The organism is Pedococcus bigeumensis (genome assembly GCF_039531795.1).
Classification (GTDB): domain Bacteria; phylum Actinomycetota; class Actinomycetes; order Actinomycetales; family Dermatophilaceae; genus Pedococcus; species Pedococcus bigeumensis.
This window is the reverse complement of sequence record NZ_BAAAQS010000002.1, coordinates 1-56,327: the sequence shown is the minus strand read 5'-3', so window position 1 is coordinate 56,327 and position 56,327 is coordinate 1. Positions and strand designations below refer to the sequence as shown.

General features: G+C 71.4%; 57 protein-coding genes and 1 tRNA gene (1 of these 58 running past the window's edge). 38 read left to right on the top strand and 20 right to left on the bottom strand.

Going from position 1 to position 56,327, the window contains the following annotated elements; all coding sequences use genetic code 11:
• The 5 genes from ABD262_RS09645 to ABD262_RS09625 all read left to right on the top strand — a co-directional run.
• Positions 1-548, top strand: partial view of a pseudouridine-5'-phosphate glycosidase gene (locus ABD262_RS09645; protein WP_344134821.1) — the 3' portion only. 379 nt of this gene lie to the left of the window's left edge; only the last 548 of its 927 coding nucleotides appear in the window; its start codon lies off the left edge, out of view; its stop codon occupies positions 546-548.
• A 153-nt stretch (positions 549-701) separates the two neighbouring features.
• A complete protein-coding gene (eno, locus tag ABD262_RS09640; RefSeq protein ID WP_344134818.1) occupies positions 702-1,991 on the top strand; it encodes a phosphopyruvate hydratase in 1,290 nt (429 codons plus the stop codon).
• Between the two features lie 23 nt (positions 1,992-2,014).
• Complete coding sequence (locus ABD262_RS09635; RefSeq protein ID WP_344134815.1) at positions 2,015-2,743, top strand: FtsB family cell division protein; 729 nt, start codon at positions 2,015-2,017, stop codon at positions 2,741-2,743.
• Complete coding sequence (locus ABD262_RS09630) at positions 2,740-3,255, top strand: DUF501 domain-containing protein (RefSeq protein ID WP_344134812.1); 516 nt, start codon at positions 2,740-2,742, stop codon at positions 3,253-3,255. Before ABD262_RS09635 ends, ABD262_RS09630 begins: the two co-directional genes overlap by 4 nt.
• Before the next feature lie 16 nt (positions 3,256-3,271).
• Positions 3,272-4,249 (top strand): Ppx/GppA phosphatase family protein, encoded by a 978-nt coding sequence (locus ABD262_RS09625; protein WP_344135351.1) that lies wholly within the window; start codon positions 3,272-3,274, stop codon positions 4,247-4,249.
• 1 nt (position 4,250) lies between these two features.
• Here ABD262_RS09625 and ABD262_RS09620 read toward each other — a convergent pair whose 3' ends face one another.
• Positions 4,251-4,895 carry a TetR/AcrR family transcriptional regulator gene (locus ABD262_RS09620; RefSeq protein ID WP_344134809.1) on the bottom strand — a complete coding sequence of 215 codons (645 nt, stop codon included), beginning with the start codon at positions 4,893-4,895 and terminating at the stop codon, positions 4,251-4,253.
• Between the two features lie 52 nt (positions 4,896-4,947).
• Between ABD262_RS09620 and ABD262_RS09615 the strand changes: the two genes are divergently transcribed.
• Together ABD262_RS09615 and ABD262_RS09610 are read left to right on the top strand one after the other, a co-directional pair.
• Positions 4,948-6,531, top strand: a complete 1,584-nt coding sequence (locus tag ABD262_RS09615; protein WP_344134806.1) for a flavin-containing monooxygenase — start codon at positions 4,948-4,950, stop codon at positions 6,529-6,531.
• On the top strand, positions 6,515-7,366 hold the full coding sequence (locus tag ABD262_RS09610; protein WP_344134803.1) for an SDR family NAD(P)-dependent oxidoreductase: 852 nt from the start codon (positions 6,515-6,517) through the stop codon (positions 7,364-7,366). The genes ABD262_RS09615 and ABD262_RS09610 overlap by 17 nt, the downstream gene beginning before the upstream one ends.
• Before the next feature lie 4 nt (positions 7,367-7,370).
• Here the strand turns inward: ABD262_RS09610 and ABD262_RS09605 are convergent, their stop codons facing one another.
• The 4 genes from ABD262_RS09605 to ABD262_RS09590 are packed head-to-tail and all read right to left on the bottom strand — an operon-like array spanning position 7,371 to position 10,367.
• Positions 7,371-7,700, bottom strand: coding sequence for a hypothetical protein (locus ABD262_RS09605; RefSeq protein WP_344134800.1), 330 nt, complete (start codon positions 7,698-7,700; stop codon positions 7,371-7,373).
• Positions 7,701-7,711: 11 nt separating this feature from the next.
• A complete protein-coding gene (locus ABD262_RS09600; protein WP_344134797.1) occupies positions 7,712-8,014 on the bottom strand; it encodes a hypothetical protein in 303 nt (100 codons plus the stop codon).
• The gene (locus tag ABD262_RS09595) at positions 8,011-9,597 is read right to left on the bottom strand and encodes a radical SAM protein (RefSeq protein WP_344134794.1); all 1,587 of its coding nucleotides are present in this window, start codon (positions 9,595-9,597) and stop codon (positions 8,011-8,013) included. The genes ABD262_RS09600 and ABD262_RS09595 overlap by 4 nt, the downstream gene beginning before the upstream one ends.
• Positions 9,594-10,367, bottom strand: a complete 774-nt coding sequence (locus ABD262_RS09590) for a prolipoprotein diacylglyceryl transferase (RefSeq protein WP_344134791.1) — start codon at positions 10,365-10,367, stop codon at positions 9,594-9,596. Before ABD262_RS09590 ends, ABD262_RS09595 begins: the two co-directional genes overlap by 4 nt.
• Positions 10,368-10,494: 127 nt before the next feature.
• Between ABD262_RS09590 and ABD262_RS09585 the strand changes: the two genes are divergently transcribed.
• Positions 10,495-10,572 (top strand) — tRNA-Leu (locus ABD262_RS09585).
• A gap of 87 nt (positions 10,573-10,659) precedes the next feature.
• Here the strand turns inward: ABD262_RS09585 and ABD262_RS09580 are convergent.
• Both ABD262_RS09580 and ABD262_RS09575 read right to left on the bottom strand, forming a co-directional pair.
• On the bottom strand, positions 10,660-11,448 hold the full coding sequence (locus ABD262_RS09580) for a hypothetical protein (RefSeq protein WP_344134788.1): 789 nt from the start codon (positions 11,446-11,448) through the stop codon (positions 10,660-10,662).
• A gap of 198 nt (positions 11,449-11,646) precedes the next feature.
• Positions 11,647-12,765 (bottom strand): endonuclease/exonuclease/phosphatase family protein, encoded by a 1,119-nt coding sequence (locus ABD262_RS09575; RefSeq protein ID WP_344134785.1) that lies wholly within the window; start codon positions 12,763-12,765, stop codon positions 11,647-11,649.
• Positions 12,766-12,926: 161 nt separating this feature from the next.
• Here ABD262_RS09575 and ABD262_RS09570 point away from each other — a divergent pair, with 161 nt between their 5' ends.
• Both ABD262_RS09570 and ABD262_RS09565 read left to right on the top strand, forming a co-directional pair.
• Positions 12,927-13,802: a Bax inhibitor-1/YccA family protein gene (locus tag ABD262_RS09570; protein ID WP_344134782.1), complete on the top strand. Its 876-nt coding sequence runs from the start codon at positions 12,927-12,929 to the stop codon at positions 13,800-13,802.
• Between the two features lie 52 nt (positions 13,803-13,854).
• On the top strand, positions 13,855-14,085 hold the full coding sequence (locus ABD262_RS09565) for a hypothetical protein (protein ID WP_344134780.1): 231 nt from the start codon (positions 13,855-13,857) through the stop codon (positions 14,083-14,085).
• A gap of 72 nt (positions 14,086-14,157) precedes the next feature.
• On the opposite strand, the gene ABD262_RS09560 is transcribed toward ABD262_RS09565, so the two are convergent.
• Both ABD262_RS09560 and ABD262_RS09555 read right to left on the bottom strand, forming a co-directional pair.
• Positions 14,158-15,381, bottom strand: a complete 1,224-nt coding sequence (locus tag ABD262_RS09560; RefSeq protein ID WP_344134777.1) for an acetyl-CoA C-acetyltransferase — start codon at positions 15,379-15,381, stop codon at positions 14,158-14,160.
• A gap of 50 nt (positions 15,382-15,431) precedes the next feature.
• Positions 15,432-16,589 (bottom strand): SGNH/GDSL hydrolase family protein, encoded by a 1,158-nt coding sequence (locus ABD262_RS09555; RefSeq protein ID WP_344134774.1) that lies wholly within the window; start codon positions 16,587-16,589, stop codon positions 15,432-15,434.
• A 210-nt stretch (positions 16,590-16,799) separates the two neighbouring features.
• On the opposite strand from ABD262_RS09555, the gene ABD262_RS09550 reads away from it, so the two are divergent.
• Positions 16,800-18,176, top strand: coding sequence for a cystathionine beta-synthase (locus ABD262_RS09550; RefSeq protein WP_344134771.1), 1,377 nt, complete (start codon positions 16,800-16,802; stop codon positions 18,174-18,176).
• Positions 18,177-18,186: 10 nt separating this feature from the next.
• Here the strand turns inward: ABD262_RS09550 and ABD262_RS09545 are convergent, their stop codons facing one another.
• The gene (locus ABD262_RS09545) at positions 18,187-19,077 is read right to left on the bottom strand and encodes a cobalamin-binding protein (protein WP_344134768.1); all 891 of its coding nucleotides are present in this window, start codon (positions 19,075-19,077) and stop codon (positions 18,187-18,189) included.
• A 184-nt stretch (positions 19,078-19,261) separates the two neighbouring features.
• On the opposite strand from ABD262_RS09545, the gene ABD262_RS09540 reads away from it, so the two are divergent.
• From ABD262_RS09540 to ABD262_RS09525, 3 genes are all read left to right on the top strand, one after another.
• Positions 19,262-20,737 carry an MFS transporter gene (locus tag ABD262_RS09540; protein ID WP_344134765.1) on the top strand — a complete coding sequence of 492 codons (1,476 nt, stop codon included), beginning with the start codon at positions 19,262-19,264 and terminating at the stop codon, positions 20,735-20,737.
• 9 nt (positions 20,738-20,746) lie between these two features.
• The gene (locus ABD262_RS19620; protein WP_425564838.1) at positions 20,747-21,439 is read left to right on the top strand and encodes a universal stress protein; all 693 of its coding nucleotides are present in this window, start codon (positions 20,747-20,749) and stop codon (positions 21,437-21,439) included.
• On the top strand, positions 21,333-21,863 hold the full coding sequence (locus ABD262_RS09525; protein ID WP_344134756.1) for a DnaJ family domain-containing protein: 531 nt from the start codon (positions 21,333-21,335) through the stop codon (positions 21,861-21,863). The genes ABD262_RS19620 and ABD262_RS09525 overlap by 107 nt, the downstream gene beginning before the upstream one ends.
• Positions 21,864-21,881: 18 nt before the next feature.
• Here the strand turns inward: ABD262_RS09525 and msrA are convergent, their stop codons facing one another.
• Complete coding sequence (gene msrA / locus ABD262_RS09520; protein ID WP_425564843.1) at positions 21,882-22,604, bottom strand: peptide-methionine (S)-S-oxide reductase MsrA; 723 nt, start codon at positions 22,602-22,604, stop codon at positions 21,882-21,884.
• Positions 22,605-22,731: 127 nt separating this feature from the next.
• Between msrA and ABD262_RS09515 the strand changes: the two genes are divergently transcribed.
• From ABD262_RS09515 to ilvA, 7 genes are all read left to right on the top strand, one after another.
• Positions 22,732-23,745 (top strand): GNAT family N-acetyltransferase, encoded by a 1,014-nt coding sequence (locus ABD262_RS09515; RefSeq protein WP_344134750.1) that lies wholly within the window; start codon positions 22,732-22,734, stop codon positions 23,743-23,745.
• Positions 23,721-24,206 (top strand): MOSC domain-containing protein, encoded by a 486-nt coding sequence (locus ABD262_RS09510; protein WP_344134747.1) that lies wholly within the window; start codon positions 23,721-23,723, stop codon positions 24,204-24,206. The genes ABD262_RS09515 and ABD262_RS09510 overlap by 25 nt, the downstream gene beginning before the upstream one ends.
• A gap of 21 nt (positions 24,207-24,227) precedes the next feature.
• The gene (locus tag ABD262_RS09505; RefSeq protein ID WP_344134744.1) at positions 24,228-25,418 is read left to right on the top strand and encodes a cystathionine gamma-synthase; all 1,191 of its coding nucleotides are present in this window, start codon (positions 24,228-24,230) and stop codon (positions 25,416-25,418) included.
• Between the two features lie 16 nt (positions 25,419-25,434).
• On the top strand, positions 25,435-26,763 hold the full coding sequence (locus tag ABD262_RS09500) for a glutamate mutase L (protein WP_344134741.1): 1,329 nt from the start codon (positions 25,435-25,437) through the stop codon (positions 26,761-26,763).
• Positions 26,764-26,947: 184 nt separating this feature from the next.
• On the top strand, positions 26,948-27,931 hold the full coding sequence (locus ABD262_RS09495; RefSeq protein WP_344134738.1) for an ATP-binding cassette domain-containing protein: 984 nt from the start codon (positions 26,948-26,950) through the stop codon (positions 27,929-27,931).
• Positions 27,928-28,785 (top strand): ABC transporter permease, encoded by an 858-nt coding sequence (locus ABD262_RS09490; protein WP_344134735.1) that lies wholly within the window; start codon positions 27,928-27,930, stop codon positions 28,783-28,785. Before ABD262_RS09495 ends, ABD262_RS09490 begins: the two co-directional genes overlap by 4 nt.
• A gap of 48 nt (positions 28,786-28,833) precedes the next feature.
• Entirely contained in the window at positions 28,834-30,060 is a 1,227-nt protein-coding gene (gene ilvA, locus ABD262_RS09485; RefSeq protein ID WP_344134732.1) for a threonine ammonia-lyase, read from the top strand.
• A gap of 111 nt (positions 30,061-30,171) precedes the next feature.
• Here the strand turns inward: ilvA and greA are convergent, their stop codons facing one another.
• Positions 30,172-30,666, bottom strand: a complete 495-nt coding sequence (greA, locus tag ABD262_RS09480; protein WP_344134730.1) for a transcription elongation factor GreA — start codon at positions 30,664-30,666, stop codon at positions 30,172-30,174.
• 381 nt (positions 30,667-31,047) lie between these two features.
• Between greA and ABD262_RS09475 the strand changes: the two genes are divergently transcribed.
• Positions 31,048-31,512 (top strand): hypothetical protein, encoded by a 465-nt coding sequence (locus ABD262_RS09475; RefSeq protein ID WP_344134727.1) that lies wholly within the window; start codon positions 31,048-31,050, stop codon positions 31,510-31,512.
• A gap of 57 nt (positions 31,513-31,569) precedes the next feature.
• Here the strand turns inward: ABD262_RS09475 and ABD262_RS09470 are convergent, their stop codons facing one another.
• On the bottom strand, positions 31,570-31,938 hold the full coding sequence (locus ABD262_RS09470; RefSeq protein ID WP_344134724.1) for a DUF4307 domain-containing protein: 369 nt from the start codon (positions 31,936-31,938) through the stop codon (positions 31,570-31,572).
• A 93-nt stretch (positions 31,939-32,031) separates the two neighbouring features.
• Here ABD262_RS09470 and mca point away from each other — a divergent pair, with 93 nt between their 5' ends.
• Entirely contained in the window at positions 32,032-32,970 is a 939-nt protein-coding gene (gene mca, locus ABD262_RS09465) for a mycothiol conjugate amidase Mca (RefSeq protein ID WP_344134721.1), read from the top strand.
• A complete protein-coding gene (locus ABD262_RS09460; RefSeq protein ID WP_344134718.1) occupies positions 32,967-33,266 on the top strand; it encodes a hypothetical protein in 300 nt (99 codons plus the stop codon). The genes mca and ABD262_RS09460 overlap by 4 nt, the downstream gene beginning before the upstream one ends.
• A gap of 13 nt (positions 33,267-33,279) precedes the next feature.
• Here the strand turns inward: ABD262_RS09460 and trhA are convergent, their stop codons facing one another.
• Positions 33,280-33,978 (bottom strand): PAQR family membrane homeostasis protein TrhA, encoded by a 699-nt coding sequence (gene trhA, locus ABD262_RS09455; protein ID WP_344134715.1) that lies wholly within the window; start codon positions 33,976-33,978, stop codon positions 33,280-33,282.
• 234 nt (positions 33,979-34,212) lie between these two features.
• Between trhA and ABD262_RS09450 the strand changes: the two genes are divergently transcribed.
• The 3 genes from ABD262_RS09450 to ABD262_RS09440 all read left to right on the top strand — a co-directional run bounded on the left by ABD262_RS09450 (position 34,213) and on the right by ABD262_RS09440 (position 37,788).
• Complete coding sequence (locus ABD262_RS09450; RefSeq protein ID WP_344134712.1) at positions 34,213-34,974, top strand: isoprenyl transferase; 762 nt, start codon at positions 34,213-34,215, stop codon at positions 34,972-34,974.
• A 398-nt stretch (positions 34,975-35,372) separates the two neighbouring features.
• On the top strand, positions 35,373-36,701 hold the full coding sequence (phoH2, locus tag ABD262_RS09445) for an RNA 5'-3' helicase PhoH2 (RefSeq protein ID WP_344134709.1): 1,329 nt from the start codon (positions 35,373-35,375) through the stop codon (positions 36,699-36,701).
• A gap of 337 nt (positions 36,702-37,038) precedes the next feature.
• A complete protein-coding gene (locus ABD262_RS09440) occupies positions 37,039-37,788 on the top strand; it encodes an aggregation-promoting factor C-terminal-like domain-containing protein (protein WP_344134707.1) in 750 nt (249 codons plus the stop codon).
• 95 nt (positions 37,789-37,883) lie between these two features.
• On the opposite strand, the gene ABD262_RS09435 is transcribed toward ABD262_RS09440, so the two are convergent.
• The gene (locus ABD262_RS09435) at positions 37,884-39,308 is read right to left on the bottom strand and encodes a class II fumarate hydratase (protein ID WP_344134704.1); all 1,425 of its coding nucleotides are present in this window, start codon (positions 39,306-39,308) and stop codon (positions 37,884-37,886) included.
• A gap of 82 nt (positions 39,309-39,390) precedes the next feature.
• Positions 39,391-40,362 (bottom strand): type I pantothenate kinase, encoded by a 972-nt coding sequence (gene coaA, locus ABD262_RS09430; RefSeq protein ID WP_344134701.1) that lies wholly within the window; start codon positions 40,360-40,362, stop codon positions 39,391-39,393.
• Positions 40,363-40,429: 67 nt separating this feature from the next.
• Here coaA and glmS point away from each other — a divergent pair, with 67 nt between their 5' ends.
• The 9 genes from glmS to tsaD are packed head-to-tail and all read left to right on the top strand — an operon-like array spanning position 40,430 to position 49,150.
• Entirely contained in the window at positions 40,430-42,289 is a 1,860-nt protein-coding gene (gene glmS, locus ABD262_RS09425) for a glutamine--fructose-6-phosphate transaminase (isomerizing) (protein ID WP_344134698.1), read from the top strand.
• 13 nt (positions 42,290-42,302) lie between these two features.
• Positions 42,303-42,653 (top strand): holo-ACP synthase, encoded by a 351-nt coding sequence (locus ABD262_RS09420; protein WP_344134695.1) that lies wholly within the window; start codon positions 42,303-42,305, stop codon positions 42,651-42,653.
• A 3-nt stretch (positions 42,654-42,656) separates the two neighbouring features.
• Complete coding sequence (locus ABD262_RS09415; RefSeq protein WP_344134692.1) at positions 42,657-44,114, top strand: bifunctional ADP-dependent NAD(P)H-hydrate dehydratase/NAD(P)H-hydrate epimerase; 1,458 nt, start codon at positions 42,657-42,659, stop codon at positions 44,112-44,114.
• A 29-nt stretch (positions 44,115-44,143) separates the two neighbouring features.
• The gene (alr, locus tag ABD262_RS09410; RefSeq protein WP_344134689.1) at positions 44,144-45,322 is read left to right on the top strand and encodes an alanine racemase; all 1,179 of its coding nucleotides are present in this window, start codon (positions 44,144-44,146) and stop codon (positions 45,320-45,322) included.
• A complete protein-coding gene (locus ABD262_RS09405) occupies positions 45,319-46,491 on the top strand; it encodes an alpha/beta fold hydrolase (RefSeq protein WP_344134685.1) in 1,173 nt (390 codons plus the stop codon). The genes alr and ABD262_RS09405 overlap by 4 nt, the downstream gene beginning before the upstream one ends.
• A complete protein-coding gene (tsaE, locus tag ABD262_RS09400; RefSeq protein WP_344134682.1) occupies positions 46,484-46,957 on the top strand; it encodes a tRNA (adenosine(37)-N6)-threonylcarbamoyltransferase complex ATPase subunit type 1 TsaE in 474 nt (157 codons plus the stop codon). The genes ABD262_RS09405 and tsaE overlap by 8 nt, the downstream gene beginning before the upstream one ends.
• Positions 46,954-47,628, top strand: coding sequence for a tRNA (adenosine(37)-N6)-threonylcarbamoyltransferase complex dimerization subunit type 1 TsaB (gene tsaB / locus ABD262_RS09395; RefSeq protein WP_344134679.1), 675 nt, complete (start codon positions 46,954-46,956; stop codon positions 47,626-47,628). The genes tsaE and tsaB overlap by 4 nt, the downstream gene beginning before the upstream one ends.
• A complete protein-coding gene (gene rimI, locus ABD262_RS09390) occupies positions 47,625-48,089 on the top strand; it encodes a ribosomal protein S18-alanine N-acetyltransferase (RefSeq protein WP_344134676.1) in 465 nt (154 codons plus the stop codon). The genes tsaB and rimI overlap by 4 nt, the downstream gene beginning before the upstream one ends.
• 32 nt (positions 48,090-48,121) lie before the next feature.
• Positions 48,122-49,150 (top strand): tRNA (adenosine(37)-N6)-threonylcarbamoyltransferase complex transferase subunit TsaD, encoded by a 1,029-nt coding sequence (gene tsaD, locus ABD262_RS09385; RefSeq protein ID WP_344134673.1) that lies wholly within the window; start codon positions 48,122-48,124, stop codon positions 49,148-49,150.
• Positions 49,151-49,279: 129 nt separating this feature from the next.
• On the opposite strand, the gene ABD262_RS09380 is transcribed toward tsaD, so the two are convergent.
• The 3 genes from ABD262_RS09380 to ABD262_RS09370 are packed head-to-tail and all read right to left on the bottom strand — an operon-like array spanning position 49,280 to position 51,639.
• On the bottom strand, positions 49,280-49,927 hold the full coding sequence (locus ABD262_RS09380) for a response regulator (RefSeq protein WP_344134670.1): 648 nt from the start codon (positions 49,925-49,927) through the stop codon (positions 49,280-49,282).
• On the bottom strand, positions 49,924-51,063 hold the full coding sequence (locus ABD262_RS09375; protein ID WP_344134667.1) for an ATP-binding protein: 1,140 nt from the start codon (positions 51,061-51,063) through the stop codon (positions 49,924-49,926). The genes ABD262_RS09380 and ABD262_RS09375 overlap by 4 nt, the downstream gene beginning before the upstream one ends.
• Before the next feature lie 3 nt (positions 51,064-51,066).
• On the bottom strand, positions 51,067-51,639 hold the full coding sequence (locus ABD262_RS09370) for a DUF6326 family protein (RefSeq protein WP_344134665.1): 573 nt from the start codon (positions 51,637-51,639) through the stop codon (positions 51,067-51,069).
• A gap of 529 nt (positions 51,640-52,168) precedes the next feature.
• On the opposite strand from ABD262_RS09370, the gene ABD262_RS09365 reads away from it, so the two are divergent.
• Positions 52,169-52,984 carry an alpha/beta fold hydrolase gene (locus ABD262_RS09365; protein WP_344134662.1) on the top strand — a complete coding sequence of 272 codons (816 nt, stop codon included), beginning with the start codon at positions 52,169-52,171 and terminating at the stop codon, positions 52,982-52,984.
• Between the two features lie 67 nt (positions 52,985-53,051).
• Here ABD262_RS09365 and ABD262_RS09360 read toward each other — a convergent pair whose 3' ends face one another.
• Entirely contained in the window at positions 53,052-54,080 is a 1,029-nt protein-coding gene (locus tag ABD262_RS09360) for a hypothetical protein (RefSeq protein ID WP_344134659.1), read from the bottom strand.
• A 747-nt stretch (positions 54,081-54,827) separates the two neighbouring features.
• On the opposite strand from ABD262_RS09360, the gene ABD262_RS09355 reads away from it, so the two are divergent.
• Positions 54,828-56,006 (top strand): serine hydrolase domain-containing protein, encoded by a 1,179-nt coding sequence (locus ABD262_RS09355; RefSeq protein WP_344134656.1) that lies wholly within the window; start codon positions 54,828-54,830, stop codon positions 56,004-56,006.
• The last annotated feature ends 321 nt before the right edge of the window (positions 56,007-56,327 follow it).

Here is a 56,327-nt window from a genome sequence, read left to right as displayed (position 1 = left end):
GTGGCCTCGGCGGGGTGCACCGGGGGGCGGAGACGAGTTTCGACATCTCGGCCGACCTGACCGAGCTGGGCCAGACCGACGTGGCCGTGATCAGCGCGGGGGTGAAGTCGATCCTCGACATCGGCCTGACCCTCGAGTCGCTGGAGACCCTCGGGGTGCCGGTCGTGGTCGTCGGCTCCGACGAGTTCCCGTCCTTCTACTCGCGCGAGAGCGGCCACCCCGCGCCGATGCGGCTGGACGGCGCAGACGACCTCGCGGCGATGATGCGCGCCAAGTGGTCGCTGGGACTCTCTGGCGGCATCGCCGTCACCAACCCGGTGCCCGCCGAGGACGAGATCCCGGCAGCCGAGATCGGGGTGCTCATCGACCAGGCGCTCGCCGAGTGCGACGAGCGTGGCATCCACGGCAAGGACATCACCCCCTTCCTGCTGGGCCGGATCGTCGAGCTGTCCGGCGGTGCCAGCCTCGAGACCAACATCGCCCTCGTGCGCCACAACGCGCGGCTGGGCGCCGCGCTCGCCACGGCATACCAACGCCTGCTCGCCTGACCACCCCCGGCGCAAGCCGGAGGTATGCCGCGGGGCCGGCTCGAGGGGGTGCGTCCACGGTGCGGGTCGGTCGTCGCCCGGCGGGGTGCGGGCGGGTAGCCTCGGTTCGTATCTGTCCGGCACCGTCTGTTCAGCAATCCGATGGAGATGTCTGTGGCCACCATTGACGCAGTAGGCGCTCGCGAGATCCTCGACTCGCGCGGCAACCCGACCGTGGAGGTCGAGGTGGCGCTCGACGACGGCACCATCGCCCGGGCCGCCGTCCCCTCCGGCGCCTCGACGGGTGCCTTCGAGGCCGTCGAACGCCGTGACGGCGACAAGAACCGCTACCTCGGCAAGGGTGTCGAGCAGGCGGTGGACGCCGTCCTCGACGAGATCAACCCCAAGCTCGTCGGTTACGAAGCCAGCGAGCAGCGCCTCATCGACGGCGTGATGCTCGGCCTCGACGGCACCTCCACCAAGTCCAAGCTCGGCGCCAACGCCATCCTCGGCGTATCGCTCGCCGTGGCCAAGGCGGCCGCGGAGTCGGCCGGCCTGCCGCTGTTCCGCTACCTCGGCGGACCCAACGCCCACGTCCTGCCCGTGCCGATGATGAACATCCTCAACGGCGGCAGCCACGCCGACTCCAACGTCGACGTCCAGGAGTTCATGATCGCGCCGATCGGCGCCGAGACGTTCCGCGAGGCCCTGCGCTGGGGTGCGGAGGTCTACCACGCGCTCAAGGCCGTGCTGAAGGAGCGCGGGCTGGCCACGGGGCTGGGCGACGAGGGTGGCTTCGCGCCGAACCTCGAGTCCAACCGCGCGGCCCTCGACCTCATCCTCGAGGCGATCGAGAAGGCCGGCTACCAGGCCGGCACCCAGATCGCATTGGCTCTCGACGTCGCCGCCAGCGAGTTCCACAACAACGATGGCACCTACCAGTTCGAGGGCGCTGCCAAGTCGTCGGCCGAGATGGTCGACTACTACGCCGGGCTGGTCGACTCCTACCCGCTCGTGTCCATCGAGGACCCGCTCGACGAGGAGGACTGGGACGGCTGGAAGGCCATGACCGACCGCCTCGGCGACCGCGTGCAGCTGGTCGGCGACGACCTGTTCGTCACGAACCCGGTGCGGCTGCTGCGCGGCATCGAGTCGGGCACCGCGAACGCCCTCCTGGTCAAGGTCAACCAGATCGGCTCGCTGACCGAGACCCTGGACGCCGTCGACCTGGCCCACCGCAGCGGCTACCGCTGCATGATGAGCCACCGCTCGGGCGAGACCGAGGACGTCACCATCGCCGACCTCGCCGTCGCGACCAACTGCGGCCAGATCAAGACCGGTGCGCCGGCTCGGTCCGAGCGGGTCGCCAAGTACAACCAGCTGCTGCGTATCGAGGAGGAGCTCGACGACGCCGCGGTGTACGCCGGCGCCGGCGCCTTCCCGCGGTTCGTGGCGCGGGCCTGACGGCGGGCCGGCAGGGACAGACGATGGCCGACTCGGGACACGGCACGGACGGGCAGGACAAGCCCGTCCGGCGGTCCAGCGCGCCTGCCACCCGTGCCGGCACCGGGCGTGGCGGCGCGACGCGCTCCACCACGTCGACGCGGACGCCTGCCGCCCGCACCGGGTCCGCGCGACCCGGCACGGCCCGCGCTGCGTCGGCCCGCCCGGGGGCCGGCCCCGGGCGCTCTCGCGCCACGGCCTCCGGAGCCGCCCGCAAGGTGGCCGGGTCGCCGGTCCCGCCCGAGCGGCGCAGCTCGCGTGGGGTGATGCGGGTCGTCGTGCTCGCCTCGATCTTCGTGCTCCTGGCCGTCACGCTCGTCCCGACCCTGCGGTCCTACCTGCGCCAGCAGGGTGAGATCGACGCCCTGCGCGGTCAGGTCACCGAGCAGCGCCAGGGCGTCAGCGACCTGCAGAAGGAGCAGGCCCGCTGGAACGACGAGGCCTACGTGATGCAGCAGGCTCGCGAGCGGCTCAAGTTCGTCAAGGTCGGCGAGAAGTCCTACACCGTGATCGACGGCAAGCCCTCGGCCAAGGCACTGCCCGGGGTGGCCACGGCGCCGGCCGCCTCGAGCGACCACCCCTGGTACGGCCAGCTGTGGGAGTCGGTGCAGGTCGCCGACGCGGGCCCGACGACTGGCGCCAGCACCGGCACGACGTCCGGCCCGGCGTCCGGCACCAGCGGCGGCACGACCTCCGGCACCCCGGCCAAGTGAGCGACCAGCCGACCCAGGCCGACCTCCACGCCGTGCAGGCCCAGCTGGGTCGGGTGGCGCGCGGCGTCGCCGCCGTCGCCCACCGCTGCCCGTGCGGGCACCCCGACGTGCTCAAGACCGAGCCACGCCTGCCCGACGGCACGCCGTTCCCCACGACCTTCTACGCGACCTGTCCCAAGCTCACCGGGGCGATCTCGACGCTCGAGTCCACCGGGCTGATGAAGCAGATGAGCGACCGTCTCGCCGACGACCCGGAGCTTGCCGCCGCCTACGCCGCGGCGCACCAGGACTACCTGACCCGCCGCGCGGAGCTCGGTCACGTCGCGGAGATCGAGGGCATCTCCGCCGGTGGCATGCCCACCCGCGTCAAGTGCCTCCACGTGCTGGTGGGCCACTCGCTCGCGGCCGGGCCCGGGGTCAACCCGCTCGGCGACGAGGCCCTGGCCCTGCTCGACGACTGGTGGGCGTCGGGATCCTGCGTGCCCGACCCCGGCACCGACGGCGAGGACTGAGCGCGGCATGGGTGCGGTGACCCGCGTCGGGGCCGTCGACTGCGGCACGAACTCGATCCGCCTGCTGGTCGCCGACGTCGACCCCGAGGGTGGCACGCTCGTCGACGTCGTGCGTCGCATGGAGGTGGTGCGGCTCGGCTACGGCGTCGACCGCACCGGACGGATCGACCCCGTCGCGATGGAGCGCACGCTGGCGATGGCGGGTGAGTATGCCGCGCAGTGCCGCGAGCTCGGAGCGACCGGTGTCCGGTTCGTGGCCACCTCCGCCTCACGGGACGCCTCGAACGCCGACGAGTTCGTGGTCGGGGTGCGGGAAGCCTTCGCCCACTACGGGATCGCGCCCGAGGTCATCTCGGGCGACGAGGAGGCAGCGCTCTCCTTCCGCGGCGCCACGGGTGAGCTGCGGGCGCGCGGCATACCCGGCCCCTATCTGGTGGTGGACCTCGGTGGTGGGTCGACCGAGTTCGTCCGCGGCACCGAGTCGGTCGAGGCGGCGCGCTCGGTCGACATCGGGTGTGTGCGGATGACCGAGCGGCACCTGCAGTCCGACCCGCCGACGCACGCGGAGATCGCCGCGGCGGTCCGCGACATCAACGCCGCGATCGACAGTGCCGCCCAGGTGGTCGACTTCGCCGGGGTCGGGGCGTTGGTCGGCCTGGCCGGCAGCGTCACGACGATCACGGCCCACGCTCTCGGGCTGGCCGCCTACGACCCCGCGCGGATCCACCTCACCGAGCTCGGGTCGCAGGACGTGCTGCGGGCCTGCGAGTCGCTGCTGCACCTGACCCGCGCGGAGCGGGCTGCCCTGGGGTTCATGCACCCCGGCCGGGTCGACGTCATCGGGGCCGGGGCCCTGGTCTGGCACGAGGTGGTGCGCCGGCTGGACCGTGTGGGTGTCCATCGGGTGATCACGTCGGAGCACGACATCCTCGACGGGATCGCGCTCTCCGCGGCCGCGCCGACGACGCCTCGCGACGCGCCTGTCGCCGACTGACTCAGCCGCGGGGGAGCAGGGCGTCGAGACCGGTCCACACGGTCGACACGACGATGTCGGTCGCCTCCTGCGTCGAGACGCCGGGCCTGCGGGTGCGCCACACGGCGACCCGCTCGCAAGCGCCGATGATGACCTCGACGTAGCCCTCGAGCTGCGGGTCGGGCACGCCGGCGAGGGCCGGTGCCTTGCGGAAGGTGGCCATGGTGGCCGCCGACTGCTGCTCGCGGATGCTCTCGATGAGCGGGCTGGCCTGCGAGGCGACGGCGCCCTCCTGCTGGATCAGCACGAAGGCGTTGGCGTGCTCGTCGATGAACTCGAAGAACGCGCGGACGCCGGCGCGGAAGACCACCTCGAGCGGTGCCGCACTGCCGACCTCCTGCCAGGCTGCCTCGGTGGCCACCCTCAGCTGGGTGCGCGCTCGGGTGATGCAGGCGGAGAGCAGGCCCTCCTTGGAGCCGAAGTACTCGTAGATCAGGGGCTTGGTGACCCCCACCCGTTCGGCGATGTCCTCCATGGTGGTCGCCTGGAAACCGCGCTCCGCGAAGACCTCCTCGGCGACCCGCAGGATCTGCTCCTCGCGCTGGGCACGCGGCATGCGCACGCGCGGTGCGGGAGGGGCGAGGGGCTGCTGGGGACTCGGCGGCACGCGGCAACTCTACCCCGGGTGCGGCCGAACTTACTGATGGTAAGTTGGCGCCATGGCGACACCTCACCACCGGGTGGTCATCGTCGGCACCGGGTTCTCCGGGCTGGGCATGGCGATCCGTCTCGCCCAGCGCGGCGACCACGACTACGTCGTCCTGGAGAAGGCCGACGAGGTCGGCGGCACGTGGCGCGACAACCGCTACCCCGGCTGCGCCTGCGACGTGCCGTCGCGGCTCTACTCGTTCTCGTTCGCCCAGTACCCCGGGTGGTCACGCGACTTCGCGACCGCCGGCGAGATCTGGTCCTACCTGCGCCGGGTCGCCGACCGGTATGCCGTGCGCGACCGGATCGAGTTCGGTGCCGACCTGCGCGCGGCCGAGTTCGACGAGGCGACCGGGCGCTGGACCCTCACGGCCGGCGACGGGCGACGGTGGACCTGCGACGCCCTGGTCCTCGGTGCCGGGGCGCTGCACGAGCCGAAGCTGCCCGACCTCGACGGGCTCGCGTCGTTCGCCGGGGAGCTCGCCCACACCGCGCGGTGGCCCGAGGGCACCGAGCTGACCGGCCGGCGGGTCGGTGTCGTCGGCACCGGGGCGAGCGCCGTGCAGCTGGTCCCCGAGGTCGCGCCGGTGGCGGCCCACACGACCGTCTTCCAACGATCCGCGGCGTGGACGATGACCAAGCACGACCAGGAGTGGAGCCCCTCGCGGCAACGGCTCTTCGCGAGGTGGCCGGCGCTCCAGCGCCTCGTGCGGTGGCGCACGTACTGGTCGCTGGAAGCGCGGGCGCCCCTGTTCGTGCGGCTCCCGGGGCTGGCGCGGTTCGTCGAGCGGATCGCGCTGCGGGAGCTGGCGGCCGCGGTGCCCGACCCCGTCACGAGGGCCGCCCTGACCCCCGACTACCGGATCGGCTGCAAGCGGATCCTGCTGTCCAACGACTACTGGCCGACCTTCGCGCGCACCGACGTCAGCCTCGTGACCGACCCGATCGTGCGGGTCGAGCCCGACGCTGTCGTCACGGCTGACGGCACCCGGCACGAGCTGGACGTCCTCGTCCTCGGCACCGGGTTCGACGTGAGCGGCAGCACCGACCGCATCGACATCCGCGGTCTCGGCGGTCGCTCGCTCGCCGACGCCTGGAGCGGCGGGATGCACACCAACCTCGGCATCACCGTGGCCGGCTTCCCCGAGCTCTACCTCCTCCTGGGCCCCAACACCGGGCTCGGCCACAACAGTGTCGTGACGATGATCGAGTTCGCGACCGACTACGTGCTGAAGGCCCTCGACCGGGGCCGGACCGGCCCGCGGGTCGCCACCCAGCGGGCCCAGGACGCCTTCACGAACGAGATGGTGCGGCGCTCCCGCCACACCATCTGGGCCACTGGGTGCCGCAGCTGGTACCTCGACAGGTTCGGCCACAACACCGCCCTCTGGCCGGGCTCGACCGTCGGATACTGGCTGCGCACCCGCCGGCTCGACGACTCCCAGTTCGCGCCGGTGGCCCGTCACCCCGCGGCCACCACCACGGCGACCGCCCCGACCACCGTGGCGACCGCCCCGACCACCGTGGCGACCGCCGCCCCGGCCACCACACCCACCAGCACCCCGAAGGAATCCGTTGATGCGCAAGGCGTTTGAGCCCCAGGTGTCAATCGTCACGGGCGCTGCCTCCGGCATCGGTCGCGCCATCGCGGCGGAGCTCGTCGCCCGCGGCAGCCACGTCGTGGTGGCCGACCTCGACGGAGCCGGCGCGGTGCGAGCCGCAGAGAAGCTGGGCCCGTTGGCCAGCGCGGCCACGCTCGACGTCGCGGATGCGGCCGCCGTCACGGCCCTGGTCAGGAGCGTCGCCGCCGAGCACGGCCGTCTCGACGTGATGGTCAACAACGCCGGCGTCGCCATCGGTGGCCTGCTCGAGGAGCTCGACGAGCGGCACTGGTCCAAGGCCCTCGACGTCAACCTGCGCGGCGTGATCCACGGCGTCACGGCGGCCTACGAGGTGATGCGCCCGCAGGGCAGCGGGCACATCCTCAACACCGCCTCGCTCGCCGGGCTGATCCCGGCTCCGGCGATGCTGCCCTACACGACCACCAAGCACGCGGTGGTGGGGCTCTCGACGGCGCTGCGCGCCGAGGCCGCGAGCCAGGGCGTGCAGGTCAGCGTGCTGTGCCCGGGCTTCGTCGACACCCCGCTGCTCGACGAGGTGTATGCCGCGCCCGCCAGCCTCGGCGGCAGCAGCGTCCGCGCACGGGTCCGGCTGCTGCAGCCGAGGTTCCTCACGGCGGAGCAGACCGCGAGGGCGGCCGTCGAGGGCCTCGCGGCGAACAAGGCGATCATCCCGGTGGGGTTCCTCGCGCACGTCACCTGGCGCCTGCTGCGCTACGCACCGCCCGTGGCCCGCGCCGTCATCCAGGGGCAGGCGACCGGTCACCGCCGCCTCAGCGACCGGGCCGCAGCCAAGGCTGCCGGACACTGACGGATCAGGAGTTCGGGTTGCTCAGCCCTGTCAGCAGGACGATGCACGCACCGGCGGCCAGGACGAACAGGATCGCCAGACCCGCCAGCATCCCGACCACGACGAACCGCGTCCCCTCCCGCACGAGTCCCAGGACCGCCGTGGCCAGCAGGCCGACGCTCATCCCGAAGGTGGCAAGGGAGCTGAGCCCGCTCGGCAGGTTCACTGCGCCGCCCACGGTGCTGGGGAGCGACACCAGCACACCAGCGAGGAAGAGCGCGGGGAGGCACAGCGCCACCCCGATCCAGAACTTCGCGACGTTGGAGCGTCCCCGCCGCCGGGCTGGCTGTGTCATGCGCGTTCCCCTCAGTCGATCCAGACGTAGATGCCGACGCACGCCGCAGCGGCGAGCACGGTGAGGTAGAGCAGGACCAGCCGGGTGTCGCCGAGCTTGCACCGTGAGCGCAGCAGCCCGCCCCGACGGGCCTTGGCATAGCCGACGATGGCCAGCACCGCGAACCCGAGCAGGGCGACGGGTCCGAGCACCCAGCCGAGCAGCGCGACGGTGGCGAAGACGCACAGTCGCAGGGGGTCGTAGGGCGCAGCCGGCTCGTGCTCGCCCTGCGCGGCGTGCGGCGGCGCGACCTGGCGCGGGTCCGGCCCGGTCATGACGTGGTCTTCCCGGCCAGCGGCAGGCCGACGGCGGTCGAGATGCGTTGCCTCGACAGCGGCGCCCAGGCCTGCACGGCGCAGAACGGCGCGCACTGGTGCCCGCCCGAGTCCGCGACCGTGGCGACGTGCACGCAGCACTGCGTCAGGCGCTCCTCGATCATCGTGTTCATGTCCATGAACGGCTTCACCGTGATCCGCAGGACCCGCTCCCCGAGCAGGGCGCGCAGCTTCTCGCGCTGACCGGGGAGGCGGCCGGCCGCCAGCGTCGCGAGGGTGCTGATCCCCAGGTCGCACCCACTGCAGACGTCGCGCCAGATCCCGGCCATCGACGGGTGCGACAGTGACGACTGCTCGGACAGCAGGTCGAGCAGCGACTGCTTCACCGTCGACCGGAGCGATGCTGGGAGCGCATCGTCGGCGATGCGGTTGGCGAGCACGTGGGGCTCGAGGTCGAGCCACTCCTTGAGCCGCTCGTGCCCCACCAGCGAGACGAGCGAGCGCCAGGTGCCCGAGTCGTCACGCAGGAGGTAGCCCACCGAGCAGCAGTGCGGGTGCGAGCAGGGCAGGGCGGTCAGGTCGCGCCAGGTCACCTGTCCGGCGGTCTGACCGTCGAGCCGGGCGAGCACGCCGGTGTGGGTGAGCCGGTCGTGCGGGTCGATGCCGGTGCCGCGGCCCGAGCCGAACACCGGCTGGATGGTCACGCCACCGATGTAGGGGGTGTCGAGGGCGCGCTTCACCACGAACCCGATCTCGTCGTCGTTCACCCCCAGCGCGGCGGTCATCGTCAGGGTGGTGAAGATGCCGGCCCCCGACAGGCGGTCGATCGCCCGCTCCTTGAACCGGCGGATGTCGGCGCCCCGGTGGTGCGTCGAGGCCCGCGCCGACTCGCCGTCGTACTGCAGGTAGACCTCGACGCGGTCGCGGTGGCGGCGCAGGAGGTCGAGCAGGGCGTCGTCCTTGGCGATCGCGATCCCGTTGGTGTTGACCAGGATCCGCACGATGGGCCGGGCAGCGACAGCCTCGAGCAGCTCGGCCAGCCACGGGTACAGGGTGGGCTCGCCTCCGCTGAGCATGAGCACGTCGATCCGGCCGTTCTCACGCGCCAGCCGGGCGTCGACCGAGGCCAGCACCTGGTCGAGCGGCACCACCGACGCGAGGGCCGGCGCCGACGCGGCGAAGCAGGTCGGGCACTTGAGGTTGCAGTGGTCGAGCAGGTCCTCGAGGAGGATGCAGGTGTGCTGGGTCTGCATCTCGGGGAGCCCGTCGGCATAGGCCGCCGGCACCGGCGCGAAGTTGCCGGTCAGGTCGGGGGTGTGCACCTTGGTCGGGGCGGTCCACCCCTCGAGGTAGCTCAGGATCTCGGGCGACTCGTCGTAGAGCGTGCGCACCAATCCGTGGGAGGCGCACCCGCGCTCGAGCCAGATCCGTCCCTCCCGCTCCACGAGCCACCCCGACAGGCGGTGCACCTCGGTGAGGGGTCGGTCCGGCTTCTCCTCGTGGCACAGCGGGCAGAAGGCGTTGACGTAACGGTGGATGCGGTCGCCGCGCAACGGCATACCGGGTCCGGTGCGGGTGCTCACGCGACCACTGTCTCGTGCCGCAGCCCGCGGTAGGCGCCGCGACGCGCCTGCATCGCCACCCGCGCGAGGATCAACGGCACCGTCACCGCGAGGAAGAGCTGCGGACGGGTCAGTCCCAGCCAGGCGACCTCGTTGCCCCTGACGTACTCGAGGAGGAAGCGGGCGATGCCGTAGGCGCCCAGGTACCAGACCAGGAGCTCACCGCTCGGCACGGGGCGGTGGCGCAGCCACCACCAGATGACGGCGAAGGCCGCGAGGTGGAAGACGATCTCGTAGCCGAACGACGGGTGCAGCGCCATGCCGGCCGGCGCGCCCGTGCGCGCGGCGGCGGCAGCGTCGAGGGTCACTCCCCACGACGTCCCGGTCGGGCTGCCCGGTCGCTCGGTGAGCAGGCAGCCCACCCGGCCCACGGCCATGCCGAGCGCGACCGCCGGCGCGAAGAGGTCGCCGGTGCGGGGCCGGTAGCCGCTGAGGCGCTTGGCGACGTGCACCCCCGCCCAGGCGCCGACCAGCCCTCCCAGGATGCTGCGGTTGCCATAGGCCCACTGCTCCGCGAGCGAGGCGTTCTGGCGCAGGTCGAGGTGCTGGAGCCAGGTGCCCAGCCGCATGAAGACCGCGCCGCCGACGAGACCACCGGTGACCACGGTCAGGAGGCGCTCGTCGGTCGCCCCGCGCCGCCGGGCCTCGGCCGCGAACACGGCGACGGCGGTCACGACGCCGAGCGCGACGAACACCGCGTGCGCGTCGACCCCGAACACCGTGGGAACCACCCCGACACCCCGCCTTCCCCAAGCCCTGGTGCGCCACCTGCCGGGGAGACGTCGTCCCTCCCAGGAGTGCAGCGTGGCACGGCAGAAGCGTGGCACGTCGGCGACGCGCGCGCGGCATACTTGGCCCGCCCCCGTGGCCCAACTGGCAGAGGCAGGCGACTTAAAATCGCCACAGGTGCGGGTTCGACCCCCGTCGGGGGCACCAGTGCGCTCGCGCGGCCAGGTACCCGCGGTCTGGGGCCGGGTCCCGGCCCGGGCGCAGCGCATCCTCAGTCCAGGGCGCGGGAGCTCCTCAGTCCAAGGCGCAGCGGATCTTCCTGGCCCGGGCAGCCGCCTGCTCGTAGGCCACGAGCTGGCGCTGGCCGGTCTTCCAGTTCTTGTGCCAGGCCGCCGTCGCCTGGGCCGGCGTGAGCTGGCCCATCCGCAGCATCTCCATGTCGTGGACGTGGTGCTCCCAGGTCGTCACGGCAGTGCGGGCGCGGGCCAGCGCGGTCGCGCGGGCGGCGATCGCGCTGACGCAGCTCTTCAGCGTGACCACCTGCCCGTAGGGGGCGGCGTCGGCCAGCGCAGCGTCCGGCTCCGGGCAGCTGGTCCCGCTGGCAGCCAGCTCCTGGTCGGCCCGGCGGAAGGCCGCGGCGTTCTCGACGGCCTTGACCCGGGTCTGGTCCCAGAAGGTCGTGGCGACCGCGAGCGAGATCTTGCCGGCGACGAGCAGGTTCATCGCGTCGATGTGCTTGTCGAACTGGGCCAACGAGACGTCCGCCGCGCTCAGCGGCGCCTGCTGTCGCAGGTTGGCCAACCGGCACCGCTCGGACACCGCAGCCAGGGAGATGGGCGTCCCCAGGGTGCCCCTGGGTGCGGCGCTGCTCGTGAGCGCGGTCGAGTCCTGCGTGGTCGCGCCCCGTGTCGTGGCCCGCGTCGTGGCCGTCGCTGGGGCTTGCGGGGACCGCGGGCCAGCCGAGTCGCTCCCGAAGATGTCGCGCGTCAGGACGAACGGGAGGACCAGCGCGAGGATGCAGGCCAGCACCAGGAGCAGGTCCCGTGCGACGCTGATGGTGGGGTGTTCGCCAGTGAGGTTCATGACCTCTCACCTGCCTACGTCTGCCACCTGTCGACCGAGGTTCACCTCGAGTCTGTGCCTGCGGCCCTTCGCTGCACGTCGACCAACGGGACTAGCGTCCGTCACCCAAATGGTGGAAACGGCACCAACCGTGACTCGGGCCCCCTTCTGGACCTTCCACCCGCAGCCCAGCCGGCCTCGAGGGATCCGGCCCAGCGGTCAGAGGTCGACGTCGGCCCAGATCGCGGCGTGGTCGGAGGCGGCGTCCTGCTCGCGCGTCAGCGTCGGGTACATCTCCCAGCGACCCGAGGCGGTCCACACGCCCTTGCGGAAGATGCCCGACGCCGTGACGGCGTCGAAGACGGCCGGGGAGCACAGGATGTAGTCGATCTTGTTGCCGGCCCGACCCGTCGTGTACGTGCCCGGCCAGCCGCCGTCGTCGAAGCTCGGATGGGTGACGATGTCCTTGAGGTCGGTGGGAGCTGCAGCGGATCCCACGAGCAGTGGCGCCAGGGGAGCGGAGTCCGGGGTGTCGTTGAGGTCGCCCAGGACGACGATGTTCTCGACGCCCTCCGCCCGACGGGCCCGGTAGATCTCCGCCACCCGCTCGGCCTGACGCTGCCGACGGCGGTTCGAGTCGGTCGCGGCGCCGTAGCCCTTGGACTTGAAGTGGTTGACCATCACCAGCAGGGTCGCGCCGCCGGCGAGGGTCACGGTGTACTCGGGACAGTCCCGTCCGAAGATCGGCCCGGCCAGGTCGGCGTCGTCGACGTGGCTCACGATCCGCTCGATCTCGTGGTCGCCGCGGGTCATCAGCCCCACGTCGATGCCGCGGTCGTCGTTGCCGTCGATCAGCATGATGTGGCCGTAGATGCGGTCGCTGATCGGTCGCAGCAGGTCGACGTTGAAGCGCTGCAACGCGATCCGGCTCTCCGCCTCCACGACGCCCAGGACGTCGGCCCCGACGTCGTGGACGACCTGCGCCGTGTGGCGGACCGCGAGCTCGGTCACCGCCTGCGTCTTGAGCTCGAGCCAGCCGACCCAGTCGGGGCGACCGTCGGCCACCACGGTCAGGCCACCGGCCTTCGGCCGGGTGATCAGTCGGCCGCGGTTCTGACGGAGCACGACGTAGGTCCCCGAGTCGGCCTTCTCCAGTCCCAGCGCGACCAGCCACTTCACGATGTTGGCCTTGTCCGTGGCGGAGTATGCCGCGTGCTGGAGGGTGCGGGTCAGCTTGGCGTAGGTGTCGAGGAGGGTGCGGTGGGTCGACCAGTCGTCGGCCGCGAGCAGCCTCGCGCGGTCGAACAGGTTCTCGACGTTGAAGCTCGCGATCCGCACGACTCCAGAGTCCCGCGCCGCGCGTCCGTGCACCAGTGGTCAGCCCAGGCGAACTTCACCGTCCACACGCAGGCGACGCGGGAACTTTCACCCCCGTTCCGCACGTAGTCTGGGGTGAGCGGCCGACCGCAGGGCCGCCCTACGCCTCCAAGGAGACCCGCATGGCCAGCAACCCGGTGTTCGACCGGATCGAGAAGGAGTCCAGGCAGGGCTATGCCGGGTTCGGTCGCAGCGGTGCGCCGGCCCAGCAGCCGACGGCAGGCATGGCGTCCACCGACGGCATGACCAGCCAGCAGCTCCAGGACCTCTACAACCAGCCCTCCGCCGGGCCGGTCCAGACCAGGCGCCTCACCATCGACGACGTCGTGATGAAGACCGCTGGGCTCTTCGCGATCGTGCTCGTGCTCGGCGCCGTCGGCTGGGCCGCCATCGAGCGCGCCCCTGACGTCGGGATGGTCCTGCTCCTCGGCGGCATCGCCGTCACCCTCGTGCTCGGCCTCGTGATCGCGTTCAAGAAGACCATCAGCGTGCCCCTCATCGTGCTCTACGCCGTGGCCGAGGGCCTGTTCGTCGGGGCCGTGAGCCGGGTCTACGCCGACGCCTTCCCCCTGCGGGACAACGAGACCATGTTCCAGGGCATCGTCCCGCAGGCGGTCATGGCCACCCTCTGCGTCTTCGCAGGCATGCTCATCGCCTACAAGACCGGCATCATCAAGGTCACCGCGAAGTTCCGGCGCATCGTGACGATGGCGGTGATCGGCTACGCGATCTTCGCGCTGGTCAACCTGCTCTACGCGGTCATCGGCAACCACGCCTTCGGCATCGGCGGCACCGGCGCCCTCGGCATCGGCATCTCGCTCTTCGCCATCGGCCTGGCGTCGGCGATGCTGGCGGTCGACTTCGACTCGATCGACCGGGCCATCGCCGCAGGCGCGCCGGAGAAGTACTCCTGGCTGCTCGCCCACGGCCTGATCGTCACCATCGTGTGGCTCTACCTCGAGATCCTGCGTCTGCTCGGGCGTCTGCGCAGCAACTAGCGTGACCCCGAGATCGCCTGTTCCGCAGGAGGTTTCGGCCGAACTGCAACGCGTGGTCCGGCGGTGGCAACAGCTGCCGCTGGACCACGCGCTGTCCTGTGCGCCGACCGTCCGCAGCCTGCTCGACGACCTCGCGGCGCCGGCCGGTCCGGTCCCCGACCTGGGGCCGGCCGTGCTCATGGACCAGCTGACCGTCCTCGTCTACGACGCGTGCGCAGCGGGCGGCGGAGCGTCGCACGGCCTCGCCGCTCGCCTCGGTGAGCTGCGCCGCGAGCTCGCCTGACCGGCATACCCGATCGAGGTGGGGTCCCACCGGATGCGGTCGGACCCCACCTCGATCGGGGAGGGACAGCGACTAGCTGAGGCGCTCGTAGATGATCGCCATGCCCTGGCCACCTCCGACGCACATCGTCTCGAGGCCGAACTGCCCGTCGCGGGCCGCGAGGCCGTTGAGCAGGGTCGTCGTGATCCGGGCGCCGGTCGAGCCGAAGGGGTGCCCGAGGGCGATGGCGCCGCCGTGCACGTTGAGCTTGTCGAAGTCCATGCCGAGGTCGTCGGCCGACGGCAGCACCTGGGCGGCGAAGGCCTCGTTGATCTCGTAGAGGTCCATGTCACCGATGGTCATGCCGGCGCGGGCCAGCGCCTGGCGCGACGCCTCGACCGGGCCGAGGCCCATGATCTCCGGCGAGAGCCCGGAGACACCGGTCGACACGACCCTGGCCAGCGGGGTGAGCCCGAGCTCCTTGGCCTTGGTGTCGCTCATGACCACCACGGCAGCGGCGCCGTCGTTGAGGGGGCAGCAGTTGCCCGCGGTGATCGTGCCCTGCTCGCGGAAGACCGGGTTGAGGCCCTGCAGCGCCTCGAGCGTGACCCCGGCTCGCGGGCCGTCGTCCTTGCTGACGACCGTGCCGTCACCGAGCGTGACCGGGGCGATCTCGCGCTCGAAGAAGCCGTCGGCGATGGCCTTCTCGGCGCGGTTCTGCGAGGAGACGCCCCACTCGTCCTGGCGCTCACGGGAGATGCCGCGCAGGGTCGCGACGTTCTCGGCGGTCTGGCCCATCGAGAGGTAGACGTCGGGCAGCAGGCCCTGCTGGCGCGGGTCGGCCCAGGTCTCGTTGCTCTTGGCGATCTGCTCGCTGCGCGCGGCGGACCCGGCGAACTTGGGGTTCTGGTCATCGCCCGAGGAGCCGCCGGCGCCCGCCCAGTTGGTGTACTGCGAGACGCACTCGACCCCGCCGGACACGAAGATGTCACCCTCGCCGGCCTTGATCGCGTGGTAGGCCATCCGCGTGGTCTGCACCGAGGAGGCGCAGAACCGGTTGATGGTCGACCCCGGCAGCCCGTCGAAGCCGGCGAGGACGGCGACGACCCGGGCCATGTTCGACCCGTGCTTGCCGGACGGCTCGGCGCAGCCCCAGTAGAGGTCCTCGACCAGCGTGGGGTCGAGCTCGGGGAGCTTGGCGAGGGCCGCGGAGATCACCTGCACCGACAGGTCGTCGGGGCGGATGTCCTTCAGCGAGCCCTTGAACGCGCGCCCGATGGGCGTGCGGGCGGTCGAGACGATGACGGCTTCGGTCACGGGATCCTCCTCATGCAACAGCTGCGAGGGGCCGCGAGATGAGCGGCCGCTTAGTCAGCCTCGATGGTATGCCGTGGGGCCGGGTCGGCGACTGTGGCGTTGCTCTCGTCGGGGACGGCCTCGCCCCGGCCCGCCTCGCCTCGACCGGACTCCGCGGCCGGGCCGGCCGGCGGCGCGCTCTCGCCTGCCGGGCGGGGGTTGGCCTGGGGCCCGGGCACTGAGTCGTGCGGGCGGCGCAGCAGCATCGCCCAGCGACCTCGGGGGCCGCGGGCCTGACCCGCGATCTTCGTCGCCGAGACCTCCGTACCGGGGTCGCGGACCGCGTACTGGGCGGCCACGGCCACCGGGCCCACACCCTCACCGCGGCGGGTGTCGGGGTGCGGCTCCTCGCTCGGCTCGCCGATCCGGACCCCCAGGGCGGCGTAGACGCTGGGGAGGAGCGCGGCGGCGGCGCGCGCGTAGCCGGCGGGGGAGGGGTGGAACCGGTCGGCGCTGAACATCTCGTGCGGGCGCTCGGCGAACTCGGGGCCGAGCAGGTCGCCGAGGGACACCGTGCGTCCGCCGGCCTCGACGACCGCGACGGTCTGGGCCGCGGCCATGTCACGCGACCAGCGGCGTCCGATGAGCCGCAACGGCTGGGGGATCGGCTGGATGGTGCCGAGGTCGGGGCAGGTGCCGACGACGACCTCGGTGTCGAGGGCGCGCAGGGCTCGGACCGTGGTCTCGAGGTGACGGACGGCGACGGCCTTGTTGATCCGGTGGGTCACGTCATTGGCGCCGACCATGATGATCGCGACGTGCGGCCTCGGCACCTGGTCGAGCGCGTTCGCGAGCTGGAGCTCGAGCCCCGAGGACTCGGCGCCCACGACGGCGGTGTTGGTGAGCCGGACCGGGCGACCGGTCAGGGCGGAGACGCCGTTGGCGATGATCGCGCCGACCGTCTGGTAGCGGTGATCGGCACCCATGCCGGCGGCCGAGGAGTCGCCCAGGACGACGAGCTCGACCGGGTCGCCGACGCCCGCGCCGTAGACGCCGTTGTCGTCGGGGGAGCCGTCGAACGGCTGGCCCACGATGCGCCGCGCCACCACGGCCTCAGCCTTGAGCACGCCGTAGCCGAGCGCGCCCAGCACACCGATCCCCGCAGCGAGCCCGCCCCCACCGTACGCGGCGGTGGCGGCGATCTTGCGGGCGCGTCGTGCCCGACCCATGGGCCATCCCCTCTCGTCCGTGGTCTCTCTGACGGTAACGCTCGATGCCGACATGGTGATCCCCTCCCCCCTCGATGGTGCGCCGGGGGCGTGTGCTTGGGATCCATCAGTTGGCGGAGGGGCACGGGACGGCGTCACCGGAGTCAGTGGGGCGTCGCCGGGACCGCCGGGGCGTCCTGCCGGGTGTCCACCATCTGAGAGGATGGCGGGGTGAAGTACGCAGAGCACATCTCCGACCTGGTCGGGAACACGCCCCTCGTCAAGCTGAACTCGGTCACCGAGGGGATCGCGGCCACGATCCTCGCGAAGGTGGAGTACCTGAACCCCGGCGGGTCGGTGAAGGACCGCATCGCGCTGAAGATGATCGAGGCGGCCGAGGCCTCCGGTGAGCTGAAGCCGGGGGGCACCATCGTCGAGCCGACCTCCGGCAACACCGGGGTCGGGCTGGCCCTGGTGGCCCAGCGCAAGGGCTACAAGTGCGTCTTCGTGTGCCCCGACAAGGTGAGCCAGGACAAGCGCGACGTGCTCAAGGCGTATGGCGCCGAGGTCGTGGTCTGCCCGACCGCCGTGGCGCCCGACCACCCGGACTCCTACTACGAGACGTCCGACCGCCTGGTCCGCGAGATCGAGGGCGCCTGGAAGCCGAACCAGTACGCCAACCAGAACGGCCCGGCCTCCCACTACGAGACGACCGGCCCCGAGGTGTGGGACGACACCGAGGGACAGGTCACGCACTTCGTCGCGGGCGTCGGCACCGGAGGCACCATCACGGGCACCGGCCGCTACCTGCGCGAGGTCTCGCAGACCCGTGAGGGCGGACGCGTGCGCATCATCGGCGCCGACCCGGAGGGCTCGGTCTACTCCGGGGGCACCGGACGCCCCTACCTGGTCGAGGGTGTCGGTGAGGACTTCTGGCCGACCGCCTACGACCCCGAGGTGGTCGACGAGGTCATCGCGGTCAGCGACGCCGACTCCTTCGAGATGACGCGCCGCCTGGCCAAGGAGGAGGGCCTCCTCGTCGGCGGCTCGTGCGGCATGGCGGTCGTCGCGGCCCTGCGGGCGGCCAAGGACCTTCCCGCCGAGGCGGTCGTCGTGGTGCTCCTGCCCGACAGCGGCCGTGGGTACATGTCGAAGATCTTCAACGACGACTGGATGAACTCCTACGGCTTCATGCACACCCACACCGAGACGACCGTCGGCGAGGTGCTCCACAAGAAGGCCGGAGACCTGCCGGCGCTCGTGCACACCCACCCCACCGAGACGGTCCGCGACGCGATCGAGATCCTCCACGAGTACTCCGTCTCGCAGATGCCCGTCGTGAAGGCCGAGCCGCCCGTGATGGCCGGCGAGGTCGCCGGGTCGGTCAGCGAGCGCGCCCTGCTCGAGGCGCTGTTCAACGGCAGCGCGCACCTCACCGACCCCGTCGACAAGCACATGGAGCCGGCGCTGCCGCTGGTCGGTGCCGGTGAGCCCGTCACGGCTGCGCGCCACGAGCTCGAGAAGCACGACGCGATCATGGTCGTCGAGGACGGCAAGCCGGTCGGGGTGCTGACCCGCGCCGACCTGTTGATCGCCCTGGTCGACTAGGGCCGCGACGTCACCGCAGCCGTCGCGCCATGTCCTGGCGCGGCGGCCGCGCCGTGTCCGGGTGCAGGATGCCGGCCAGCGCCTCGACCCCGTCGACCAGCCGAGGCCCGGGGCGGGCGAAGCTGGCGTTCGCGTCGACCGCCCAGACGGGTATGCCGTCGGGCAGCTCACCGTCGTCGATCGCCTTGCGCGCCAACGCCGTCGACCCCTGGAGGTCGTAGCCGCACGGTGCGCAGACGATGACCTCGGGGGCGCTCTGACGCACCGCCTCCCAGGTGACGCGCACCGACTTCTCACCAGCCGTCCCGAGGGTGTTGACGCCCCCGGCCCGGGTGACCATCTCGGGCACCCAGTGGCCGGGCGCGAAGGCCGGGTCGGTCCACTCGAGCACCAGCGTGCGTGGGCGGGAGGCCGCGCGCACGGCTGACTCCACGGCATGGAGGCGGTCGCGGAGGCCGGCCACGACGGCGGCCGCGCGCTCGGCGGTGCCCGTCGCGGACCCGAGAGTGGTGATGGAGGCGAGCACCTCGTCGAGGGTGTGGGGGTCGATGGTGAGGACGTCGGCACGGCAGCCCAGGAAGGCCAGTGCGTCGTCGACGACCGAGACGTCGACGGCGCACACGGCGCACAGGTCCTGGGTGACCACGAGGTCGGCGTCGAGGCCGCCGAGGGCCCCGGCGTCGAGGTGGTAGAGGTCCTCCCCGGCCGCCATGGCCCGGCTGACGAAGGCGTCGATGTCGCTCGCCGAGAGGCCCTCGGGGATGGCGGTCGTGGAGACGATCGTGCGCTCCCGGGCCTCGGCCGGGGTGTCGCACTCGAACGTGACCCCCACCACCTGGTCACCGGCCCCGAGCGCGAACAGGATCTCCGTCGTCGAGGGCAACAGGGACACGATCCGCATGCCGCGACCCTACGCGGGCCCGTCCCGAGCCCGAGCCTGGAGTGACCCCGGAGGGCTGGACGGGCCTGGTCCGGGCGCATCACTGCAGGTCAGGTAGGTTTCAGCGCGCACATCGGACAAACCCGGCGTAGGTTCGCGCGTTGGGTGCCCAGCGCAACTACAGACACGGACCGAGGAGCGCACGATGACCACAGCAGCACCGCCGACCGACCCGGCGGCCGTGAAGAGCCTGATCCCGTTCCGGATGGACCGGCTCCCGTGGGCGCGGTTCCACTGGATGGTGGTCGTGGGCCTGGGGGTCTCGTGGATCCTCGACGGGCTGGAGATCCAGCTGGTCTCCAACGCCGGCTTCCAGGACAGCCTGGGGATGAGCGCGAAGGAGGTCGGTCTCGCGGGCACCATCTACCTCATCGGGCAGGTGGTGGGTGCCCTGACGTTCGGGCGGCTGACCGACACCCTCGGCCGCAAGAAGCTGTTCATCATCACCCTGGCGATCTACCTCGTCGGCTCCGGCATCGCGGGGCTCGCGTGGACGCCGTGGTTCCTCTACGTGTGGCGGTTCGTGGCCGGCCTCGGGATCGGGGGCGAGTACACGGCCATCAACTCGGCCATCGACGAGCTGATCCCCGCGAAGTACCGCGGGCGGGTCGACATCGCCATCAACGGCACCTACTGGGCCGGCGCGCTGCTCGGGGCGTTCGCGAGCTTCTGGCTGCTCGACACCGACCACGTGGCGGCGAACGTCGGCTGGCGCATCGCCTTCTTCATCGGCCCGGTCATGGGCCTGGTCATCATCTGGCTGCGCCGGCACATCCCGGAGAGCCCGCGGTGGATGGTCACGCACGGTCAGGGCGAGGAGGCCGAGCGGATCGTCGACGACATCGAGGCCACCGTGCAGTCGCACGGCCACGAGCTGGCCACGGTCGACGAGAGCAAGGCCATCAGCATCAAGGCCAAGGAGTCCATCCCGTTCAAGGACCTCATGCACGTCTTCATCAAGAAGTACCCGTCGCGGACCGTGCTGGGGCTGACCATGATGATCACGCAGAGCTTCCTCTACAACGCGATCTTCTTCACCTACGCGTTGGTGCTGCAGAACTTCTACGGTCTGGAGAAGTCCGACGCGGCGATCTACTTCATCCCGTTCGCGATCGGCAACCTGGCCGGGCCCCTGATGCTCGGGCACCTCTTCGACACCATCGGCCGTCGCAAGATGATCTTCTCGACCTACATGATCGCGGGGATCGTGTTGCTCGTGTCGGCGTTCCTGTTCAAGGCCGGCGCACTCAACGCGACGACCCACACGATCTTCTGGTGCGTCTCGTTCTTCTTCGCCTCCGCCGGGGCGTCCTCGGCCTACCTCACGGTGAGCGAGATCTTCCCCCTCGAGGTCCGGGGCCAGGCGATCTCCTACTTCTTCGCCATCGCCCAGGTCTTCGGCGCCATCGGCCCGGTCCTGTTCGGCTCGTTCATCCCCGAGGACGGCAAGGACCGCAACCCGCTGTTCTGGGGTTACGTCCTGGCCTCGGCGATCATGTTGGTCGGCGGGCTGGTCGCGATGAAGATCGGTGTCGACGCCGAGGGCAAGGGGCTCGAGGACATCGCCGACCCCCTCAGCAAGGTGTCGGACGAACCGCCGGTCGAGCCGGCCCGCGCGTAGGAGGCGGACATGGCAGACGAGAGCCAGCCCTACACGATCGTCGTCGGCGTCAGTGCGACGTCGAAGTCGCCGACCGCCCTGCACTGGGCCACCGAGCTGGCCGCCCTGCGCGGTGGTCGGGTCGTGGCGGTGCGGGCCTGGCGACCGACGCCACCCCAGACGGCCTCGCGGGTCACGCCGTCACCGATCGCCGAGGACGTGCCCTCGGCGAGGGCCCAGGCGCTCGCCGACCTGCGGGCCGACGTGGCCGAGGTGCTCGGGGGCCAGCACGAGGTCGACGTCCAGCTCGTGCAGGGCGGCCGGCGCAAGACCCTCCTCGCGGCGGCGGAGCACGCCGACCTCCTGGTCGTCGACGCGCCCCGGCGGCTCGACCGGGGCGCACTGCCGGGGTTCGCCCAGCGCCTCGTCCAGACTGCGCGGTGCCCCGTCGTCGTGATGCCGCCGAGCGTGTCCGGTGCCCCGCGCACCCCGCTGCAGCGTGCGGCCAGCTCCATGGCACGCAACGTCACGGAGGCGGCGGGGCGCGNCGACGGTTTGCCGCGGGCCCTCCCCCGCGCCATCCCTTCGCCTGCGCCGCGCGGGTTAGGTTGGCACCATGGAGAACTGGGAATCTCCGGTCGAACGGGCCATCCGCGAGGCGCAGGAGCGTGGGGACTTCGACAACCTGCCCGGGACGGGCAAGCCGCTGCGCAGCCTCGGTGACCCGGAGCGGGAGGACCCGGACTGGTGGGTCAGGCAGCTGGCCGAGCGGGAGCACCTCGACCTGTCCGGCGCGCTGTCACCGCCGTTGGCGCTGCGCAAGGAGGCGGCCACCTTCCCGGGGTCGCTGCTCGACCTGCGCACCGAGGCGAGCGTGCGTGCCGTGCTCGACGACTACAACCACCGGGTGAAGACGGACCGGCTGCGTCCCGGGGTCGGTGCGAGCTTCCCGATCTGGGCACCCCTGGTCGACGTCGACGACATGGTGGCGCAGTGGCGCACCCTCCGCGAGGCCGCCCAGGCCGAGCGGGCCTCCCGGGCCGCGCACGAAGCCACCACCGTCACCTCGGCGGCCGGTCAGGAGGCTCCGTACCGCCAGGGGTCGTCCTGGCTCGGTCGGCTGCTGCGCCGGTCTCGCGGGTCCTGACGGGTCAGCGGTCAGCGGTCAGCCGCCGAGGTCGCTCGAGTCGTTGACGCGCAGCACGCTCTCCTGGCTCGGCAGCTGGTCCTGCTTCACGAGGCCCACCGGGCAGGTCATGCCGTTGGGCCCGTGGTTGCAGTAGCCACCGGGGTTCTTGTAGAGGTACTGCTGGTGGTAGTCCTCGGCGTAGTAGAACGGGCCGGCGTCCTCGGCTGACCGCAGCTCGGTGGTGATGGTGCCGAAACCGTTGTCGGCCAACACCTTCTGGAAGGCCTCACGGGTCGCCTCGGCGGCGCGCTGCTGGTCGGGGGTGGTCCAGTAGATCGCCGACCGGTAGGCCGTGCCGATGTCGTTGCCCTGCCGGTTGCCCTGGGTCGGGTCGTGGTTCTCCCAGAACTCCTTGAGCAGCAGCTCCGGGCTGGTCTGCTCGGGGTCGTAGGCGACCAGCACGGCCTCGGCGTGGCCGGTCAGGCCAGTGCAGGTCTCCTCGTAGGTGGGGTTCGGGGTGAGGCCGCCCATGTAGCCGGCCGCCGTCGTGACGACCCCCGGGAGCCGCCAGAAGATGCGCTCGGCGCCCCAGAAGCAGCCCATCGCGAGGTAGAGCACCTCGGTGCCCTCAGGCCAGGGACCCTCGAGCGGGGTGTGCAGGACGACGTGCTCGTCGGCGATGTGGAAGGGACGGGTCTCCCGTCCGCGCAGGGCGTTCTCGGGGGTGGGCAGGGTGGTCTTGGCGCGCGATCCGAATATCACGACTCGTCCAACGCGGCCCGCCCCACGACTGTTCCGTGGCCGGACCTTACGGCCCGATGACACCCCGCCCACCACGCCGGCAAACTCGCTGGCACAGACCGGCTCGCTCGGGAAGGGTGAGGCCATGGTCACCATCACCCTGATCAAGGACCCGGACCACACCCAGCGACAGCTCTTCGACGACTGGGCCGGGGTGCTCGCCGCCGACGGGCGGCACCAGTTCGGGCCGGACCACACCGCCCACTCGGCCGACGAGCTGCGCGAGATGAGCCACAGCACCGACCGGCGCCGGGTCACCTGGGCCGCCGTGGACCCCCAGGGCACGGTGGTGGGTGCCGCGGCCCTCGTGATGCCGCAGCACGACAACCGGTCGCAGGGGCTGCTGATCGTCATCGTCCACCCCGACCACCGCCGGCGCGGGGTCGGCACCGCCCTGCTCGAGCACGTCGAGTCCGCAGCGCACGACCACGGCCGCACCGTCCTTCTCGCCGAGACGCAGTGGCCGGTGGGCGTCCGCGACGAGAGCGGCGAGCACTTCGCCGCACGACACGGGTATGCCGGTGCGCAGACCGTGCTGCGCAGCTCGCTGTCCCTGCCCGCGGACCGCCGTCGGCTGGACGCGGTGCTGACGGCGGACGACGCGGACGGCTACCTGGTGCGGACCTGCTGGGACGGCATACCGGAGGCCTGGCTGGCGGGGCGCGCGGAGCTGAGTCGGCGGATGAGCACCGACATCCCGACGGGCGACCTCCAGCTCGAGGAGGAGCGCTGGGACGTGGAGCGGGTGCGGGCCGACTACGAGCGGATCGCGGCCATGGGCAGGCGCGTCATCGACGCGTTCGCCCTCCACGAGGAGAGCGGGGAGCTGGTCGGGTACACGCAGGTGCAGGTGCCGCAGGCGCACCCGGAGGTGGCTTTCCAGCAGGACACGCTCGTCCTGCGCGAGCACCGGGGCCACGGCCTGGGCCTGCGGATGAAGGCCGCCGGCACGGTGGCGCTGATGGAGGGTTCTCCGGCGACCACGAGCGTGCGCACCTGGAACGCCGACGACAACGCCCCCATGCTCGCGGTCAACCACGCCCTGGGCTTCGTGCACGACGGCATGATGCGCGAGTGGCAGAAGGTGGTGGCGCCGTGATGGACGACCCGCTCGACGTCGACCTGGGCACGGTGCTCTCGAGCCACGTCGCGAAGGCGACCAAGCTCCCCATGCGGCCGGTCGAGTCGGTCGTCGCCGAGGCCGGAGTCGGCCTGGTCGGCGACCGCTACCACGGCTCCAGGCACCGCCACGTCACAGTGCAGTCCGCCGCGGCGCTCGCCGAGGCGAGCGGGGTGCTGGGCGCCGAGGTCGAGCCGGGAGCGACCCGCCGCAACGTCACCGTCTCCGGGGGTCCGGTCCCCAGCCGGCCGGGCACACGGGTGCGGATGGGCGAGGCCCTGCTGGAGGTCGTCCGCCCCGCGGCACCCTGTCGGTTGATGGACGACCTCATCGCCCCCGGGGCCATGAAGGCGCTCCACGCGCGCGGGGGCACGGTCTTCCGGATCCTCGAGGGTGGCGTCGTCCGGGTGGGCGACCCGGTGGTGCGGGAGGGCTCCTGAGCGGGGACTAGCCTTGCCGCCATGACCGAGCAGCACAGCACCGACCACGGCTTCTCGACGCGTGCGATCCACGCGGGGCAGGAGCCGGACGCCGGCACCGGAGCGGTGATCACGCCCATCTTCCAGGTGTCCACCTACAAGCAGGACGGGATCGGGGGCTTCCGCGGCGGCTACGAGTACAGCCGCTCGGCCAACCCGACCCGCACCGCCCTGGAGGAGTGCTTCGCGGCCCTCGAGGGAGGCGCTCGCGGGTTCGCGTTCTCCTCCGGGCTGGCCGGCCAGGACACCGTGCTGCGGGCGCTGCTCGCCCCGGGTGACCACGTGGTCGTCCCGAGCGACGCATACGGCGGCACCTACCGGCTGTTCAACAAGGTCCTGACCACGTGGGGTGTCGACCACACCATCGCGCCGATGGGCGACCTCGACGCGGTCCGGGCCGCGATCCGCCCGGGCAGCACCAAGATCCTGTGGGTCGAGACCCCCACGAACCCGCTGCTCGGGATCGCCGACATCGCCGCCCTCGCCGAGGTCGCGCACGGTGCCGGCGCCCTGCTGGTGGTGGACAACACCTTCGCCTCGCCCTACCTCCAGCAGCCGCTCGCCCTCGGCGCCGACATCGTCACGCACTCGACGACGAAGTACTGCGGCGGGCACTCCGACGTCGTCGGCGGCGCTGTCGTCGTGGGCCACGAGATCACCGTGCCCGGATTCGAGGACGCGGTGGATCGCGTTGCGTTCCATCAGAACTCGATGGGTGCGGTGGCCGGGCCGATGGACGCCTGGCTGGTCCTGCGCGGGTTGAAGACGCTGGCGCTGCGGATGGAGAAGCACAGTGACAACGCCGAGCGCGTGGTCGAGTTCCTCACCGCCCACCCGGCCGTCAGCGCGGTCCACTACCCGGGTCTCGAGAGCCACCCCGGCCACGAGGTCGCCAAGCGCCAGATGAAGCGCTTCGGCGGCATGATCTCGTTCCAGGTCAGGGCCGGGGAGGACGTCGCCGTCAAGGTCTGCGGCGAGACCCAGCTGTGGACCCTTGGCGAGTCGCTCGGCGGCGTCGAGTCGCTCATCGAGCACCCCGCCCGCATGACCCACGCCTCGGTCGCCGGCACCGAGCTCGAGGTGCCGGCCGACCTGATCCGCCTGTCGGTCGGCATCGAGGACGTCGAGGACCTCATCGCCGACCTCCGGCAGGCCCTCGACCGGCTCGGCTGAGGCGAGCGGCCCGCTCGTGCAGCTGCTGTGTGTCGACTTCGGGTCGACCTTCACCAAGGCGGTGCTCGTCGACGGCGAGGGTGCGGTGGTGGCCACCGTCTCCACGCCCACCACCGTCGGCACCGATGTCCTCGACGGCTACCGCACGCTCCGCGCCCGGCTCGCCCACCACGGTGCGGTCGACGAGGTGCTGGCCTGCTCCAGCGCCGGGGGCGGGCTGCGACTGGCCGTGGTCGGGTACGAGCGCGACGTCACGGCGCAGGCCGGCTACCGCGTGGGTCTCAGTGCCGGGGCGCGCGTCGCCCACGTGACCTCCGGGCCGCTCTCGGGCGCCGAGGTGAAGGCCCTGCGGGACAGCCGCCCCGATCTCGTGCTGCTCGTGGGCGGCACCGACGGCGGCAACGCCGAAGTGTTGCTGCACAACGCAGCCCGGCTCGCCAAGGCGCGGATCGGCGCGCCCGTGGTCGTGGCCGGCAACGTCGACGCTCGCGCCGAGGTGGTGGCCGTCCTGACCACCACCGGCCGCTCCGTCGCCGTGGCCGACAACGTCCTCCCGTCGATCGGCGTGATCGCCCCGGAGTCGGCGCGGGCCGCGATCCGGCGCGTCTTCCTCGAGCACGTGATCGGCGGCAAGGGGCTGTCGCGCGGGCCGGAGTTCGCCGCGATGGTGCAGGCGCCGACTCCCGACGCCGTCCTCGACGGGGTCGCCGTGCTCGCCGAACACCTCGACGGCGACGTGCTGGTCGTCGACATCGGTGGGGCGACGACCGACGTCTACTCGGCGCTGCGCCCTCAGGGCGAGGACTCGGGGCTGGCCAAGGACGTGGTGGCCCCGCTCTGGCACGCGCGCACCGTCGAGGCCGACCTCGGGATGCGGTGGAACGCCGAGGGCATCGTCGAGGCGGCCAGCCGCGAGCACGTGGCCCTGCCCGAGGGTGCCGACAGGTATGCCGCGAGCCTGGTCCGCGACACCGGTCACCTCCCGGCCGACGAGCGCGAGTGGGCCCTCGACCTCGCCCTGGCCCGGGCCGCGGCGGTGGTGGCCGTGCGCCGTCATGCCCGGCCCCCGGCGCCGGGGGCCGGGGCCCGACCACTGGCCGACGTGCAGGTCGTGGTGGGTTCGGGTGGCGTCCTGCGGCACGCCACCGACCCCGGTCGGGACGAGGTGCTGCGCGCGGTCGCGAGCGACCACGCGGGGGGCTGGAAGGTCCCCAGGGAGGCCGCCCTGGTGACAGACACGGCATACCTGCTCTTCGCGGTGGGGTTGCTGCGCTCCGCGCACCCTGCCGTGGCTCGGGCGCTCGCCCGGACGGTGGTCGGAGGGGCTGTCGGTGCCCGGTCCTAACGTCGGGGCATGAACGACGACGCAGCCCCGACCAGCGACACCTCCCTGACCGGCCGCGCAGTCTCGAGGGCTTGTGCCGCTCGGGCAAACGCGATACAACGTGTTCTGACAGACGCGATATAACGTGAATGGAGTGCCGGAAAATGGATGGTCGAGCCCCCGCCACGGAGCCTAGGGTCGAGCGATGACCTCCCTCGCGATCGAGGCCGAGCACCTCGTCAAGAAGTTCGGCGACCAGCTGGCCGTCGACGACGTCTCCTTCTCCGTGCCCGAGGGGTCGGTGCTGGGGCTCCTCGGCCCCAACGGTGCCGGCAAGACCACGACGGTGCGGATGATGACGACCCTGGCCACGCCGACGAGCGGCACTGCACGAGTGGCCGGCCACGACGTCCTGCGCGAGCCCGACGCGGTGCGCCGGTCGATGGGCCTGACCGGGCAGGCCGCGACGGTGGACGAGCTGCTGACCGGCCGCGAGAACCTCCGGCTCATCGGGTCCCTCTACGGCCTGTCGTCCGGCTACGTGAAGTCTGCCGGGGCAGACCTCCTCGAGCGGTTCTCGCTCACCGAGGCGGCCGACCGCACCGTGAAGACCTACTCGGGCGGCATGCGACGCCGGCTCGACCTTGCGGTCAGCCTGATCGCCACCCCGCCCGTGCTGTTCCTCGACGAGCCCACCACGGGTCTCGACCCGCGCAGCCGCGTCGAGCTGTGGGAGGTCCTGCGCGGACTGGTCAAGGACGGCACCACGCTGCTCCTGACGACGCAGTACCTCGAGGAGGCCGACCAGCTCGCCGACCGCATCGTCGTCATCGACCGTGGCCAGATCATCGCCGAGGGCACGCCGCTGGAGCTCAAGGACCGCAGTGGCAAGGCCAGCCTGGTGCTGACCGTGTCGCGCGCCGAGGACCTGCAGACCGCGGCCGCCATGCTGCGCCAGCGGGTCTCCGAGGTGCACGTCGACGAGGCCGCCCGGCAGCTGACGGCGCCGGCCGAGGGGCTGCGCGACATGACCCGCATCGCGGCGGTCTTCGAGGACAGCGCCATCGAGCTCGACGACCTCGGGCTCAAGCGCCCGAGCCTCGACGACGTGTTCCTCCACCTCACCGGCCACCGCGCCGAGGACTCTTCGACCAGCGCCACCGAGCCAGAGCAGGAGCAGGCGTCATGACCACCGACACCACCACCCGGCAGTCGGCCAGCGGGATAGCCCGTCCCGAGATCAGGCCGACCGGTCTGCTGCGCCAGTCGCTGGCCATCACCCGGCGCAACCTGATCCACATCAAGCGGATGCCCGAGATGCTGATGGACGTCACCATCCAGCCGGTCATGTTCGTGCTGCTCTTCGCCTACGTCTTCGGCGGCTCCATCTCGGTGCAGGGCTCGCCCGCCGGCTACCGCGAGTGGCTGATGGGCGGGATCATGGGGCAGACGATCGCCTTCGCCTCCTTCATCGTCGCCGTCGGGCTCACCGCCGACATCGACAAGGGCATCGTCGACCGCATGCGCTCCCTGCCGATCAACCCCTCGGCCGTGCTGGTGGGCCGCAGCATCTCCAGCCTCCTGCACTCCAGCATCGGCATCCTCGTGATGTCGGTGACGGGGCTGTTCGTCGGCTGGCGGATCCGCGGCAACTTCGCCGAGGCGGTGCTGGCCTATGCGCTGCTGTTGCTCTGGGGCTTCGCGATGATCTGGATCGGCATCCTCGTCGGGTCGGCGATGCGCTCGGTCGAGGCCGTGAACGGGCTGATGTTCACGACGATGTTCCCGATCACGTTCCTCGCCAACACCTTCGCGCCGACCGACAACATGCCGCACGTGCTGCGGGTCATCGCCGAGTGGAACCCCATCTCGTCGCTGGTCCAGGCGGTCCGGCAGCTGTGGGGCAACGACATACCCGTGCCGGCGGACGCGCAGCTGCCGCTGCACCACCCGATCATCACCACGCTGATCTGGACGGTCGGGCTCACCCTGGTGGTGGCCCCGCTCGCGATCCGGGCCTTCGCCAAGCGCACCCAGGGCTAGCCGCTGGCGCGTCGGTGGGCCGGCTCTGGAGGGACTAGCCTTCCGGCCATGGCATCACCGACGCTGTCAGTCACCCTGGCCGACGTACGCGCTGCGCAAGACCTGCTCAGCGGCGTCGTCCGCCCCACCCCGCTCGAGTACAGCCGGGCCCTGTCCGACCGGGTCGGCGCCGAGGTGTTCCTCAAGTGCGAGAACCTCCAGCGGGCCGGCTCCTTCAAGATCCGCGGCGCCTACACCCGCATGGCTCGCCTCTCCGACGAGGAGAAGGCCCGCGGGGTGGTCGCGGCGAGTGCCGGCAACCACGCCCAGGGGGTGGCCCTCGCCGGCCAGCTGCTCGGCATCGACGTCAAGGTCTACATGCCCTTCGGCGCCCCGATGCCCAAGCTGCTGGCCACCCAGGCCTACGGCGCCACCATCGAGCAGGTCGGCACGACCATCGACGAGTGCCTCGTCAAGGCTCGCGAGTGGGAGTCGACCAACGGCGCGGTCCTGATCCACCCCTTCGACCACCGCGACATCGTCGCGGGCCAGGGCACCGCGGGTCTGGAGATCCTCGACCAGTGCCCTGACGTCCGCACCATCGTGGTCAGCACCGGCGGTGGCGGGCTCCTCGCCGGCATCGCCGTGGCCGTCCGCGCGGCGCGGCCCGACGTGCGGATCATCGGCGTGCAGGCCGAGCAGGCCGCGGCCTACCCGTTGTCGCTGGCGGCGGGCAAGCCGGTGGCGTTCGAGAACATGCAGACGATGGCCGACGGCATCGCCGTCGGGATGCCCGGTGACGTGCCCTACGCGCTGGTGCGCGACCTGGTCGACGCGATCGAGACGGTCAGCGAGGAGGAGCTGTCCAGGGCCCTGCTCTTCGTCCTCGAACGCGCCAAGCTCGTCGTCGAGCCGGCCGGTGCAGCAGCCGTGGCCCACCTCCTCGAGCGAGCCGGCCGGCAGCACGTGGACGGCCCTGTCGTCGCGGTCCTGTCCGGCGGCAACATCGACCCGCTGCTGCTCCTGCGCATCATCCGGCACGGCATGGCCGCCGCCGGTCGCTACCTGCAGTTCCGGGTGCGGATCTCCGACCGGCCCGGCCACCTGGCCCGGCTGCTCGCCGACTGCGCGGCTGTCGACGCCAACGTGCTGGAGGTCGAGCACATCCGCACCGGCACGACGATCACGGTCGACGAGGTCGAGATCGGGCTGCAGCTCGAGACCCGGGGCAAGCAGCACTGCGAGGAGGTCCTGCGGACCCTGCGCGGCAAGGGCTACCAGCTCAAGTTCGGCTGACCGGCATACCGCGCTGACCGGCATACCGCTGCGTGTGGGGTGGGCCTGCCGCACGCCACACGAAAGGGCCGCCCCGAGGGGCGGCCCTTCGTCGTGCGGTGGTGGTCCGGCTCAGCCGCCGTGCGGCGTGGCGCCCTTCACGGACACCTGGATGACCTTGCCGTTGGGAGCCTTGTAGGAGGCCTTGTCGCCGACCTTCTTGCCGTTGATCGCGGCGCCGAGGGGTGACTTCTCGCTGTAGACCTCGAGGTCGCTGTCGCCCGCGATCTCGCGCGACCCGAGCAGGAACGTCACGTCGTCGCCGAACATCTCGACGGTGACGACCATGCCGGGCTCCACGATGCCGTCGTCGGCGGGCTTGGCGCCCACGATGGCGTTCTCGAGCAGCTGGGTCAGCTGGCGGATGCGGGCCTCCATCTTGCCCTGCTCCTCCTTGGCCGCGTGGTAGCCGCCGTTTTCCTTGAGGTCGCCTTCGTCGCGAGCAGCCTCGATCTTCTTGGCGATCTCCGTACGGCCTTCTCCGGACATCTGGTCCAGCTCGGCCTTCAGACGGTCGAAGGCCTCCTGGGTCAGGTAGCTCGCGGTGGGGGTCGCGGTCTCGCTCACGGTGATACTCCTTGCTCGGGTCCCCGTCGGACGCGGTTGCGTCTCGGAGAGGGTGGTACGCACAGCGGCCCGGACCCCGACCACGTTCGCTGTGATGTCGCAGTGGCTGGTCCAGACCGCTCGGTGAAAGGACAAGACTACCTCGCCCCGCACGAACCCGTCGATTTCAGCGAGCATCTGGACAATCCCGAGGTATGCCGCGTGGCTGGCTCCCCGACGTGGCAGCACCCTGGCGAATGCGCAGGTCAGGCCGGGATTCGCAGGACCCTCGGACGGGGCCTGGGCGCCCCTTCGAACCGACCCCTAGCCAGTCCCAAGTGGTGGGAGGCACCCTCGTCGCAGACGCCCACCCAGGACGTCCCGACCCGAGGAGAGCACCGCATGTCCACCACCGCCCCCGACCGCCGGGCCGACGCCTCGACCGGCCGAGCACTGCGGGTGATCCCGCACAGCACGACCGGATCGCTCCGACTGGCGATGGGGGTGCTGCTCGTCACCGACGTCGTGGGCGGGCTGTTGGCCGTCCGGGCCGGGGTGAACACCTGGGGGCAGGCCTGGGGCCCCGAAGCCCTGCTGGCCGCCCCGGTGCCGATGATCCTGGTGCAGCTGCTGCTGGTCTGGCTCGCCACGCGCCGCGCCGGCCGTGGGGCGGCGGTCGCTGCCGGGCTCCTGGCGACCGCCTGCCTCGTGAGCGTGGTGTCGGGGTTCTTCGACGGCGGCCTGGGCAACGCCGAGCTGTCCGCCGGGCTGGCTGCCTACCAGTACTTCCTGCTGGCGGTCACGACCGTGGTGGGTGCACTGGGCGTGCGACGCGCCGTGGCCGCCCTCCGGGACGGGACGCGCTGAGCCGCGAGCGGTCCCTGCTCGCCGACGGCGCCGCCGGGCTCGGTGCCGGCATCCCCGTCAGGAGTCGCGCGCGCAGCTGCGCACGCTGCCGCCCACCGCGCGGGAGGCGGTGCGGACGACGACCTGCTGGTGCACGGACCGCTCGTTCGACGGGGGCACCTTGACCTCGAGCACCCCGACGACACCGTGGGCCGTGTCCTGGGCCTGCACGGTGCAGGTGACGGAGTCGCCGGGGGAGCGGTGCACGTCGAACCCGACCTGCACGCTGCGGTCGTCGATGACCTTGTAGTCCGTGTCGGTGAAGGTGACGGCCCCCAGGCTGTTCGCCAGGCCGAGCCACACGGCCAGCGCGATGCCGATCGTGCAGCCGATCGTGCCGATGACCCACCAGCGGCCGGTGCCGGGGGCGGGACGGGGGAGCGGCATGGGTGACCTTCCGCGGGTGAGAGGATGGCTGGCGGTCCGGCTGTACGTCGCCGGACGGAACCATTGTCGGCGATGGACGAGTGAGGTTTGCAGGTGGCTGACCGGTTGCGGCTCATGGCGGTGCACGCGCACCCCGACGACGAGTCGAGCAAGGGCGCGGCGACGATGGCCAAGTACGCCAGGACGGGGTACGACGTGCTCGTCGTGTCGTGCACGGGCGGTGAGCGCGGTGACGTGCTCAACCCCAAGCTCAAGGGCGACCCCCACATCGAGCGCGACCTGGCCCAGGTGCGGCGCGACGAGATGAAGCAGGCCCAGGAGATCCTCGGCGTCGACCACACCTGGCTGGGCTTCGTCGACTCCGGCCTCCCCGAGGGCGACCCGCTCCCGCCGCTGCCGGACGGCTGCTTCGCGCTCGAGCCGATCGAGGTCACGACCGAGGCGCTGGTCCGCGAGATCCGGCGCTTCCGGCCCCACGTGATGACGACCTACGACGAGAACGGTGGCTACCCGCACCCCGACCACATCATGACCCACACGGTCTCGATGGCAGCGTTCGCGGCGGCGGGTGACGCCGCGGCATACCCGCACGCGGGCGAGCCGTGGCAGCCCCTGAAGCTCTACTACAACCAGGGCTTCTCCAAGGCGCGCATCATCGCCTTCCACGAGGCGCTCACCGCCCTCGGCGAGGAGAGCCCGTATGCCGAGTGGCTGGAGCGCTGGGAGGACCGGCCGGAGCGCGTGATCACCACGCGGATCCCCTGCTCCGACTACTTCGACGTGCGCGACCAGGCGTTGCTGGCGCACGCGACCCAGATCGACCCCGACGGCACCTGGTTCAAGGTGCCGCGGGAGGTGCAGGCCGAGGTCTGGCCGACCGAGGAGTACGAAGCGGCGCTGTCGTACCTGCCGATCGAGCCGGTCGAGGACGACCTGTTCGCCGGGATTCCCGACGTGGCGACGGGTGACGAGCTGGCCACCGGCGGCGACCTCGAGATCGCCTACGACGGACGCAAGGAGACGACCACGTGAACGGCGCACCATCGGCGATGGTCTCGCCCGGGCTCTGGGGGTTCGTGGCGTTCTTCGTGCTGGCCCTGGCGCTCTACCTCTTGATGCGCAACATGAACGCGCGGATGCGGCGGATGTCCTACGCCGCCCAGGAGCGCGAGCGGGAGGCCGACGCGAAGGCGGGCCGACGCGACGCCGAGGCGGACGACCCGACGGCGGGCGACCCCAAGTCGGGCGACCCCAAGTCGGGCGAGCGGGGGCCGGACGGGGCTTCTGCGGACGACGACGAGGGCCGGACCGGGGAGTCCGGCACCTAGCGGCAGCGGTGCGTCAGCTGGCGGAGCCGGCGCCGTAGACCGACATCGACGCCGCGATGTAGTGCACGGTGAACGCCGCGACGGTCAGGGTGTGGAAGATCTCGTGGAAGCCGAACCAGCGCGGGGAGGGGTTCGGGCGCTTGATGCCGTAGACGAGCGCGCCCACGGTGTAGAGCAGTCCACCGACGGCGATCAGCGTGACGATCGCGGGCCCACCGAACTTCAGCAGCGGGCCGAGGTAGAAGACGGCGACCCAACCGAGCGCGACGTAGACCGGCGTGTAGAGCCAGCGCGGTGCCCCGACCCAGAACACGCGGAACAGGACGCCGGCGACGGCGCCGATCCAGACGATGAGCAGCATCGTGCGGGCGTCGTCACGCGGCAGCAGCAACGCGAACGGCGTGTAGGTGCCCGCGATGATGAGGAAGATGTTGGAGTGGTCCATCCGCTTGAGCACACCGGCCACCTTGGGCGACCAGTTGCCGCGGTGGTAGACCGCTGAGGTGCCGAACAGCAGCCAGGCGGTGATGCTGAAGACGGTGGCGGCGAGCCGCGCAGGAGTGGTGGGGGCCAGTGCGATGAGGACGATGCCCGCCACCACGGCCAGGGGGACCATGCCCGCGTGCAGCCAGCCGCGCAGGTGGGGCTTCACTGCAGCGACGACAGACTCGAGGGGTCCCTGCGTGGTACCGGGGTCGGGTGCTGTGGTCATGGGCCCACTCTAACCTACGGTTGCGTAGGTTACTAGCGCGTAGGTTGTGAGGATCGCCTCACGAGGGCCGGGAACCAGCCCACCTGCCCCACCCGCCCCGGCCGTCACGCGTTCCCGGTCGCAGCCCCGTCCGTGTCGACCGACAGGAGCTCGAGCGGGAGAACGCCTCGGCGCTGGCGACCTGGTCGTCATCCTGCCTGACCGCGACCGCCGGACGGGGGTAGCGTGGTGCCCGTGGCGCTGTCCGACCTCCTGTATGCCGCGTACGAGCGGCGACTGAGTCGTCGCCTCTCCCGGGAGACGCTCCCGCGACACGTCGGCGTGATGCTGGACGGCAACCGCCGGTGGGCCAAGGCCCGGGGCCACGGCACCAAGGAAGGCCACCAGGCCGGGGCGGACAACATCGCCGGGTTCCTCGACTGGTGCGAGGAGGCTCGGGTCGAGGTCGTCACGCTGTGGCTGCTGTCCACCGACAACCTCAACCGGCCACCTGCCGAGGTCGTTCCACTGCTGTCGATCATCGAGACGACGGTCACCGACCTCGCCCAGACCAAGCGGTGGGTGATCAACCCGGTGGGCTCGCTCGACCTGCTGCCGGCGGAGACCGCCCGACGGCTCAAGGAGGCCGCCGACCTGACCGAAGGCGTGCAGGGGATGACCGTCAACGTCGCGGTCGGCTACGGCGGTCGCCAGGAGATCACCGACGCCGTCCGCTCGATGCTCATCTCGCACGCCGCCAACGGCACGACGATCGAGGAGCTGGCCGAGAGCCTCCAGGTCGAGCACATCGCCGAGCACCTCTACACCAAGGGCCAGCCCGACCCCGACCTCGTCATCCGCACCTCGGGGGAGCAGCGACTCTCCGGGTTCCTGCTCTGGCAGAGCGCCCACAGCGAGTTCTACTTCTGCGAGGCCTACTGGCCCGACTTCCGGCACGTCGACTTCCTCCGCGCGCTGCGCGCCTACGCCGAGCGCAACCGCAGGTTCGGCGGTTAGCTGACCGACCCAGGGCTCAGGGGCGGCTGACCGACGCGAGGGTCGGGGCCCTTCCCGGGGCACGCGGCATACCAACGTCTGAGGGGCCCATCGGGCCAACGGGTTAACTCTGGATGACACGCCGCGAGCCTGCCCTCCCCGGGGTCGGGTGAGTCGTACCGTCCGTAGTGACGCGGGGCACCCGTCCCGCGTTCGGGGAGGCCAACCTATGGAGCAGATCCAGCTCCGAGCGGAGGGCCGGAACCGGCGCTCCCGCGGTGGGAAGGCCTGGTCCCGGCACCTCGTTCGCGAGTAGGCGCACCGCGCCGAAGCGCGCGCTGTGCCAAGGAGAGACATTGGCCTCGAACCACGACACCACCCGTCGTACCTCCTCAAGCACTGCGGCCGCGCCCCGCGCCATGCCGGTTCCGAAGGCCACGGGCAAGATCAAGGCCCCCGCCTTCCGGACGTTCGTCCTCGACACGTCCGTCCTCCTGTCCGACCCGCGCGCCATGCTGCGGTTCAAGGAGCACGAGGTCGTGCTGCCGGTGGTCGTCGTCACCGAGCTCGAGGCCAAGCGTCACCACCCCGAGCTGGGCTACTTCGCCCGGCAGGCGCTCCGACTGCTCGACGACCTGCGGATGAGCGAGGGCCGGCTCGATGCGCCGGTCGCCGTGGGCGACGACGGCGGCACGCTGCGCGTCGAGCTCAACCACACCGACCCGAGCTCGCTGCCGGCCGGGTTCCGACTGGGGGACAACGACACCCGCATCCTGTCGGTCGCCAAGAACCTGTCCGACGAGGGCTTCGCCGTGACGGTGGTCAGCAAGGACCTCCCGATGCGGGTCAAGGCGTCGGCGGTCGGCCTGGAGGCCGAGGAGTACCGCGCGGAGCTCGCGATCGACAGCGGGTGGACCGGGATGGCCGAGCTCGACGTCACGGTCGAGGAGATGGACTCCCTCTACGAGCACGGGCGGATCGAGCACGAGACGGCGGCCGAGATGCCGTGCCACACCGGGTTGGTCCTGCTCTCGCCGCGGGGAAGCGGTCTGGGGCGGGTCGGCGCCGACAAGCAGATCCGACAGGTCCGCGGTGACCGCGACGCGTTCGGCCTGCACGGTCGCAGCGCCGAGCAGCGGATCGCGCTCGACATCCTGCTCGACCCCGACGTGGGCATCGTGTCGCTCGGCGGGCGGGCAGGCACCGGCAAGTCGGCGCTCGCGTTGTGCGCCGGCCTCGAGGCGGTGATGGAGCGTCGCCAGCAGCGCAAGGTCGTGGTCTTCCGCCCCCTGTATGCCGTTGGCGGCCAGGAGCTGGGCTACCTCCCGGGCAGCGAGTCCGAGAAGATGGGCCCGTGGGCCCAGGCGGTCTTCGACACCCTCGGCGCGCTGGTGTCGCACGAGGTGGTCGAGGAGATCATGGACCGAGGGATGCTCGAGGTCCTGCCCCTGACCCACATCCGGGGCCGCTCCCTGCACGACGCGTTCGTCATCGTCGACGAGGCCCAGAGCCTCGAGCGCAACGTGCTGCTGACCGTGCTGTCACGGGTGGGCCAGAACTCGCGGGTCGTGCTGACCCATGACGTGGCGCAGCGCGACAACCTCCGGGTGGGGCGGCACGACGGTGTCGCAGCGGTGATCGAGGCGCTCAAGGGCCATCCGCTGTTCGCCCACGTCACGCTCACCCGCAGCGAGCGCAGCCCGATCGCGGCGCTGGTGACCGACCTGCTGGAGGGCCTGGAGGTCTGACGCACCCTCGACGGGTGGCCCGGAGTTCGGCGGCCGACGGCGGCCGCCGTGCTCCAGTGGGGAAGCGCGGCATTTTCCCCCTGGATCGCGGCGGCGCCTCAGCCGAAAGGATGACTCTGGGGTCACATCCGTCACAGCAGCCACAGAAACGCCAGGACGATTTCAGTTCGCGTCACCCGGTCGGGTAAGGTCTCGGTTTCATAACGTGCCGGGACGCTGTTCTGTTGGGCTGTTTTCGAGCCTGTTGGGCGACTTCGGCGAGATACACCCAAATACACCCCCCGGCACCGATTGAGGCCACCACACGCGAGGTGGCCTTTCCTTTGGAGGAACCCGTATGAGTCAGCCCTACCAGGGACGGCACCGCCATGCGTCGTCCCACGGCAGGAAAGCCTCTCGCTCCTCCGGTCTGACCAAGGCGATCCGTCGCCCCGCTGTCACCTCCAGCGTGCTCCTCGCGGTCATCGCGACCACCGCCGCCGGCTACCAGGCCGCCGACCAGCGGCAGACCGGCGCCGCCGCCTTCACGGTGAGCACCGAGGCGATCGCCCAGGCGAACGAGCTCGCGGACGCCCAGATCGAGGACACCGCTCGTCTGGCCGCCGACCGCAACAACACCAACGCCAGCATCGCCGCCGCGCAGGAGAAGGACCGCGTCGCTGCCGTCGCCGCGGCCCAGGCCGCCGCCAAGGCCCGCCGTGAGGCTGCGCAGAAGGTCGCCCGCGAGAAGGCCCGCAAGGCCCTGGCCGCCAAGAAGCAGGCCATCCTGGCCAACGCCCAGGCCGACCCGCGCGCCGCCGCCCAGGCGCTGCTGCCCGAGTTCGGGTTCGGCGAGGGCCAGTGGAGCTGCCTCGACAACCTCTGGATGGGCGAGAGCGGCTGGCGCTACACGGCCGAGAACTCCTCCTCCGGCGCCTACGGCATCCCGCAGTCGCTACCCGGCTCGAAGATGGCCACGGTCGCCTCCGACTGGCGCACCAACCCGGTGACGCAGATCCGCTGGGGCCTGCAGTACATCCGGAGCTCCTACGGCACCCCGTGCGGCGCCTGGAGCGCGTGGCAGAGCCGCTCCCCGCACTGGTACTGAGCCCCACCACCTTCGTCAACAGACTGCCGCGTGCGCGCCCCTGACGGGGGCGCGCACGCGGCAGTCTGCTGATGTGGTGCGCGCGCGCCGTGGGGTCAGCGGGGCGGGCGGGTCATCGCCAGCACGTCGAGCGCCTCGTCGAGCTGCTGCTCGGTGAGCTCGCCGCTGGCGACGTGCCCACGCTCGATGACGACCTCGCGGATCGGGCGACGCTCCTTGATCGACTGCTTCGCCACGGCCGCTGCCGCCTCGTAGCCGATGTAGCGGTTGAGCGGCGTGACGATCGACGGCGACCCCTCGGCCAGCTCCCGGGACCGCTCGGCGTCGGCCTCGATGCCGGCCACGCACCGGTCGGCCAGCAGCCGGGTGGCCGTCGACAGCAGCGTCGCCGACTCGAGGATGTTGCGGGCCATCACGGGCAGCATCACGTTGAGCTCGAACGCGCCTGACGCCCCGGCCACCGTGATGGCCGTGTCGTTGCCGATCACCTGGGCGCAGACCATGAGGGTGGCCTCGGGCAGGACCGGGTTCACCTTGCCGGGCATGATGCTCGACCCGGGCTGGAGGTCGGGCAGGTGGATCTCGCCCAGCCCCGACCGGGGCCCGGACGACATCCAGCGCAGGTCGTTGCAGATCTTCGTGAGGCTCACGGCCACGACCTTGATGGCCCCGCTGAGCTCGACGACCGCGTCCTGGGCGGACTGCGCCTCGAAGTGGTCGGCCGCCTCGCGGAAGCCCACCCCGGTGCGGGTGCTCACGCGGTCGATGACGGCTGCCGCGAAGCCGGGGGCGGCGTTGAGGCCAGTGCCTGCTGCCGTCCCGCCGAGTGGCAGCTCCGCCGTGGCCCGGGCGGCGGCCAGCACCCGCTCGGCCCCGAGCTCCACCTGCCGCGCGTAACCGCCGAACTCCTGGCCCAGCGTCACGGGCACGGCATCCATGAGGTGGGTGCGCCCCGCCTTGACGACGTCGACGAACTCGGTCTCCTTGGCGCGCAGGGCCTCGGCGAGGTGGAGCAGGCTCGGCGCCAGGTCTCGGTGCACGGCGAGGGTGGCGGCGATCCGCAGCGCGCTGGGGAAGGTGTCGTTGCTCGACTGGCCGGCGTTCACGTGGTCGTTGGGGTGGACGGCCTGGTGGGTCGCGAGGTGGGCGATCCGAGCGACCACCTCGTTGACGTTCATGTTGGTCGAGGTCCCCGAGCCGGTCTGGAAGACGTCGATCGGGAACTGGTCGTCGTGGCGGCCCTCGGCGACCTCGGTCGCAGCGGCGGCCACGGCGGCGGCCATCGCCTCCTGCAACACGCCAAGCTCGGCGTTCACCTCGGCGGCGGCCGCCTTGAGCAGGGCCAGGGCGTGCACGACGCCGACCGGCACCGGCTGGCCGGAGATCGGGAAGTTCTCGACGGCCCGGGCGGTCTGGGCGCCCCAGAGGGCGTCGACCGGCACCTCCACGTCTCCCATCGAGTCGTGCTCGGTGCGGGTGGCTGGGACGGTCGGGTGCTCGCGGTCGGAAGCAGACGGCATACGCCCATCATGCGCTGTTCCCACCCGCAAAGGGGTGACAGGCGGGGTATGCCGCGTGGCCGGCCAGGCGGCCCGCGCCCGGTCAGAGCTTGCGGAGCCTGATCCGTCTGACGCTGTGGTCCTTGCCCTTCGCGAGCACCAGGGTGGCCCTGCTGCGGGTGGGCAGGACGTTCTCACGCAGGTTGACCTCGTTGATCTCGCGCCAGATCCGGGCGGCCGTCTCGCGGGCCTCCTCGTCGGACAGCACCGCATAGCGGTGGAAGTAGGAGTGGGGGTCGGCGAAGGCGGTCTCGCGCAGGCGCAGGAAGCGGTCGACGTACCACTGGCGGATGTCGTCGAGGTGGGCGTCGACGTAGACCGAGAAGTCGAAGAAGTCGCTGACCGCGAGGCCGCTGCGACCGTCTTCCTGGAGCCGCGGGGCCTGGAGCACGTTGAGGCCCTCGACGATGAGCACGTCGGGCTGGCGGACCACGATCTGCTCGTCGGGGACGATGTCGTAGGTGAGGTGCGAGTAGACCGGGGCGCTCACCTCGGCCACGCCGGACTTCACCTCGGCCACGAAGCGCAGCAACGCCCGCCGGTTGTAGGACTCCGGAAAGCCCTTGCGCTGCAACAGGTTGCGGCGCTCGAGCTCGGCGTTGGGGTAGAGGAACCCGTCAGTCGTGACCAGCTCGACCTCGGGAGTGCCGGGCCACCGGGACAGCAGCTCCTTGAGCAGCCGCGCGGTGGTGGACTTGCCGACCGCCACCGAGCCGGCCACGCCGATCACGAAGGGGGTCTTGGCCGGGCTCTCGCCCAGGAAGTCGCCGGTGATGCGGTGCAGCCCGGCCGTCGCGGCCACGTAGAAGTTGAGCAGCCGGGACAGCGGGAGGTAGACCTCCTCGACCTCGGTCAGGTCGATCCGCTCGCCGAGCCCCTGGAGCCGGGCGAGATCGGCGGCGTCGAGGCTGAGCGGCTGGTTCTCCCGCAGGCGGGCCCAGGCGGCTCGGTCCAGCTCGACGTAGGGCGAGGGGAGGGCGCCGTTGCCGTTCGCGGGGTGGCTCACGGGCGCCATTCTTGCTCACGCGCCCGCTCGCCCTCTGATGCCGTCCTCGGACCGGTCGACGGTTAGGCTGCGTCCCATGTGCGGAATCGTCGGATACGTCGGCCCGAACGCCGATGGCAAAGCCCTGGACGTCGTCATGGAGGGCCTGGCCCGCCTCGAGTACCGCGGGTACGACTCCGCAGGGGTCGCGCTGGTGACCAGGGACGGTGTCGCGAGCGAGAAGCGCGCCGGCAAGCTGGTCAACCTCGAGGAGGCGCTCGACGCCCACCACCTGCCGGGGTCGACCACCGGCATCGGCCACACCCGGTGGGCCACCCACGGCGGCCCCACCGACCAGAACGCCCACCCGCACCGGGCCGGCGCGGACGGCAAGCTCGCGCTCATCCACAACGGCATCATCGAGAACTTCCACCAGCTGAAGAACGCCCTGCTGGCCGACGGTGCCTCCTTCACGAGCGAGACCGACACCGAGGTGGCTGCCCACCTCGTCGCCCGCGAGTACGAGGCGACCGGCGACCTCACCCAGGCCATGCAGAACGTCGTGAACCGCCTCGAGGGCGCGTTCACCCTGCTGGCCGTCCACGCCGACAGCCCCGGCGTGGTCGTCGGCGCCCGCCGCAACAGCCCCCTCGTGGTCGGCCTGGGCGAGGGCGAGAACTTCCTCGGCTCCGACGTCGCGGCCTTCATCGGCCACACCCGCCACGCGCTCGAGCTCGGCCAGGACCAGATCGTCACGATCACGCCCGACTCCTACACGGTCATCAACTTCGACGGCAGCCCGGCCGAGGGCAAGCACTACGAGGTGACCTGGGACGCCGCCGCGGCCGAGAAGGGCGGCTACCCGACCTTCATGGAGAAGGAGATCTACGACCAGCCGCACGCGGTCGGCGACACCCTGCTGGGTCGCACCGACGTCGACGGACGGCTGGTGCTCGACGACATGTCGATCACCGAGGACCAGCTCCGCAACGTCGACCGCATCATCATCGTGGCGTGCGGCACCGCGGCCTACGCGGGCATGGTCGCCAAGTACGCGATCGAGCACTGGACCCGGATCCCGGTCGAGGTGGCGCTGGCCCACGAGTTCCGTTACAGCGACCCGATCGCCACCGAGCGCACGCTGGTCGTCTCGATCAGCCAGTCCGGCGAGACGATGGACACGCTGATGGCCGTCAAGCACGCCCACGAGCTGGGCGCCCTCACGCTGAGCATCTGCAACACCCACGGCTCGACCATCCCGCGCGAGTCCGACGCCGTGCTCTACACGCACGCCGGCCCCGAGATCGCGGTCGCGTCGACCAAGGCGTTCCTGGCCCAGATCACGGCCTGCTACATCCTCGGCCTCTACCTCGCCCAGCTGCGCGGTGGCACCTTCGCCGACGACGCGCAGTCGGTGATGAAGGAGCTGCACGAGATCCCGGCGAAGCTCGAGGAGCTGCTCGGCCGGATGGACCGGGTCAAGGAGATCGCCCGGTTCATGGCCGACACCCGCTCGGTGCTCTTCCTCGGTCGCAACGTCGGCTACCCGGTCGCCATGGAGGGCGCGCTCAAGCTCAAGGAGCTCGCCTACATCCACGCCGAGGGGTTCGCCGCGGGCGAGCTCAAGCACGGGCCGATCGCGCTCATCGACGCCGGCCAGCCGGTCTTCATCATCGTGCCCGGCCCCGGCACCCCGCACGAGCTGCACAAGAAGGTCGTCTCCAACATCCAGGAGATCCGGGCCCGTGGCGCCCGCACGATCGTGGTGGCCGAGGACGGCGACGAGGACGTGCTGCCCTTCGCCGACGAGGTCATCCGGGTGCCTGCGACCTCCCCGCTGCTCGCCCCGCTGCTGACGGTCGTGCCGCTCCAGGTCTTCGCGCTGCACCTGTCCACGGCCAAGGGCCTCGACGTCGACCAGCCGCGCAACCTGGCCAAGAGCGTCACCGTCGAGTGACCGCGGACATCCGGTGATCGTCGGGGTCGGGATCGACGTGGTCGACGTGGAGCGCTTCGGAGAGTCCCTCGAACGGACCCCCGGCCTGCTCGAGCGCCTGTTCACCGACGAGGAGAGGTCGCTGCCGCTGAACTCCCTCGCCGCCCGGTTCGCCGCCAAGGAGGCCCTCGCCAAGGCGCTCGGCGCGCCGGTCGGGCTGCACTGGCAGGACGCCACCGTGCGCCGCGGCGACGACGGCCGCCCGCACCTCCAGATCACCGGCACGGTCGAGGCCAGGGCCGAGGCGCTGGGAGTGCACGCGATGCACATCTCCCTGTCCCACGACGCCGGGATCGCCTCGGCCGTCGTGATCGCTGAGGGCTGACCGGTGCTCCGCGCCTGGTCCGCGCAACGCGTCCGCACCGCCGAGGAGCAGGTGATGGCCGGCCTCGCCGAGGGCGAGCTGATGGCCCGAGCGGCCGAAGGCCTCGCCGAGGTGTGCCGGGCCCGCCTCCGGGAGTCAGGTGGCAGCCGGGTCGTCGTGCTCGCCGGCGCCGGCAACAACGGCGCAGACGCCTTGTATGCCGCGGTGCAGCTGTCCGCTGACGGCTTCGACTGCGTTGCGTTGCAGGGAGACTGGCCGCTGGCCATCGGTGACGCAGCCTCGTGGGGCGCTGACGGCGTGGCCGTGGTGCCACCCGAGGGCGACTGGCAGGGCGCCCTGGCGGCGGCCGACCTGGTCGTCGACGGCGTGCTGGGGATCGGTGGGCGGCCCGGCCTGCCCGAGCCGGCCCAGGCATGGGTCGACGCCATCCCCGAGACGGCCTACGTCGTCGCGGTCGACCTGCCGTCGGGCCAGGACCCGGCCGGGCGGGTGGCCGTCCAGGACGGCGTCTTCGCCGACGAGACGGTGACGTTCGGAGTGGCCAAGCCGGTGCACCTGCTGCCCGCGAGCGAGGCGGCCGTCGGCCGACTCACCATCATCGACATCGGGATCGCGCCCGACGGGCTCCCCGACGTGGAACGGCTCGACTTCGCCGACGTCTCAGCCCTGTGGCCCGTGCCGGGAGCCGGTGACGACAAGTACTCGCGCGGTGTCCTCGGGGTCGTGGCCGGCGGCGAGAGCTACACCGGAGCGGCCCTGCTGTGCTGCACCGCTGCGGTGGGGGCAGGGGTGGGCATGCTCCGCTACGTCGGCACCCCCACGCCCACCGCGCTGCTGCGTGCGGCCGTCCCCGAGGCCGTCCACGGCGAGGGCAGGGTGCAGGCCTGGGTCGTCGGGCCCGGCCTCGACACCGCGTCCCGCGCCAAGGGTGCCAAGGCCCAGCTCGACGTCGCTCGCGCCGCGCTCGCCTCCGACCTGCCGGTGCTGGTCGACGCCGGAGGCCTCGACCTGGTCGACGGACCGCGCGGCGGACCGACCCTGCTGACCCCCCACGCCGGTGAGCTGGCCCGGCTCCTGACGAGGCTGACCGGCGACGAGACCAGTCGGGAGTCCGTGCAGGGCGACCCGGTCGGCCACGCCCGGCGGGCCGCCGACCTCACCGGCGCCACCGTCCTGCTCAAGGGCGCGACCACCCTCGTCGTCCCCCCGACCGACGACGGGCGACCGGTGCGCTCGCAGAACGACGCGCCGCCCTGGCTCGCGACCGCCGGTGCGGGAGACGTGCTCGCCGGTGTCTGCGGGGCGCTGCTCGCGGGCGGGCTGGGGCCGCTCGACGCCGGCAGCCTCGGCGCCCTCGTGCACGGGGTCGCTCCCGACCTGGCCAACCCGGGTGGCCCGGTGCGCGCCCTGGCCGTGGCGCACGGCATACCGCCGGCTGTGGCCCACCTGCTCGCTCGCTGAGCGATGCGCTCGTGAAAGACTGGACGACGATGAGCACCGCCCCGAACAGCACCACCCCAGCCCCGGCCCCGCCGGGGCTGCCCGCGTGTGCGCAGGTGGACCTGTCCGCCATCAGCAGCAACGTCGCCGCGCTCAAGGAGCGGGCTGGCAGCGCCGAGGTGATGGCCGTCGTCAAGGCCGACGCCTACGGCCACGGCCTGGTGCCGAGTGCGCAGGCCGCCCTGCGCGGTGGCGCCACCTGGCTGGGCGTCGCCCAGCTGCCCGAGGCCGTCGAGCTGCGACGAGCCGGGGTGGCGGCGCCGCTCCTGTCGTGGCTGCACGTGCCGGGCCAGGACTTCGCCCAGGCCCTCGAGCTCGGCATCGACCTCGGCGTCTCGACGACGTGGTCGCTCGACCAGGTGCTCGCGGGGGCCGCCGCGACGGGACGCACTGCGCGGGTCCACCTCAAGGTCGACACCGGGCTGGGGCGCAACGGCGCGTGGGACGACGACCTCGCGACCCTGCTCACGCGGCTGGCCGCGGCACAGGCCGACGGCTCGGTCGAGGTCGTCGGGCTGTTCAGCCACTTCGCCTACGCAGACGCGCCGCAGCACCCCACGGTGCGCGCGCAGCAGGAGCGCTTCGAGGGCATCCTCGAGCAGGCGGCGCGGGCGGGTGTCGAGCCGAAGGTGCGCCACCTCGCCAACTCCGCGGCCACGCTCACCAACCCGTCGGCGCACTACGACCTGGTCCGACCGGGAGTCTCCGTCTACGGGTTGTCGCCCGTCCCCGACCTGGGGGCTCCCGAGGACTTCGGGCTGCGCGAGGCGATGCGACTGCTCTCGCGACTCTCCAGCGTCAAGGATTCACCTGCGGGACAAGGCATTTCCTACGGTCACGTCTACACCACCAAGGAGCCCACCAAGCTCGGCCTCGTGCCGATGGGTTACAGCGACGGAGTGCCGCGGCATGCGACCAACGTCGGGCCGGTGCAGGTGGGCGGTCGTCGGTATGCCGTGGCAGGCCGGGTCTGCATGGACCAGTTCGTGCTCGACCTCGGCGCGGACTCCGCGGCCGTGGCCGGCGACGAGTTGGTGCTCTTCGGCGTCGGGGCCGCTGGTGAGCCCACCGCGCAGGACTGGGCGGCGGCCATCGACACCATCAACTACGAGATCGTCACGCGAGTGGGTGCGAGGGTGTCGCGGATCTACCTCGGGGGCGAGCAGTGAGCCCCACCAACCGCAGCATCGCCGGCCTCGGCATCGGGCTCGCCGCCGCTGGGGTGGCCACCGCCGCAGGCATCGCGGCAGGACGGGTCAGCAAGGAGCGGCACGCCCGGCTCTCGGTCCTCGCGCCGGCCGGGGCCTACTCCCACACGCCCGACAAGGAGTTCGTGGTCGTCGCGGACGACGGCGTTCCCCTGCACGTGGAGATCGACGAGCCCGCCGGCGACACGTCCTCGGGTGACAAGCCGACGGTCGTCTTCTCCCACGGGTTCTGCCTCAGCCTCGAGAGCTGGGTCCTGCAGCGCAAGGCGCTGGTCCGTGACGGCTTCCGGGTGGTGACCTGGGACCAGCGCGGCCACGGTCGCTCGGGGCGGGGGAGCGAGGAGTCCTGCGACATCGACCAGCTCGGCCGCGACCTCCACCGCGTGATCGAGGAGGCCGCCCCAGACGGACAGCTCGTGCTCATCGGGCACTCGATGGGCGGCATGACGACGATGGCGCTCGCCGACCAGCACCCCGACCTGGTGCGCGACCGCGTGGTCGCCACCGCCTTCGTGGCCACCAGCGCGGGTGGCGCGCAGCTGGTGTCGCTCGGCTTCGGGCAGTACTTCGGCAAGCTCGTCGGCCGGTTCGGCCCCTCGGTGCTCGACCGGCTCTCGTCCCGCCCGGGACTGGTGCGGACGGCCCTGCGAGCCGGCCGCGACATCGAGGAGTTCCTCGTCGAGCGCTGGAGCTTCGCCTCGCCCGTGCCGCCGGCCGCGGTCCGGCTCACCGGCGACATGATCTTCGGCACCCCGCTCGACGTGATGGCCGACTTCCTGCCGACCTTCGACCAGCACGACAAGCGCGACGCGCTGGTGCACTTCCACGGCGTGGAGGTGTTGGTGCTCAACGGCGTCCACGACGTGCTGACCCCGCCCGACCACAGCGAGGAGATCGTCCGGCTCGTGCCGGGCGCCGAGCACGTGGTGATCGAGGAAGCCGGGCACATCATCATGCTGGAGCACCCCGAGGTGCTCAACGAGCAGTTCGAGGGCCTGATCGACCGGGGCATGCGAGCCGCGGCCGAGGGCGTCAAGGTCGACCGCAAGCCGCGGGTCCGGCGCACGGTCACCGACCTCGCCAAGCGGCGCAAGGTCGCCAGGGCTCGGCGCGGAGAAGGCCGTGCCTGACCTGACCAGTCCAGACCTCCCCACCGCGGAGGACACCCGGGCCTGGGGCGCCCGCTTGGGTCGCCTGCTGTCGGCCGGCGACCTCGTGGTGCTGACCGGTGGGCTCGGAGCCGGCAAGACGACCCTGACGCAGGGCCTGGCCGAGGGCGTGGGGGTGCGCGGCCCGATCACCTCACCGACCTTCGTGATCGCGCGGGTCCACCCGTCGGTGGTGGGCGGCCCGGCGCTCGTGCACGTCGACGCCTACCGCCTCGGCGGGTTCGCCGAGCTCGACGACCTCGACCTCGACGCGTCCCTGGAGGAGTCGGTGACCGTGGTCGAGTGGGGACACGGGCTCGTGGAGGACCTCGCCGACGACCGGCTCGAGGTCACCTTGGTGGGCGAGGACACCCGACGGGCCAGCGTCCAGACCCATGGCCGGCGGTGGGCCGACGCCGACCTGTCCGCACTGGAGGTCCTGGCATGAGCCGCGTCGTCCTGGCCATCGACACGTCCACGTCGGTGAGCGTCGCCGTCTCGGCCGGCCCTGACTGGGCCCTCGGCGGGTCCGATGACCCCCGCGGCCACACCGAGAGCGTCGCACCTCTCATCCACGACCTGCTGGGCAGGGCTGGAGTCACCCCGGCTGACGTCACCGACGTGGTCGTGGGCAACGGCCCGGGCCCCTTCACCGGCCTGCGGGTCGGCATCGTCAGCGGGCTGGTCTTCGCGCACGCCCGCGGGGTGCCCGTCCACGGCGTGTGCAGCCTCGACGCCCTCGCGCAGCAGGCGGTGGAGCAGGTCCGCGAGGGCGAGTTCCTGGTGGCGACCGACGCGCGGCGCAAGGAGGTCTACTGGGCCCGCTACCGGGTCGACCCCGACCGTCCCGAGCAGGACCGGGCCGTGCGGCTCACCGACCCGGCGGTCGCCCGCCCGGCGGACCTGCCCGACGAGGTCCGGTCGCTGCCCACCGCGGGTCGTGGCCCGGTGCTCTATCCCGAGCTCTTCCCGCAGCCGGTCGACGTCCTCGACGTGTCGGCCGGGGTGCTGTGCGTCGTTGCGCTGCAACGGCTCGACGCGGGGGTCGACCTGCCGGTGGAGCCGCTCTACCTGCGACGGCCCGATGCCCTCACGACGGCGGAACGGGCCAAGCCGTGACGACGACCCTGCGCGACCTGCACTGGACCGACATCGACGACGTCGTCGCGCTCGAGACGGAGCTCTTCCCCGACGACGCCTGGACGCCCGCGTCGTTGTGGGCCGAGCTGGCCGCCCGTCCCCGGCGCTCGTACGTCGTCGCGCAGGAGCCCGACGGCACGGTCGCCGGATACGGCGGGGTCGACCTCGGCGGTGAGGTCGCCGACGTCATGACCATGGCGGTGGCGCCCAGCCAACAGGGGCGTGGCCTCGGCCGCCGGCTCCTCGAGGAGCTGGTCGGTCGCGCGGTCGCCGACCACGCGGCATACCTCATGCTCGAGGTGCGGGCGGACAACGCTCCGGCGCGAAAGCTCTATGAGACAAGGGGTTTCGAGACCTTGACGGTCCGGCGACGCTACTACCAGCCGGGTGACGTGGATGCCCACGTGATGCGGCTGACCCTGCAGGAGGAGGCGTCGTGAGCGCGACACCCAGGCGCGGGGACCAACCGCTCGTGCTAGGTCTCGAGACGTCGTGCGACGAGACCGGCGTCGGGATCGTGCGTGGCGAGACGTTGCTGGTCGACGCGATCGCGAGCAGCGTCGACGAGCATGCTCGGTTTGGTGGTGTGGTGCCCGAGGTGGCCAGCCGCGCGCACCTCGAGGCCATGGTGCCGACCATCGAGCGCGCCACGCGAGAGGCCGGGGTGAAGCTCTCGGACCTCGACGCGATCGCCGTGACGTCCGGGCCCGGGCTGGCCGGCGCGCTGATGGTGGGGGTGGCGGCAGCCAAGTCGCTGGCGGTCGCCCTCGGCGTGCCCCTGTATGGCGTGAACCACCTCGCGTCGCACGTCGCCGTCGACATCGTCGAGCACGGACCGCTGCCCGAGCCGACGCTGGCGATGCTCGTCTCCGGGGGCCACTCGTCGCTGTTGCTCGTGCCCGACGTCACCGACGACATCCAGTCGCTCGGGTCGACGATCGACGACGCGGCGGGGGAGGCCTTCGACAAGGTCGCCCGGGTGCTGGGGCTGCCGTTCCCCGGCGGGCCGCACATCGACCGGATGGCCCGTGAGGGTGACCGGGTCGCCATCGACTTCCCGCGGGGACTCACGACCGGGCGTGACATGGAGCGCTACCGGTTCGACTTCTCGTTCTCCGGGCTCAAGACCGCAGTGGCGCGCTGGGTGCAGGCGCGCGAGGCGGCCGGGGAGCCCGTGCCGGTCGCCGACGTCGCCGCGTCGTTCCAGGAGGCAGTCACCGACGTGCTCACCCGCAAGGCCGTCCTGGCCTGCAAGGAGCACGGCGTGATGAACCTGCAGATCGGCGGTGGCGTCGCTGCCAACAGCCGGCTGCGGGCGATGGCGCAGGAGCGCTGTGACGCCGCGGGCATCACCCTGCGCGTGCCGCGGCCCGGGCTGTGCACCGACAACGGGGCGATGGTCGCCTCGCTCGGCGCGCAGATGGTGCTCAAGGGACGCGCGCCGTCCGAGCTCGACCTGCCCGCGGACTCGTCGATGCCGGTCACCTTGGTGCAGGCGTAGGCCGCCGCAGGCACCCTGGTGCTCGCGCCTGGCGTGAGCGCGTTTCTGCACGCCCACGCGTCCTCGCGCAAGGCGATGCCGATCTTCGGGCGCTCACCGGGCTGACGCGGCGGCATACACCTGGCCGGGTCACACGCGTCTGGTGTGGTAGGCCCAGATGGCGATCTCGACGCGGTTGCGGACCGCGAGCTTGGCCATCAACGAGGCCACGTGGCTCTTGACCGTGCTCAAGCCGATGAAGAGCTCAGCGGCGATCTCGGCATTGGTGCGGCCCCGGGCGACCAGCAGGAGCACCTCCTCCTCGCGCTCGGTGAGCGGCTCGACGGGTTGGGTCACCGGTTCCGGGGCTCGGTCGACGAAGGTCTCCAACAGCCGCCGGGTGACATTGGGGGCGACCAGTGCGTCGCCGTTGGCTGCGGCGTGGATGGCCTGGACGAGTAGTGCCGGGCCGGCGTCCTTGAGCAGGAACCCGCGAGCACCTGCACGAAGGGCGCCGAGGATGTACTCGTCGAGATCGAAGGTCGTGATGACCACGACCGCCATCGGGTCGGCAACGCCTGGCCCGGCCAGGCGCCGCGTCACCTCCACGCCATCGAGCCCCGGCATCCGGATGTCGACGAGCAGGACATCGGGACGCAGCCGGGTCGCCACGTCGAGCGCACCCGGCCCGTCAGCTGCCTCACCCACGACCTCGAGGTCGGGTTGGGCGTTCAGGATCATCACGAGCCCGGCCCTGACCAGGTCCTGGTCGTCGGCCACCACCACGCGGATGGTCACGTCGGTCCACCGGCTGGGAGCACGGCTTCGACCACCCAGCCACCCTCGCTCCCGGGTCCGGCGGAGAGGAACCCGCCGAGGAGCTGGGCACGCTCGGCCATGCCGGTCAGACCGAAGCCAGGCTCGGCCCCCTGGCCGGGATGGGTCAGCCCATCATCGGCGACACGCAGCCTGACCACGTCGCCAACGCGGCGCACGTCGATGCAGACGCGGGACGCGTTCCGCGCATGCCGGATGGCGTTGGTCAGGGCCTCCTGCGCGAGCCGGTAGATCGCGGCGTCGACCGCGCGAGGCAAGTGCGTCAAGGACCCCGCGAGCGAGACCTCGACCGCAGGGCTCGCGTCAGTGCGCGCCAGCGCTGACAGGCTCGCGACGCCCGGCTGGGGTGCGTAGGCGTCCCAGCCGTCCTCGCGGAGCACGCGCACCATGCCCCTCATCTCCGCCAAGGTGCGCGACGCCTCGGCCTCGATCGCGGCGAGGATCTCGGCCGCCCGCTTGGGCTCCGTGCCAACAACCACACCGCCGGCTTGCGCCTGCACCGCGATGGCGGAGACATGGTGGGCCACGGTGTCGTGCAGCTCGCGCGCCAAGGACAGGCGCTCCTGGTTGCGGACCTCGAGCTGGTGGCGCTGCCAGAGGTCGGCGCGGTAGCGGAACACTGCCGCGAGGGCGACGAAGAGCAGCAGGAACAGGCTCCCGCCCACGACGTCGGCCAAGCCCGCCGAGGCGACGTACATGCCCAGCAGGACGACCGCCATGACGAACAGCATCCCGATGACGACCTCTCGCCCCGATCCCCAACGCACCAGGGAGTAGAGCAGGATCAGGACGGCCATCATGGAGTAGAGGCCAAGGTCTGCGCTCCGGGTGGACAGCTGGAGGACCGAAAGCATCCCGGCGACGCCGAAGCCGACCACGCAGGCCAGCAGTGGACGACTCCGGCGCCAGAGGAGGACGGGCATCAGGGCCAGGGCGAGCGCGGTGACGAACGGCCGCCAGCTCAGGCCCGGGCGGGCGATGCCCTCCACCAGCGCGGCGGCTTCGAACACTCCGACGAGCAGCCAGTCGAGCCGACCCACTGGCGAGCGGTGGCCAGGCCGTGGCTCACGCCAGATGGAGCGCCAGGCAGCAGTCACTGCTCAAGGGTAGGGATCGGCACTCGTCGGCGCACCCGCCGAAGGAACGACCCGATCGCCAGCCATCGGGGGCGGCCCGACATGGGTCTGGCGTCCCGTCCGGACCGGCGACCGATGAGGTGCGCCGTGCTCTGGCATCGACGCCGATGGCGTGCGGGGCCAGGCCCACGCAGAGCGCAGGATGAACGCGAGGATGACCACTTCGAGCACGAGGCCGAGACCGTAGTAGTACAACCAGGACCCGCCGGCCAGGTTGAACGCCGAGTACGGGATGTAGAGGGAGGCCACCACGAGGTTGACCGTGCGGTTCGCGCGGGCGGGCAGCGTCGTGGAGAGCAGGATCATGAAGGTCGGGATCGCCACGCTCGCGAGCGCACTCACCGCGAAGGTCTGGCTGATCTGGAACTCCCAGACGACGCCCTTCAGGATGTCGTCGACAACGCCGGGCTTGTACAGGTGGAGGTAGTCGACGTAGATGTAGAGGAACATGAAGCTGGTCCACGCTGCGGCGAGCTTCGCCTGCACGGGGACCTGCGGGTCCTTCAGCGCGGTGAGCGCTGGTCTCTGGGTTGCCATGTCGTGGGTCCTTCGCGTCAGTCGGATGATCGGTGCGACCACGATGACTGAGCTCACTGGCCGGGCACATCAGCCCGCGGACTCGCGTTGACCCCCCCGAAAGAACGGATTCCCGGCCATGCTTTCGGCCCTCCAGGCGGACAGCCGTGCAGCGGTCCATGGCTCGGGCCACGCGTGACCCTGAGCACCGCGGGCCACCCGGTCGAGCTCGCTGAGCGCTACGACTTCATCACCCAGTCAACGCCCGCCCCAGACTCCTGACCAACGGCTCTCGCAGCTGGCAGCTCTCGCAACTGGCGGCTCTCAGGCTGGCGGCTCTCAGGCTGGCGGTGACGCTGGGGACGTTCGACTCTGGAGGCTGAACCGAAACCCGCATAGAGGTGAAGCCATGAGAGCACCATCGAGCAAGAGGTCAGCCGTTGCTTCGGCTGCGGTCGCGGCAGCTGCTGTCGGCGCCGCTGTTGCGGTCACGGTGCGGGCACGGGCACGGGCACGGGCACAGGCACAGCGTCAAGCGGCTACGGAGTGGGTGACCGGGACGTCGGCCAACGGGATGGAGTACGCGCGGCTCGGCGACGGGGACAAGACCCTCTTGTTCATCGGGGGCGGCCCTGGCAGCGAGATCCCGTCCGGGCTGATGGCGAAGGTGATGTCGGCCCAGCACAAGGCGTTCGTGCGCGCCGGGTACACCGTGTGGAACGTCACCCGCCGACGGAACATGCCTGCCGGGCACACCATCGCCGACATGGCGGATGACTACGCGGTGTTCATCACGCAGATGCTGGGTGGGCAGGTCGACCTGGTCGTCGGGGAGTCCTACGGGGGCATCATCGCCCAGTACCTCGCCGCCAACCACCCACCACTGGTGGGGGCAGTCGTGCTCGCGCTGTCAGCCGGAACCATCACGGAGTGGGGCAAGGACGTGGACCTCCGCTGGGCGACTGCGCGGGCGGAGGGACGTGATGACGACGCCGGGGCGGTGTTCCTGGAGTACGTGATCCCGGGCGCGCACCGTGCCGGCCTGCGCAGACGCCTCGGACCGCTCGCCGGACGCCTGTTCGCCCACTCAGCCGTCCCCGCGGGCGACCTCTTGGTCGAAGGGCAGGCCGAGGCCGCCTTCGACGGACGGGGCGTCCTGCCGAGCATCCAAGCCCCGGTCCTGATCCTCTGCGGCGACGAGGACCAGTTCTTCTCCCGTGGCAGCGTGGAGGAGACCGCTTCGCTCATCCCCGATTGCACGGTGGTCTGGTACGAGGGCATGGGACACCTGCGCGCGGCGATGAGTGGTCGTATGCCCACCGACGTCCTGGCCTGGGTAGGCACCAAGGGGCGACAACCAGCGTAGGGACGCGTCCCGCGACCCAGCCATCTCGGCTCGGACCTTGCGGAGGGGCACCGGGCGCGGGCGAGGTCTACGGCTGGCCGTGCGGCTCGCGGAGCACCGCCAGGGCTGCGAGGGATACCAGTGGATTGCTGCGTCGCCGGCCTGAGGGGCCCCAGTCGGCGTAGCTGCCGCGACTCACCACGTGGTCAGCGGTGACCGTGTTCGGCGCTTCGAGCGGGAAACCTGCGTCGGGCAGCTGCTTGCACGCCACTAGCTCCAACGCATCGGCACAGCGCGGGTCCCCGAGGCGGCCAAGGTCGGCCATCACCTGGAGTGCAAACAGCACGTCGAAGAACTGGATCGGGTAGTGGATCCGGTCGGGGCCCGGCTTGCCGGCCCAGTCGGGCACGATCAGGCTGCCGTCGGACCGGTGCCACAGCAGGCGCCGCTGCAGCACCAGGTCTGCCACCCGCTGCGCTGCTTCGAGGGCGGGCTCGTAGTCGTGGGCGCGCCCGTAGGCCCAGAGCCCGCGTGCCGGGATCAGCGACTCCTGGAACGAGGAGTGGGTGGCCCCCGGGCGCTTGTCGCAGTTCCAGCCACCGTCGGGCCATTGCCAGCCGATCAGCCGGTCCACCACCTCGCGGGTTCGTTCCTCCTCCAGGCCCAGCCGGACGGAGTACCAGATGGCGTTGCCGTCCATGGACGCGCAGTGCCGGACTCGGTCCTCCTGGCTGGGGAGAACGGCCGTGAGGGGCGGCTCGAGGAAGTGGTCCGAGAACAGCCAGTCGTGTACCCGGCGAACCAAGGGTCGAAGTAGCTCGTCGCCGGCTGGGTAGTCGATCGTGGCCAGGCAGGTCAGAGTCCAGTGAGGGCCTTGCCACTTGCGGTACGTGTGGTGCAGCGTCTTGGCGTCCTGCTCGAAGACCTTCAGCAACGCCCGAGCCGTCGAGGAGCTCCGCACGCGATCCCGCATCGATCGGGCCTTCGCTGAGTCGGGGTCCAGGCCGGCCAGCAGGCTCGCCTTGTAGGCCAGGACAGGATCGGGCGAGGCCGCCAGCTGCTCGATCAGGGCGTCCGACGCACTGCGCCGTCCCACGAGGACCTCAGGTGCGTCCACGTCTTGGATCGTAACGCTGCCCGCGCCCAGCATCGGGCCTCCCGGCAGGCACGATGGGACCTCCTAAAACGCCTACGGGCGCCGAGACTTCCCCATGTCTCCACGCGGCCGTACGCTCCTCATACGACGTTCGGGCGTGAATCCTCAGGGAGGTCACGATGGCTGCTCCTTCACCAGCAGGTCCAACGAAACTGGGCATGATGGCTCCCTTGGACCTGGACGAACATCCCACGCACCACGTGCGCGACCACTTGGAGACCCTCGGGGTGCTGGTCCTCTTCCTTGCGATCGCGGTGATTCTCAGTCGCTAGTCCTCGCTCGACTCGTTGACCGCGTTCACCTGTGGGCGGAGGATGGTCATCAGAAGCCACGCGGTTCTGGTGGTATCGCCGAGCCCGGAAGGGGGCGCAGGAGATGGCCTCACGCAAACCATTCCTGTGCCGGACGAACCTGCACCACCGGTGGGAGCTGGCAAAGACCAGCGACGGCAACGCGTACGTCAGGTGCGCTCGATGCCTCAAGGAGCGGTGGAGCAGCCCTGGCGGTGACGGGACAACGGCCGCAACCGTGGTCACCAACTACGGCAGCAACCACTGAGACGGTCGCTCCAACGGTTGTGAACGGATCACGCAGTGCGGTGCGCGACTTCCGCGTCCGGCTGGCGGCGGCATACCGCGGCTCCTGACCGGCCCCCGCGCGCAGGTTGAGGAAGGCCGCGACCTTCGGCACGCGCACTAGGTTTGGTCCATGGTCGGTGATGATCAGCCAGGAGTCGCAGAGGGTTTCGGCGCGGTCGCTGACGCCTTCCACCGAAACTTCGTCGACCCCGGCGAGGACGCTGCGGCGGTGACCGTCTTCCACCGGGGCGAGAAGGTCGTGGACCTCTGGGCAGGAACCGACGTGGTGAATCGCCGGCCGATGCCACCGGACGGCCTGATGATGGTCGCGTCGTGCAGCAAGGGCATCACCGCCACGGTCCTGGCCATGCTGGTGGAGCGAGGGGCTCTCGACCCCGAGGAGCGGGTGGCCGCGTACTGGCCGGAGTTCGCAGCCGGCGGCAAGCAGGACGTCACCGTCGCCATGGTGGCTGCGCACACCGCGGGCCTTCCCTACCCGCCGTTGGGGACCGGACTGACTGGCCTTGACCTCCATCGAGGGGAGGCCGTCACCGCAGCGCTGGCCGGCGCCACCCCACTGTGGGAGCCGGGCAAGGCGATGGCGTACCACCCGGTCACCTACGGGACACTGCTGGACGAGATCGTGCGCCGGGCCACCGGGACGACCATTGCGCACCATGTCCGGAGCTGGATCGCCGAGCCGCTGAAGGTCGACATGTGGATGGGCCTGCCGGACGAGCTCATACCGCGGGTCGTGCCCGGGCGGTGGGAGGAGACCAGTCCCATGGAGCCGACCACGGAGGGCGACCACGAACCGGGATCGTATGCCGCGCTGCGGCAGGCGTTCCTCGCAGAGAACCCGCCGATGGATCCGGACTTCTCCGACGTGGAGCAGGTCCGCGCGCACTACCGAGCAGAACGCCCCGCGATCGGCGCGATCACGAACGCACGAGCCCTTGCGACGATGTACGCGGCCCTGCTCGGACTCGTCAACGGAGTCCGGCTGATCGATGACCGCACCCTGGGCCTGGTGACCCGGCCCCGCACCGACAACGTGGAGACCCTCATCGAGAGCGGCACTGCGGGGCCGGACATCCGCTTCGGACTCGGCTACCAGCTGGCTTCACCGAGCATGCCCGGGTTCGGGCCGACCACCTTCGGGCACACGGGGGCCGGCGGTCGGCTCGGCATCGCTGACCCCGAGCGCCAGATCGGGTTCGGGTATGTCTGCAGCCTGATGCGCAACATCGGCCCCGAAGGCGACCCACGTTGGAAGGCGCTCATCGAGGCCATCGGTTCGTGCCTCTAGGTAGCCCAATCCGCACCTGGGTGGACTACTTGGCAGGGGATCTGAACCTCCTCGTCCAGCTTGCGGCGGTTGGACGATCCGCCTGAGGCCGCAAACGGCGCTCCGAGTGCACGAACCCGGTCGGACCACCATCACGCAACGGCTCGTGATCCGCGCGAACGCGGACCAGGAGCCGTTGTGGTGACCGACGCGCGACGGCTCGCGTGGCAGTCCTGCTCACCGCGGATCGACGAAGTGCAGGCCTTCGACGAGGGTGGTGAGCTCGGTGAGCTCGGTGGGGGTGGTTGCCGGGCCGTGGGCGGCCATGATCACCAGCGGGTG

Excerpts from the sequence above, each read along its gene's own strand:
- ABD262_RS09635 (WP_344134815.1), top strand. The coding sequence starts at position 2,015 with ATGGCCGACTCGGGACACGGCACGGACGGGCAGGACAAGCCCGTCCGG.
- ABD262_RS09615 (WP_344134806.1), top strand. The coding sequence starts at position 4,948 with ATGGCGACACCTCACCACCGGGTGGTCATCGTCGGCACCGGGTTCTCC.
- ABD262_RS09610 (WP_344134803.1), top strand. The coding sequence starts at position 6,515 with ATGCGCAAGGCGTTTGAGCCCCAGGTGTCAATCGTCACGGGCGCTGCC.
- ABD262_RS09605 (WP_344134800.1), bottom strand. The coding sequence starts at position 7,700 with ATGACACAGCCAGCCCGGCGGCGGGGACGCTCCAACGTCGCGAAGTTC.
- ABD262_RS09600 (WP_344134797.1), bottom strand. The coding sequence starts at position 8,014 with ATGACCGGGCCGGACCCGCGCCAGGTCGCGCCGCCGCACGCCGCGCAG.
- ABD262_RS09580 (WP_344134788.1), bottom strand. The coding sequence starts at position 11,448 with ATGAACCTCACTGGCGAACACCCCACCATCAGCGTCGCACGGGACCTG.
- ABD262_RS09570 (WP_344134782.1), top strand. The coding sequence starts at position 12,927 with ATGGCCAGCAACCCGGTGTTCGACCGGATCGAGAAGGAGTCCAGGCAG.
- ABD262_RS09555 (WP_344134774.1), bottom strand. The coding sequence starts at position 16,589 with ATGGGTCGGGCACGACGCGCCCGCAAGATCGCCGCCACCGCCGCGTAC.
- ABD262_RS09545 (WP_344134768.1), bottom strand. The coding sequence starts at position 19,077 with ATGCGGATCGTGTCCCTGTTGCCCTCGACGACGGAGATCCTGTTCGCG.
- ABD262_RS09540 (WP_344134765.1), top strand. The coding sequence starts at position 19,262 with ATGACCACAGCAGCACCGCCGACCGACCCGGCGGCCGTGAAGAGCCTG.
- ABD262_RS09525 (WP_344134756.1), top strand. The coding sequence starts at position 21,333 with ATGGAGAACTGGGAATCTCCGGTCGAACGGGCCATCCGCGAGGCGCAG.
- ABD262_RS09515 (WP_344134750.1), top strand. The coding sequence starts at position 22,732 with ATGGTCACCATCACCCTGATCAAGGACCCGGACCACACCCAGCGACAG.
- ABD262_RS09505 (WP_344134744.1), top strand. The coding sequence starts at position 24,228 with ATGACCGAGCAGCACAGCACCGACCACGGCTTCTCGACGCGTGCGATC.
- ABD262_RS09495 (WP_344134738.1), top strand. The coding sequence starts at position 26,948 with ATGACCTCCCTCGCGATCGAGGCCGAGCACCTCGTCAAGAAGTTCGGC.
- ABD262_RS09490 (WP_344134735.1), top strand. The coding sequence starts at position 27,928 with ATGACCACCGACACCACCACCCGGCAGTCGGCCAGCGGGATAGCCCGT.
- ilvA (WP_344134732.1), top strand. The coding sequence starts at position 28,834 with ATGGCATCACCGACGCTGTCAGTCACCCTGGCCGACGTACGCGCTGCG.
- ABD262_RS09475 (WP_344134727.1), top strand. The coding sequence starts at position 31,048 with ATGTCCACCACCGCCCCCGACCGCCGGGCCGACGCCTCGACCGGCCGA.
- ABD262_RS09470 (WP_344134724.1), bottom strand. The coding sequence starts at position 31,938 with ATGCCGCTCCCCCGTCCCGCCCCCGGCACCGGCCGCTGGTGGGTCATC.
- trhA (WP_344134715.1), bottom strand. The coding sequence starts at position 33,978 with ATGACCACAGCACCCGACCCCGGTACCACGCAGGGACCCCTCGAGTCT.
- phoH2 (WP_344134709.1), top strand. The coding sequence starts at position 35,373 with ATGCCGGTTCCGAAGGCCACGGGCAAGATCAAGGCCCCCGCCTTCCGG.
- ABD262_RS09440 (WP_344134707.1), top strand. The coding sequence starts at position 37,039 with ATGAGTCAGCCCTACCAGGGACGGCACCGCCATGCGTCGTCCCACGGC.
- ABD262_RS09435 (WP_344134704.1), bottom strand. The coding sequence starts at position 39,308 with ATGCCGTCTGCTTCCGACCGCGAGCACCCGACCGTCCCAGCCACCCGC.
- coaA (WP_344134701.1), bottom strand. The coding sequence starts at position 40,362 with ATGGCGCCCGTGAGCCACCCCGCGAACGGCAACGGCGCCCTCCCCTCG.
- glmS (WP_344134698.1), top strand. The coding sequence starts at position 40,430 with ATGTGCGGAATCGTCGGATACGTCGGCCCGAACGCCGATGGCAAAGCC.
- alr (WP_344134689.1), top strand. The coding sequence starts at position 44,144 with ATGAGCACCGCCCCGAACAGCACCACCCCAGCCCCGGCCCCGCCGGGG.
- tsaB (WP_344134679.1), top strand. The coding sequence starts at position 46,954 with ATGAGCCGCGTCGTCCTGGCCATCGACACGTCCACGTCGGTGAGCGTC.
- ABD262_RS09370 (WP_344134665.1), bottom strand. The coding sequence starts at position 51,639 with ATGGCAACCCAGAGACCAGCGCTCACCGCGCTGAAGGACCCGCAGGTC.
- ABD262_RS09355 (WP_344134656.1), top strand. The coding sequence starts at position 54,828 with ATGGTCGGTGATGATCAGCCAGGAGTCGCAGAGGGTTTCGGCGCGGTC.